The sequence below is a fragment of the Pseudomonas sp. NY15181 genome, assembly GCF_048068055.1.
Taxonomy (GTDB): Bacteria; Pseudomonadota; Gammaproteobacteria; order Pseudomonadales; family Pseudomonadaceae; genus Pseudomonas.
On sequence record NZ_JBLUPT010000006.1, the window covers coordinates 282449 to 336856 of the forward strand.

Annotated in this window: 52 protein-coding genes and 1 pseudogene (1 of these 53 running past the window's edge); 29 read left to right on the top strand and 24 right to left on the bottom strand. The window is 67.0% G+C overall.

Features of this window, described 5'->3' with window-relative positions; genetic code table 11:
- On the top strand, positions 1-1192 hold the 3' portion of the coding sequence (locus ACNFBT_RS16570) for a fatty acid cis/trans isomerase (protein ID WP_416751116.1). 1097 nt of this gene lie to the left of the window's left edge; the window shows 1192 of its 2289 coding nt (coding positions 1098-2289); its start codon lies beyond the left edge, outside the window; its stop codon occupies positions 1190-1192.
- A 197-nt stretch (positions 1193-1389) separates the two neighbouring features.
- Complete coding sequence (gene nfuA / locus ACNFBT_RS16575; protein WP_416751118.1) at positions 1390-1974, top strand: Fe-S biogenesis protein NfuA; 585 nt, start codon at positions 1390-1392, stop codon at positions 1972-1974.
- Positions 1975-2111: 137 nt separating this feature from the next.
- Here nfuA and ACNFBT_RS16580 read toward each other — a convergent pair whose 3' ends face one another.
- From ACNFBT_RS16580 to ACNFBT_RS16615, 8 genes are all read right to left on the bottom strand, one after another.
- Positions 2112-3281: an MFS transporter gene (locus ACNFBT_RS16580; RefSeq protein WP_416751120.1), complete on the bottom strand. Its 1170-nt coding sequence runs from the start codon at positions 3279-3281 to the stop codon at positions 2112-2114.
- 9 nt (positions 3282-3290) lie between these two features.
- Positions 3291-3533 (bottom strand): DUF1272 domain-containing protein, encoded by a 243-nt coding sequence (locus tag ACNFBT_RS16585; protein ID WP_416751122.1) that lies wholly within the window; start codon positions 3531-3533, stop codon positions 3291-3293.
- Between the two features lie 30 nt (positions 3534-3563).
- Complete coding sequence (locus ACNFBT_RS16590) at positions 3564-4568, bottom strand: GlxA family transcriptional regulator (RefSeq protein WP_416751123.1); 1005 nt, start codon at positions 4566-4568, stop codon at positions 3564-3566.
- A gap of 102 nt (positions 4569-4670) precedes the next feature.
- Positions 4671-5840 carry an MFS transporter gene (locus ACNFBT_RS16595; protein WP_416751125.1) on the bottom strand — a complete coding sequence of 390 codons (1170 nt, stop codon included), beginning with the start codon at positions 5838-5840 and terminating at the stop codon, positions 4671-4673.
- A gap of 125 nt (positions 5841-5965) precedes the next feature.
- Entirely contained in the window at positions 5966-6106 is a 141-nt protein-coding gene (locus ACNFBT_RS16600; protein WP_416751126.1) for a hypothetical protein, read from the bottom strand.
- 216 nt (positions 6107-6322) lie between these two features.
- Entirely contained in the window at positions 6323-8119 is a 1797-nt protein-coding gene (locus tag ACNFBT_RS16605) for an N-acyl-D-amino-acid deacylase family protein (RefSeq protein WP_416751128.1), read from the bottom strand.
- Entirely contained in the window at positions 8116-8859 is a 744-nt protein-coding gene (locus tag ACNFBT_RS16610) for a TSUP family transporter (protein WP_416751130.1), read from the bottom strand. Before ACNFBT_RS16610 ends, ACNFBT_RS16605 begins: the two co-directional genes overlap by 4 nt.
- Positions 8856-9782, bottom strand: coding sequence for a bile acid:sodium symporter family protein (locus ACNFBT_RS16615; RefSeq protein ID WP_416751132.1), 927 nt, complete (start codon positions 9780-9782; stop codon positions 8856-8858). The genes ACNFBT_RS16610 and ACNFBT_RS16615 overlap by 4 nt, the downstream gene beginning before the upstream one ends.
- Positions 9783-9963: 181 nt before the next feature.
- Here ACNFBT_RS16615 and ACNFBT_RS16620 point away from each other — a divergent pair, with 181 nt between their 5' ends.
- Positions 9964-10917, top strand: a complete 954-nt coding sequence (locus tag ACNFBT_RS16620) for an AraC family transcriptional regulator (RefSeq protein ID WP_416751134.1) — start codon at positions 9964-9966, stop codon at positions 10915-10917.
- Positions 10918-10928: 11 nt separating this feature from the next.
- Here the strand turns inward: ACNFBT_RS16620 and ACNFBT_RS16625 are convergent, their stop codons facing one another.
- Positions 10929-11168, bottom strand: coding sequence for a hypothetical protein (locus ACNFBT_RS16625; protein WP_416751136.1), 240 nt, complete (start codon positions 11166-11168; stop codon positions 10929-10931).
- A gap of 418 nt (positions 11169-11586) precedes the next feature.
- Positions 11587-12738: a murein transglycosylase A gene (locus tag ACNFBT_RS16630; protein ID WP_416751137.1), complete on the bottom strand. Its 1152-nt coding sequence runs from the start codon at positions 12736-12738 to the stop codon at positions 11587-11589.
- Between the two features lie 151 nt (positions 12739-12889).
- Here ACNFBT_RS16630 and ACNFBT_RS16635 point away from each other — a divergent pair, with 151 nt between their 5' ends.
- On the top strand, positions 12890-15250 hold the full coding sequence (locus ACNFBT_RS16635; protein WP_416751139.1) for a DNA polymerase II: 2361 nt from the start codon (positions 12890-12892) through the stop codon (positions 15248-15250).
- Positions 15251-15410: 160 nt separating this feature from the next.
- On the opposite strand, the gene ACNFBT_RS16640 is transcribed toward ACNFBT_RS16635, so the two are convergent.
- A complete protein-coding gene (locus ACNFBT_RS16640) occupies positions 15411-15848 on the bottom strand; it encodes an Lrp/AsnC family transcriptional regulator (protein ID WP_416751141.1) in 438 nt (145 codons plus the stop codon).
- Positions 15849-15978: 130 nt separating this feature from the next.
- Between ACNFBT_RS16640 and ACNFBT_RS16645 the strand changes: the two genes are divergently transcribed.
- Both ACNFBT_RS16645 and ACNFBT_RS16650 read left to right on the top strand, forming a co-directional pair.
- Positions 15979-16875, top strand: a complete 897-nt coding sequence (locus ACNFBT_RS16645; protein ID WP_416751143.1) for a DMT family transporter — start codon at positions 15979-15981, stop codon at positions 16873-16875.
- A gap of 160 nt (positions 16876-17035) precedes the next feature.
- A complete protein-coding gene (locus ACNFBT_RS16650) occupies positions 17036-18121 on the top strand; it encodes a DUF1615 domain-containing protein (protein WP_416751218.1) in 1086 nt (361 codons plus the stop codon).
- A 7-nt stretch (positions 18122-18128) separates the two neighbouring features.
- On the opposite strand, the gene ACNFBT_RS16655 is transcribed toward ACNFBT_RS16650, so the two are convergent.
- Together ACNFBT_RS16655 and ACNFBT_RS16660 are read right to left on the bottom strand one after the other, a co-directional pair.
- A complete protein-coding gene (locus ACNFBT_RS16655; RefSeq protein WP_416751145.1) occupies positions 18129-18440 on the bottom strand; it encodes a hypothetical protein in 312 nt (103 codons plus the stop codon).
- A gap of 76 nt (positions 18441-18516) precedes the next feature.
- Positions 18517-19197, bottom strand: coding sequence for a TetR/AcrR family transcriptional regulator (locus ACNFBT_RS16660; RefSeq protein WP_416751146.1), 681 nt, complete (start codon positions 19195-19197; stop codon positions 18517-18519).
- 137 nt (positions 19198-19334) lie between these two features.
- Here ACNFBT_RS16660 and ACNFBT_RS16665 point away from each other — a divergent pair, with 137 nt between their 5' ends.
- From ACNFBT_RS16665 to ACNFBT_RS16675, 3 genes are all read left to right on the top strand, one after another.
- Positions 19335-19829: a DUF1543 domain-containing protein gene (locus ACNFBT_RS16665; protein WP_416751148.1), complete on the top strand. Its 495-nt coding sequence runs from the start codon at positions 19335-19337 to the stop codon at positions 19827-19829.
- Between the two features lie 87 nt (positions 19830-19916).
- Positions 19917-20330 carry an arsenate reductase ArsC gene (locus tag ACNFBT_RS16670; protein WP_416751150.1) on the top strand — a complete coding sequence of 138 codons (414 nt, stop codon included), beginning with the start codon at positions 19917-19919 and terminating at the stop codon, positions 20328-20330.
- A gap of 280 nt (positions 20331-20610) precedes the next feature.
- Positions 20611-21606, top strand: coding sequence for an LLM class flavin-dependent oxidoreductase (locus ACNFBT_RS16675; RefSeq protein ID WP_416751152.1), 996 nt, complete (start codon positions 20611-20613; stop codon positions 21604-21606).
- A 258-nt stretch (positions 21607-21864) separates the two neighbouring features.
- Here the strand turns inward: ACNFBT_RS16675 and ACNFBT_RS16680 are convergent, their stop codons facing one another.
- From ACNFBT_RS16680 to ACNFBT_RS16710, 7 genes are all read right to left on the bottom strand, one after another.
- Complete coding sequence (locus ACNFBT_RS16680; RefSeq protein ID WP_207885604.1) at positions 21865-22233, bottom strand: YajD family HNH nuclease; 369 nt, start codon at positions 22231-22233, stop codon at positions 21865-21867.
- Positions 22234-22290: 57 nt separating this feature from the next.
- Positions 22291-22680, bottom strand: coding sequence for a YbaN family protein (locus ACNFBT_RS16685; protein WP_416751154.1), 390 nt, complete (start codon positions 22678-22680; stop codon positions 22291-22293).
- Entirely contained in the window at positions 22661-23260 is a 600-nt protein-coding gene (locus tag ACNFBT_RS16690; protein ID WP_416751156.1) for a biliverdin-producing heme oxygenase, read from the bottom strand. Before ACNFBT_RS16690 ends, ACNFBT_RS16685 begins: the two co-directional genes overlap by 20 nt.
- Before the next feature lie 270 nt (positions 23261-23530).
- Entirely contained in the window at positions 23531-26131 is a 2601-nt protein-coding gene (locus ACNFBT_RS16695; protein ID WP_416751158.1) for a TonB-dependent receptor, read from the bottom strand.
- 123 nt (positions 26132-26254) lie between these two features.
- On the bottom strand, positions 26255-27274 hold the full coding sequence (locus ACNFBT_RS16700) for a FecR family protein (protein WP_416751160.1): 1020 nt from the start codon (positions 27272-27274) through the stop codon (positions 26255-26257).
- Positions 27271-27792 carry an RNA polymerase sigma factor gene (locus ACNFBT_RS16705; protein ID WP_416751162.1) on the bottom strand — a complete coding sequence of 174 codons (522 nt, stop codon included), beginning with the start codon at positions 27790-27792 and terminating at the stop codon, positions 27271-27273. The genes ACNFBT_RS16700 and ACNFBT_RS16705 overlap by 4 nt, the downstream gene beginning before the upstream one ends.
- Positions 27793-27972: 180 nt before the next feature.
- Positions 27973-29337, bottom strand: a complete 1365-nt coding sequence (locus tag ACNFBT_RS16710) for an MFS transporter (protein ID WP_416751164.1) — start codon at positions 29335-29337, stop codon at positions 27973-27975.
- A gap of 322 nt (positions 29338-29659) precedes the next feature.
- Here ACNFBT_RS16710 and ACNFBT_RS16715 point away from each other — a divergent pair, with 322 nt between their 5' ends.
- On the top strand, positions 29660-30535 hold the full coding sequence (locus ACNFBT_RS16715; protein WP_416751166.1) for a LysR substrate-binding domain-containing protein: 876 nt from the start codon (positions 29660-29662) through the stop codon (positions 30533-30535).
- A gap of 376 nt (positions 30536-30911) precedes the next feature.
- Here ACNFBT_RS16715 and ACNFBT_RS16720 read toward each other — a convergent pair whose 3' ends face one another.
- The gene (locus ACNFBT_RS16720; protein WP_416751168.1) at positions 30912-31772 is read right to left on the bottom strand and encodes a LysR substrate-binding domain-containing protein; all 861 of its coding nucleotides are present in this window, start codon (positions 31770-31772) and stop codon (positions 30912-30914) included.
- A 148-nt stretch (positions 31773-31920) separates the two neighbouring features.
- Between ACNFBT_RS16720 and ACNFBT_RS16725 the strand changes: the two genes are divergently transcribed.
- A complete protein-coding gene (locus ACNFBT_RS16725; protein ID WP_416751170.1) occupies positions 31921-33036 on the top strand; it encodes a 2-aminoethylphosphonate--pyruvate transaminase in 1116 nt (371 codons plus the stop codon).
- Positions 33037-33066: 30 nt separating this feature from the next.
- Complete coding sequence (gene phnX / locus ACNFBT_RS16730) at positions 33067-33894, top strand: phosphonoacetaldehyde hydrolase (protein WP_416751172.1); 828 nt, start codon at positions 33067-33069, stop codon at positions 33892-33894.
- A gap of 502 nt (positions 33895-34396) precedes the next feature.
- Here the strand turns inward: phnX and ACNFBT_RS16735 are convergent.
- Positions 34397-34999 carry a helix-turn-helix domain-containing protein gene (locus tag ACNFBT_RS16735; protein ID WP_416751174.1) on the bottom strand — a complete coding sequence of 201 codons (603 nt, stop codon included), beginning with the start codon at positions 34997-34999 and terminating at the stop codon, positions 34397-34399.
- 52 nt (positions 35000-35051) lie between these two features.
- Between ACNFBT_RS16735 and rhtA the strand changes: the two genes are divergently transcribed.
- Positions 35052-35930: a threonine/homoserine exporter RhtA gene (gene rhtA, locus ACNFBT_RS16740; protein WP_416751176.1), complete on the top strand. Its 879-nt coding sequence runs from the start codon at positions 35052-35054 to the stop codon at positions 35928-35930.
- A gap of 2 nt (positions 35931-35932) precedes the next feature.
- Here rhtA and ACNFBT_RS16745 read toward each other — a convergent pair whose 3' ends face one another.
- Positions 35933-37348 (bottom strand): MATE family efflux transporter, encoded by a 1416-nt coding sequence (locus tag ACNFBT_RS16745; protein ID WP_416751178.1) that lies wholly within the window; start codon positions 37346-37348, stop codon positions 35933-35935.
- Between the two features lie 146 nt (positions 37349-37494).
- Between ACNFBT_RS16745 and pdxB the strand changes: the two genes are divergently transcribed.
- Positions 37495-38643, top strand: a complete 1149-nt coding sequence (gene pdxB, locus ACNFBT_RS16750; RefSeq protein WP_416751179.1) for a 4-phosphoerythronate dehydrogenase PdxB — start codon at positions 37495-37497, stop codon at positions 38641-38643.
- Between the two features lie 19 nt (positions 38644-38662).
- Here the strand turns inward: pdxB and ACNFBT_RS16755 are convergent, their stop codons facing one another.
- Positions 38663-38836 (bottom strand): PA1571 family protein, encoded by a 174-nt coding sequence (locus tag ACNFBT_RS16755; RefSeq protein ID WP_416751181.1) that lies wholly within the window; start codon positions 38834-38836, stop codon positions 38663-38665.
- A 226-nt stretch (positions 38837-39062) separates the two neighbouring features.
- Here ACNFBT_RS16755 and ACNFBT_RS16760 point away from each other — a divergent pair, with 226 nt between their 5' ends.
- The 15 genes and pseudogenes from ACNFBT_RS16760 to ACNFBT_RS16830 form a co-directional block, all read left to right on the top strand.
- A complete protein-coding gene (locus tag ACNFBT_RS16760) occupies positions 39063-40190 on the top strand; it encodes an ATP-NAD kinase family protein (protein ID WP_416751183.1) in 1128 nt (375 codons plus the stop codon).
- A gap of 94 nt (positions 40191-40284) precedes the next feature.
- Entirely contained in the window at positions 40285-40686 is a 402-nt protein-coding gene (locus tag ACNFBT_RS16765) for a GFA family protein (RefSeq protein WP_416751185.1), read from the top strand.
- 39 nt (positions 40687-40725) lie between these two features.
- A complete protein-coding gene (locus ACNFBT_RS16770) occupies positions 40726-41853 on the top strand; it encodes a saccharopine dehydrogenase family protein (RefSeq protein WP_416751187.1) in 1128 nt (375 codons plus the stop codon).
- Between the two features lie 168 nt (positions 41854-42021).
- Positions 42022-42579, top strand: coding sequence for an FMN reductase (gene msuE, locus ACNFBT_RS16775; RefSeq protein ID WP_416751189.1), 558 nt, complete (start codon positions 42022-42024; stop codon positions 42577-42579).
- Positions 42580-42589: 10 nt separating this feature from the next.
- Complete coding sequence (gene ssuD, locus ACNFBT_RS16780) at positions 42590-43735, top strand: FMNH2-dependent alkanesulfonate monooxygenase (protein WP_416751191.1); 1146 nt, start codon at positions 42590-42592, stop codon at positions 43733-43735.
- Between the two features lie 130 nt (positions 43736-43865).
- The gene (locus ACNFBT_RS16785) at positions 43866-45050 is read left to right on the top strand and encodes an acyl-CoA dehydrogenase family protein (RefSeq protein WP_416751193.1); all 1185 of its coding nucleotides are present in this window, start codon (positions 43866-43868) and stop codon (positions 45048-45050) included.
- Positions 45047-46165 carry a sigma-54 interaction domain-containing protein gene (locus tag ACNFBT_RS16790; RefSeq protein ID WP_416751195.1) on the top strand — a complete coding sequence of 373 codons (1119 nt, stop codon included), beginning with the start codon at positions 45047-45049 and terminating at the stop codon, positions 46163-46165. Before ACNFBT_RS16785 ends, ACNFBT_RS16790 begins: the two co-directional genes overlap by 4 nt.
- Before the next feature lie 276 nt (positions 46166-46441).
- On the top strand, positions 46442-47791 hold the full coding sequence (locus ACNFBT_RS16795) for an MFS transporter (protein ID WP_416751196.1): 1350 nt from the start codon (positions 46442-46444) through the stop codon (positions 47789-47791).
- A 124-nt stretch (positions 47792-47915) separates the two neighbouring features.
- Positions 47916-48869 (top strand): AraC family transcriptional regulator, encoded by a 954-nt coding sequence (locus ACNFBT_RS16800; RefSeq protein WP_416751198.1) that lies wholly within the window; start codon positions 47916-47918, stop codon positions 48867-48869.
- Positions 48870-49512: 643 nt separating this feature from the next.
- Positions 49513-49956, top strand: a complete 444-nt coding sequence (locus tag ACNFBT_RS16805) for a cupin domain-containing protein (RefSeq protein ID WP_416751200.1) — start codon at positions 49513-49515, stop codon at positions 49954-49956.
- 151 nt (positions 49957-50107) lie between these two features.
- Positions 50108-51475, top strand: a complete 1368-nt coding sequence (benA, locus tag ACNFBT_RS16810) for a benzoate 1,2-dioxygenase large subunit (protein WP_416751201.1) — start codon at positions 50108-50110, stop codon at positions 51473-51475.
- Positions 51475-51960 (top strand): benzoate 1,2-dioxygenase small subunit, encoded by a 486-nt coding sequence (gene benB / locus ACNFBT_RS16815; protein WP_243434634.1) that lies wholly within the window; start codon positions 51475-51477, stop codon positions 51958-51960. Before benA ends, benB begins: the two co-directional genes overlap by 1 nt.
- A gap of 153 nt (positions 51961-52113) precedes the next feature.
- Positions 52114-53124 (top strand): benzoate 1,2-dioxygenase electron transfer component BenC, encoded by a 1011-nt coding sequence (gene benC / locus ACNFBT_RS16820; RefSeq protein WP_416751203.1) that lies wholly within the window; start codon positions 52114-52116, stop codon positions 53122-53124.
- Between the two features lie 190 nt (positions 53125-53314).
- On the top strand, positions 53315-54088 hold the full coding sequence (locus tag ACNFBT_RS16825; protein ID WP_416751205.1) for a 1,6-dihydroxycyclohexa-2,4-diene-1-carboxylate dehydrogenase: 774 nt from the start codon (positions 53315-53317) through the stop codon (positions 54086-54088).
- Positions 54089-54165: 77 nt separating this feature from the next.
- Positions 54166-54408: pseudogene (locus ACNFBT_RS16830) on the top strand (muconate cycloisomerase); the annotation flags it as partial.

The window sequence follows — 54408 nt, forward strand, 5'->3', positions numbered from 1 at the left end:
CGACGTGATCCGGGACAACTTCTGGGCACTGTTCCAGGACCCGCAGCACGATCGCTACATCACCGATCCGGACTTCCGCGCCCAGGCCTCGCCGCTGCTTGCGTTGCCGGGCCAGATCGACGACATGGGCGCCATGCTCTCGCAGTGGCGTGCCTACCGCGACAAGCGCAACGAGTACGAGGCGCTGCGCCAGGATGTCTATGATGATGCGCCGGCGCCAACCTGGGCCGATATCTGGGCCGGCAACGACAACGCCGTGCTGAGCATCTTCCGCCAGTACGACAGCGCCTCGGTGCGCAAGGGGTTGATCGGAGGCGTACCGCAGACCATCTGGTGGCTGGACTACCCGCTGTTCGAGCGCACCTACTACGGGCTGGTGGTGAACTTCGATGTCTACGGCAACGTGGCCCACCAGGCGCAGACCCGGCTGTATTTCGACCTGATCCGCAACGGCGCCGAGCAGAACTTCCTGCGCCTGATGCCCGTGGCCGCGCGCAAGCCGCTGCTGGACGACTGGTACCAGAACAGCGGCAAACTCAAGATGTGGGCCGACTACTACAACAATGACAGCGACGCGCCGACCGGGCTGTTCCTGCCGGAAACAGGCGCCAAGAACGCTTTCGCCCAGCAACTGCTCAAACGCTATGTGGCGCTCAACGCGCGGCCCGATCCGATCAACCTGTGTGGAGACGGCGCCTGCTATCGCAACAGCGTCGCCGTGCCGCTGCAGGATGCCGAGCAAGCCTTCAGCCGCCTGGTCAGCCGCCCGGCGGCGGGGCTTGCGGTGATCGACCAGTTCCCGGAGGCGACCCTGTTGCGAGTGGAGTTGCCCGACGGCCAGCGAGAGATCTACACCGTGCTGCGCAACCGCGCCCACAGCAATGTCGCGTTCATTGCGGGCGAGTCGCTGCGCTATCAGCCGGGGCTGGATACGCTGACTATCTATCCCGGCGTGCTCTCCAGCTACCCGAACTTCATGTTCAATCTGAAGGCGAGCGAGGCGGGTGATTTCGTGCGCGCGCTGGAGCAGGTCAAGGATCAGAGCGGTTTCGACAAGGTGGTGGAGCGCTGGGGTATCCGCCGCAGCCACCCGCAGTTCTGGTTCTACTTCCACGACCTCGACGCCTATCTGCGCGAGACCGAGCCGGTGGAGGCGGGGATTCTCGACATGAATCGCTACGAGAACCTTTGATCGGCCGCCTCCGTAGGAGCGAGCTTGCTCGCGAACAGCCTCGCAGCGAGGTTGGATTCGCGAGCAAAGACTGGGCGTCCCCTTTGATCCTCGGAAAAGCCGATCCGCCAGCTGCGAATTATTCCTACTGAAATGGTAGGGCTTTCTACCTCACCCCCGAATGGCGTAAACTGGCGCCACGTTTGCGAGGAGTTGCCATGAGCGCTATTACCATCACCGAAGCCGCACAGGATTACCTGGCCGAACTGCTGTCCAAGCAGGACACCCCCGGCATCGGCATTCGCATCTTCATCACCCAGCCGGGAACCCAGTACGCCGAAACCTGCATCGCCTACTGCAAGCCGGGCGAGCAGAAGCCGGAAGACACCCCGGTCGGCCTGAAGGATTTCACCGCCTACATCGACGCCATCAGCGAGCCGTTCCTGGAAGACGCCATCGTCGATTACGCCACCGACCGCATGGGCGGCCAGCTGACCATCAAGGCGCCCAACGCCAAGGTGCCGATGGTCAACGAGGACAGCCCGCTGACCGAGCGCATCAATTACTACCTGCAGACCGAGATCAACCCGGGGCTGGCCAGCCACGGCGGCCAGGTGAGCCTGGTGGACGTGGTCGAGGACAACATCGCCGTGCTGCGTTTCGGCGGTGGTTGCCAGGGCTGCGGCGCGGTCGAGATGACTCTCAAGGACGGTGTCGAGAAGACCCTGATCGAGCGCATCCCGGAGCTGAAGGGCGTGCGTGACGTCACCGACCACAGCAACCGCGAGAACGCCTACTACTGAGTCGGCGATCGAGCAGCGAAAAGGCGACCTTCGGGTCGCCTTTTTCGTTTGTGCCTCTGTCGATTGGGGTATGGCTCGCGAGCCGGGCCGGCCTGCGGCCGGATCCTATCCGCGAAATCCACCCGGCCACGCCGCGCTCACAGGTTGACCGCCAACTCTTTGCGTCCCGACCAGAGCATCACCAGCGCAGCCAGCAGCACCGGCCACACCAGCAGGTTCACCGCGTTCCAGCCGATGCTGGTGATCAGCGCTCCGGAGCTGAAGGACATCAGTGCCGCGAGGCTGCCATTGCCCAGCTCCATCAGGCCCTGCGCGTGGCCGCGTTCCTGGGGCGCGTGGCCGAAGGCGAGCAGGGTGGTGCCGGCCACCAGCATCAGATTCCAGCCCATGCCCAGCAGCAGCGAGCTGACCAGGAACTGCGCCATCGACTGTCCGCTCAGGGCTACCGCCGCGCTCACTGCCAGCAAGGCGATGCCCAGCCAGGCCACACGGCGCCCGCCGAGCCGGTCCACCAGCGGGCCGGCGACGAAGGCGGGAAGGAACATGCCCAGCACGTGCCACTGGATCACACTCACCGAGCGCTCCAGCGACAACCCGCAAAAGCTCATGGCCAGCGGCGTGGCGTTCATGATCAGGATCATCAGCCCGTGGCCGGCGGCGGTGCAGGCCATGGCCGCGCGGATCGCCGGACGCGACAGCAGCTCGCGCATGACCTTCCAGCCACCGGTGGATGGTGCGGGCGCCGCGCCTTCCGGCAGCCGGCTGAGCACTGCGATGGCCAGCAACGCCAGCCCGGCAATCGCCAGATAGGAGCCCACGAAGGGTGCCGGCAGCGCATTGCGCGACCACAGCGCCAGGCTCGGCGCGAGCAGCGCGGCCAGCACGCCGCCGCCGATCACATAGGCCGTGGCGCGGCCCTTGTGCGGCTCGTCCACCGCTTCCAGCGCGGCGAAGCGGTAGTACATGGCCGATGCCTGGTAGGCGCCGATGGGCAGCGCGCCGAGGCAGAACAACAGAAAGTCCGCCAGCCACACGCCCAGCGCACAGAGCAGCCCACCGAGCACGCCGCAGGCGGCCCCCAGTAGCAAGCCACGACGGCGGCCGTGGCGTTGCATGAACAACGACAGCGGTTGCACCGCCAGCAGGTTGCCCTGCACCAGGATCGCCAGGGGCAGGGTGGCCAGGCTGTTCAATGGCGTGAGCTGGGCGCCGACCAGCGAAGTGAGGGTGATGCCGATCAGCGAGCAGGACCAGTACAGCGCCTGGCTGGTGAACAACAGGCGGATCGCCGGGGTGCGCAGCAGCATGGCGCGCCCTCAGCTTTGGCAGCCGGCGGGCTTGAGCACCCGTTGGGTCGAGGCCGGGTTGGCCGCCAGTTTCTCCTGCGGGCGGCGTGGGCGCGGCACCAGTTCGCCGCCGCAGTTCGGGCAGCGGCCGTGCAGGGTCTGTTCAGCGCAGTCGGTGCAGAAGGTGCACTCGAAGCTGCAGATGTGCGCGTCCGGGCTGTCGCCAGGCAGGTCGCGGTTGCAGCATTCGCAGTTGGGGCGAAGTTCGAGCATGGCAAGGTCCTTTGCGAATTGTTGTCGTTGTCAGTGCAACTGGCCGAAACGCTCGGCGTATTCCTGCGGACTGATCGCCAGGTGCTTGTGGAAGGTACGGCGCAGGTTTTCCGGATGGCCGAAGCCGCACAGCCGGGCCACCGTACTGATCGACGCCTGGGCGTCCTGCAGCAGCGAGCGCGCAGCTTCCAGACGCACCCGTTCGACATAGCGGCCGGGGCCGATGCCCAGTTCGCTGATGAACACCCGCGACAGCGTGCGCGGGCTCATGCAGGCCTGTTCCGCCAGGGCGTCCAGCGACAGGTCGGTCCCGAGGTTGGCCGGAATCCATTCCAGCAGCGCCGCCAGACGCGGCGTGCGGCTCGGCTCCGGAGTCAGCCAGTGGCTGAACTGCGCCTGCCCGCCGGGACGCTTGAGGAACATCACCAGCCGCCGCGCCACCGCCAGTGCCAGGGCACGACCGAGGTCGGCTTCCACCAGCGCCAGCGCGAGGTCGATGCCAGCGGTGACTCCGGCCGAGGTAAAGACATGATCGTCACCGTCGCGACGCCGCGGATCGTAGGTGTGCAGGCGGTCACCCTGGACCCGCACTTCGGGAAAGCCTGCGCACAGCGCCTCGACGTCCGCCCAGTGGGTGGTCGCCGGGCGGCCGTCGAGCACGCCAGCGGCTGCGAGGATCAGCGCGCCGGAACACACCGAACCGAGCCGGCGCACCTGGGGTTCGGCGCGAGCCAGCCAGTGCAGCAGATCGGTGTTCCGGCACTGGCTTTCCACGCCGAGGCCGCCGGGCACCAGCAGGGTATCCAGCGTGGCGGGATCGACGTCACGCCACGCAGCATCGGCACAGATGCGCAGGCCCGCCGAAGTCGCCACCGGCCCGGCCTGTTCGCCGAGCACCAGCAACTCGTAGGCTGGCGTGAGCCCCTGGCGCCGGCGCTCGACATTGGCGGATGCGAACACCTGCAGCGGCCCGGTGACATCCAGGCTCATCACTTCGGGGTAGAGCAGGCAGGCGATCTGGCGCAGCGATTCCATGGTGAGCCTCGTTCAACGGATGGAGCGAGTGTGGCGGCGATGGGGGATGGCCGCAACGTCAGCCACCCCACGAATCTTGCCATTCTGTCTTTGACGCTGCCGTCAGGCGAGCCTTGCCGCCGTGCGCTGCAGCGACGCCGCCGCGGTGGCCACGAACAATCCTGCCGCCAGTGCCAATGCTACCGGCACGCCTTGCGAGCCTAGGTCCATCAGGCTGCCGCTGAGCAGCGGGCCGAGCAGGCTGCCGACGCCCCAGAGCATGCCGGCGGCGGCGTTGGCGGTGACCAGGTCGCGGCCGCGGAAGCGCTGGCCGATCAGCACCAGGGCCAGGGTGTAGACACCGCCGGCTACCGCGCCGAGCAGCATCAGCGCCGGCCAGAGCAGTGCCGGCTGGCCGATCAGCCAGGGCAGGGCGAGGCCGATCAGCATCGCCGCCACGCCGCAGCCCAGGTGCAGGGTGGAGCGGTCCAGGCGGTCGGAGACCCAGCCCAGTGGCAACTGGCAGAGCATGTCGCCCAACAGGATCACGGTCGCCATGAACGCGGCGATGCCCACCGCGTAACCGTGGCTGGAGGCGTAGACCGGGAAGAGCGACAGCACCACGCTGTCGAAGAAGGAGAAGAACAGCACGCCCATGCACAGCGCCGGCGCTACCCGCAGGAAGCCGGCGAGGGAGAAGCTGCGCGGCTCCTCGAGGTGCTGGTGGATGCCTTCCTCGGGCATCGCCAGTGCCACGGTGGCGAGCGCGATCAGGTGCCCGGCGCTGACCAGTACGACCACCCAGGGCGTTTGCGCACCAAGCACGGCCACCAGGGTCGGGCCGAGCAGCTGAAAGGCGGTGAAGCTGGTGGCGTACAGCGCGACGATGGTGCCGCGGTTGTTCTCGCCGCACAGCTCGTTGACCCAGGCCTCGCCAAGGATGATGGCAATGCCCATGCCGACGCCCAGGGCCAGGCGGGCGATACCCAGCAGCCACAGGGAGTGCCCGCTGAACTCGATGGCGGCGGTGCTCGCGGTGCACAGCACGAAGCACAGCAGATACAGGCGGCGCCGGCTCATCAGCTGGCAGAGGCGGTCGACCAGGGCGGCGGCGAGGGTCATGCCGGCCGCCGGCACGGCCGAGAGGATGCCGATCTGTAGTGCGCTGGCGCCGTTCTCCAGCAGACGCAGGGCTACCAGGGGCAGGGTCGCGCCCAGGCTCAGGCCGACGATGGAGACGGCGAACAGCAGCACCGCCAGCAGCGGTTTGTTGAGGGAAGTCGGATTGTTCATGGAAACCTTCTCCGGCCCCGGCGTTCCAGCGGCGGGGCCAACACATGCGAACGAGCTCGCCGGCCGGTGCCGGTGAGCGGAATCGGAATGCGGAAAAGCCTGCGCGAAAGCGCGCGGCGTCCGGCTCAGCGGCCGGCGGGAGGGGAGAAGGTGAAGGCAAACAGCACGCTGCGGCGACGGCGCAGCACGGTATCAACTTTGCGTACGCGCGGAGGCTCTCGCAGCAGGGCGAGGGACGGGTCGGCGAAGCGGTAGAACGGGGTCATGGTGCGGATACAGCGGAGTACGTAGGAAAGCGCGCACTCTAGTGAGTGCGCGTCAGGGCGTCAATCTCGGCGGGTTGGGCGTCCGCCTGTGGAGCGGGCGGCCGTGTATCCGTAGGGCGTACAACCGTTCGCGGTTGTACGCCGATACACCCTGATCGTCAGTTGGCGCGACTGAAACCACAGTCAAACGGCGTATAACGTCGAACGTTGTACGCCCTACGCTCCGCCGTATGTTGGTGCTCCGACCGAAACCTCCTGCGGTCGGCTCAATACATCCCGCCCTGGAAGGAAGCGGCCGAACAGGCGTTCCTTGCCCAGCGCTTCGGGGAAGCCACTCTCGCGCCGATACGCCACGCGCCCATTGATCAGCGTGGCCTCCACCGCCGCATCATTGCGCTTCACCAGCCGCGTCAGGCCAATGCCTTCCATGGGCGCTTCGCTAACGTCGTCCAGCTCATCGGTCAGCCCGGCGGGATTGATCACCACCAGATCCGCCCGGTCGCCCACGCGGATGTAGCCCGCATCGATCCCGGCGAAGTCCGCCAGCTCGCCGGTCAGCCGGTGTACCGCGTGGCCGGTGTCCATGAAGGCCTGGCCTTCGAGCTCGGCGTCGCGCACGTACTTGAGGAAGCGCAGCGGGAAGTTGTACTGCGCGTGGGAGGCGATGTGCGCGCCGGAGTCGGCGAAGCCCGGCTGGGTCCAGGGGCTGGCCAGCAGCTTGCGCATGACGTGCGGGCGGTGGTTGCCGTAGCAGGTGGTCCACTTCAGCGCGTTGCGGTACTGGCCGGCCAACTCGAAGAAGGCGTCTACCGCATCCATGCCGCGCTCGCGGCCGATGTCCTCGAAGTTGCGCCCGACCAGCGAGGCGTCCGGGCATTCGCGCACCCAGCAGTCGGACAGGTTGCGGTGCCACAGGCCGAGGCTGAGGGTGGCCTTGATGTCCTTCTTGAAGCGCTCGCGGAAGACCGGGTCCTGGATGCGCGTGTAGAGCTCGTCCGGGTCCTTGATGTCGCGCAGCACTTCACCGGCGCCGAACTCCTCGAAGCCGTTCATGTTCAACCCCTCGATGCGCACCACGAAGGGCGCGGGCAGGGTCTGCCAGCGGTAGCGGCCGCGCAGCAGGCGGTTGGCGACCCAGCCGGAGGCGCGGGTGACGCGGTGCATGAAGGGCTGGGATTTCAGGTCCAGCGCGGTGAGCATCGAGCACTTGAGCGGGCGGCGGAACCAGCCGTGGGCCTGGTACAAGAAGGCGAACACGTTGATCTTCGTGACCGCATTCGGCGCGCCCTGCATCAGCGCGTTGCGCCGCCGCAGCACGGCGAACAGGCGGGAGAATTCCTTCCAGCTGGCGAAGGTGGAGGGCAGCGGGCTGGACCAGGCGCGGTCGCCGTCCATCTTGTCCAACCGTGTGGTCATTACCGACAGGCCGAAGCAGCCGGCGTCCAGCGCCTGTTCCAGCAGCTCCTCCATGCGTTGCAGTTCGGCCTCGGTGGGCTTGGCACCGCTGATGGCGCGTTCCAGGCCCATCACCGCCACGCGCAGCTCGGAGTGGCCGAGGAAGGAGCACAGGTTCGGCCCCAACGGCTGTTGCTCGTAGAAGGCGCGATAGCCCCGGGCGTCCTTCCAGGTGCGCTTGTCGCGCAGGATTGGCAGCACCTGTTCGCGCGGCACGGCCTCGACGCGGGTGAACAGGTCGGAGCAGTCCTCGGCCTCGCCCAGCACCATGCTGATGGAGCAGGAGCCGACGGAAACGGTGGTGATGCCATGGCGCACCGATTCCTTCAGTGCCGGCGCCGCGATCACCTCGGCGTCGTAGTGCGAGTGGATTTCCAGGAAACCGGGGGTGACCCAGTTGCCGCTGGCGTCCATCACTTCCGGGCAGCCGCTTTCGTCCAGCGGGCTGAGGCTCAGGGTGTCGATGCGACCGTCCTTGATGCCGACGTGGCGCAGGCTGCCGGGGGCGTTGCTGCCGTCGAAGTACAGGCCGTTCTTGATGATGATGTCGTAGCTCACAGGAGGCTCCAGGGCGACAGCAGCAGGGTGCCGCTGACTAGCAGCAGGCAGTGGATGGCGAGGCGGAAATGGCGTTCGTCGAAGCGTTGGTGCAGATGCTCGCCCAGCCAGACGCCGAGCAGCAGCAGGGGCGCATAGGCCAGCACCTGCGGCAGGGCGGGGCGCAGGCGTCCATCGAGGAGGAAGGCCAGGGTCAGCAGGCCGTTCAGGGTGAACCAGACGCACACCAGGGTGGCGCGCAGCCGCGCCTTGTCCAGCGGCCGGGTGGCCAGGGCGTAGACCAGCAGCGGCCCGCCGGAAGCGAAGAGGCCGTGGCAGATGCCGGCGGCGCCGGTGGCCAGGCGCACCACCCAGGTTGGCGTATGGCCGCGTGCCGGGGCGCTGGCGCGCAGGCGCCACAGCTCGCGGCCGGCGAACCAGAGGATCAGCACGCCCAGGCCGCGCTTGAGCGGCAGCGGGTCCAGGTGCGGCAGCAGCAGGTAGCCGATGCCCATGCCCAGCAGCATGCCCGGCAGCACGGTGCGCAGCAGCAGCGCGCCGTCGATCAGCCGCCAGTGGCGACCGACCAGGTAACCGGTCATGGCGATGTTCAGCGGCACCAGGATGGGCAGCAGCATGTCGATCGGCATCAGCAGCGCGCCGAGGGACAGCGCCACCACCACGCTGCCGAAGCCGGTCACGGCCTCCAGGGTGTAGGCCAGCAGGATGAAGCCGCCCAGGGCGATGGCGGGCGCGTTCACCGGTTGCCCTCGGTGGCGACGGAGAACGGCGCGTCCCGTGGCTCGCGGCGTGCCCACCATTGCGCCAGCACGAGGCCGGAGAATAGCTGCCAGCAGCCCCAGAACGCCGCGATCAGCAGCATGCCGCCGGCCTGCGGGAAGAAGGTGAGGATCAGCGCCATGCCCAGCGCCGAGTTGTGGATGCCGCTCTCCAGGGTCACGGCGCGCACGTCGGCGTCCGGCAGCCGCCACAGGCGTGCGCAGACATAGCCCAGCAGCAGGGCGGTGCCGTTGAGCAGCAGCACCAGCCAGAAGAACAGGTGGAAGTAGCCCATGAACTGCTGGAAGTTCCTGGCGAAGGCCATGCCGACGAAACCGATCATCACCAGCAGCGACAACTGTCGCAGCGGTTTTTCCAGACGGCGCGCCAGCTGCGGCCTTTGCCGGCCCAGGGCCATGCCGGCGAGCATCGGCAGGATCAGCACCAGCAGCACCATGCCGGCCAGTTCCAGCGGGTCGATGTGGATCTGCGTGAGGCGCTCGCGAGTGGCCGGGTTGAGGCCGGCGTAGAGGGCGAAGTTCAGTGGGGTGAAGACCCCGGCGCTGAGCCCCGAGACGGCGGTGACGCTGGCCGACACCGCGACGTTGCCGCGGGCCATCCAGGTCATGATGTTGGAGAAGGTGCCACTGGGGCAGGTGGCGACCAGGATCATGCCCAGCGCCAGTTCCGGATCGATGGGCAGGACGATGGTCAGCAGGCAGGTGGCGGCGGGCAGCAGCAGGAACTGCACCAGCATGCCGATCGCCGGCGCCTTGGGTTGGCGCAGGATGCGGGTGAAGTCGTCGCGGCGCAGTTCCAGCGACACGCCGAACATCATCAGGGCGATGATGGTGTTCAGCGCGATCATCGAACCGCCGGAGAACTCGAGGTGGACGTCAGGCATCGCCGGCCTCCTGTCGTGCGGGGACGGACGAAGCGATGGCCGGCGCTCGGGGCGCGGCTCCGTTATTGGCATGCATGCAAGGCGACTCTTGTTTGTATTTATCGTTGTAATTGGCAAGCATAGGGAGTCGTCACCCTTCGGTAACGGCTCATTCGAGACTTCGCGCGGTTAATTCGGGACCATGCCCCACAGCCCATCGATCACTGTCCACTATGCCCAGGGCATCCTCCAGGCGGCGCAGCGCCTGGGCCTGCCGGTGCCCACTGAGCTGCCCGTGGAGGCGCGCATCCCGCTGGCCGCGCAGGACCGGATCTGGGAAAGCCTGTGCGCGGCCTCCGACGACCCGCTGGTGGGGCTGCGCCTGGGCAGCGCCCTGCAGGTCGGCCACCTGGACATGGTCGGCGCGTTGCTGATGAGCTGCGAGCATTTCGGCGAGGCGCTGGAGGCCCTGCTGGAGTACTACCCGATCATCGCCGAGGGCAGCGAGTTCCAGCTCGAACGCGCTGGCGAGCGGGTCCGCCTGGTCTACCGGCCCAGCTACGAGGTGCGCCGTGAGGAACGGGTGGAAGCCGCGCTGGCCAGCCTGGTTCATCTGACTCGCTGGATCACCGGCGAGCGGGTGACGCCGCTGCGCCTGAGCCTGAGTCACCCGGCGCGTGCGGAGCGCTCCCGTTACGAGCAGGTGTTGGGCTGTCCCGTGGGTTTCGCCGAAGCGGAGAACGCCCTGTGCTTCGCCCTGGCGGACCTCGATGTACCGCTGATCCAGGCCAACGCCCTGATGCGCGAGCACCTGCGCGCGCTGGCCGACGCGCAACTCCAGCGCCTGGGCGCGCAGAGCCTGGCGGCCCAGGTGCAGCAACTGCTGCGCCAGCAGCCGCGCTGGGGCAAGGAGCGGGTCGCCGAGCAACTGGCGCTCAGCGGGCGCCACCTCAACCGCAAGCTGGCCGACGAAGGCACCAGCTTCAAGCTGCTGCGCGAGCAGGTGCTGCACGGCATGGCCGAGCAGTTGCTGCGCGAGTCGCCACGCCTGGCAGAAGTGGCCGAGCGGCTCGGCTTCTCCGATGAGAGCGCCTTCGCCAAGGCCTTCCGCCGCTGGAGCGGAATGACGCCGGGGCAGTTCCGCCAGGGCAACTGAAGCCTCGCCACTTAGTGTCGGGAAGGGTTCACCACCGCCAGGGCTTGTGTTGCTGGCAGGTCGAGCCGCTGGGGAATGCTGCGCTGGTATTCGATGGCGCCGGTTCCGGGCAGCCAGGTCCCGAAAATCTGTTTGCCCCCGATCAGTAGAAGCAGCAGCGCAATGGCTCCGATCCAGCAGAGCACATCGAAATCGAGTGGCCAGCCACGGTGCTGACGTTGGGAGCGGAGAGGGGCTTGCTTGTGCTTCATGACGATCACTGCGAACAGGTTGATGGGGCGGACCCAGCGTGCCGGCCAGTAACCGGGGGCCTGAGTTCGTGGACCATTGTCCGAGTCGCGGTGAGGTCTGGGATTCAGGGAGCTCTGTAGGACGAGTAAGAATTTCCCCTAGCTTCGGAGCCTGAATTTCCTACGGTGGTGTGCTCGGAGTGCCCCGTGGCGCTGGCTGATCGCGGACGGAGTCCGCTCCTACGAGATCAACAGCCCCTCACCCTAACCCTCTCCCGCGAGCGGGAGAGGGGACTGATCGGTGCCGGCTGAAACTACGGTATCAGCCGGCACGGACGGCGCCCTCTCCCTGAGGGAGAGGGCTGGGGTGAGGGGGACGCGCAGGCACAGGCTCTCCGGATGAAGGCAGTTGCCTGCGAAAGGTGCATCGACGATGACGTCAGGCGCCCGGCAGCTCCGCGCCCTTGGGCCAGAGCAGCCACAGCTGGCCTTCCTGCTTCATGTGCCCGGCGAGGTCGCCGGCGGCATCGCCGGTGCCCCAGAACAGGTCCGCGCGCACCTCGCCGACGATGGCGCCGCCGGTGTCCTGCGCCGCCACCGGGCGCACCACCGGCGCGCCGTCCGGGCGGGTGGTGGAGAGCCACATCAGGCTGCCCAGGGGGATCACCTTGCGGTCGATGGCCACGCTGTAGCCGGGGGTCAGCGGTACGTTCAGCGAGCCGCGCGGGCCTTCGTTGCTGTCCGGGCGCTGGCTGAAGAACACGTAGCTGGGGTTGCTCGCCAGCAGCTCGTCGACCCGCTGCGGGTGGGCGCGGGTCCAGTCGCGGATGCGCGGCATGCTCACTTCGTCCTTGCTCAGTTCACCCTGTTCCACCAGCCAGCGGCCCACCGGTTTGTAGGGGCGGCCGTTCTGCTCGGCGTAGCCCAGGCGCAACTGGCGCCCGGAGTCCAGTTGTACGCGGCCGGAGCCCTGGATCTGCAGGAATTGCAGGTCCATCGGGTCGCCCAGCCAGGCCAGCACCGGCGCGTTGACGCCTTCGCGGCGAATGCCGGCGGCATCGGCGTAGGGCTTCAGGGTATTGCCGTCGAGCTTGCCGCGCAGGCGCTTGCCCTTGAGTTCGGGATAGACGCTGTCCAGCGCCACCACCACCAGGTCGGACGGCACACCGTACACCGGTACGCCGTGCTGCGCGCTGCGCTCCAGGCTGCCGCGGTAGACCGGCTCGTAGTAGCCGGTGATCAGGCCGGTCTCGCTGCCTTCGCCCGAGCGCAGCTGGTAGGGCTGCAGGTGGTCCTGCATGAACTGGCGGATCGCCGCTGGCGAAGCGGGTACGTCCAGGGCCTGGGTGCAGGTGGCGGCCCAGATCTCGTCCTTCTTCAGGCGCACCGCGCAGGCCGAGCGCCAGGCGTTGAAACCCTGCACGACGTCGCTGTCGGCGGTCTTCGGCAGGTCCGCCCAGTCGGCCTTGGAGTAGGTCGGCGCCTTGGCTTCTTCGGGCTTTTTGCCGAACAGGCCGCAGCCCGAAAGCAGGGCGGCGATGCAGAGGGAGGCGAGGAGGGGGCGGGTCCAGTGGCGGGGCGAAACGGTCACAGGCAAATCCTGGCAGGCAAACGAAAGCCCGCTAGCTTGGGCAGACGCGGGGCGTGCGTCAAACGCATCGGTCGGATTTACACGCCTTGCAACGAATCCACGGGCGGACCGGTAGAATGGCGGGGTGAATCGACAGACGGATGGTTAGAGCGTGGAGGCAAGGCAGGGTTTCGTCCTGACCCGACATTGGCGGGATACGCCCGAAGGCACCGAGGTGGGTTTCTGGCTGGCCACCGACGATGGGCCCCGGCATGTGTTGCTGCCACCGCAGACGTCGGTGGCCTTCGTGCCTGCTGAACAGCGTGCTCGCGCCGAAAAGCTGCTGGCCGGCGAACGCGGCGCCGAGTTGCGCCCGCTGGGCCTGCGCGACTTCCAGCAACGCCCGGTGCTGGGCCTGTACTGCCAGCAGCATCGCCAGCTGATGAACCTGGAGAAGCGCCTGCGCGAGGCGGGCGTCGAGGTGTTCGAGGCGGACATCCGCCCGCCCGAGCGCTACCTGATGGAGCGCTTCATCACCGCGCCCGTGACTGTCAGCGGCAAAACGGGGGACGCCGGCAACGTCGTCGAAGCGCAACTGCGCCCGACGCCGGACTATCGGCCGAAACTGAAACTGGTCTCGCTGGACATCGAAACCAATATCCGTGGCGACCTCTATTCCATCGCCCTGGAAGGCTGCGGCCAGCGCCAGGTCTACATGCTCGGCCCGGCCAACGGCGTCGACGGCGAGCGCGATTTCGAGCTGGAGTATTGCGACAGCCGCGCGCAGATCCTCGAGCGCCTCAACCAATGGCTGGCGGAGCACGACCCGGACGCCATCATCGGCTGGAACCTGGTGCAGTTCGACCTGCGCGTGCTGCAGGAGCATGCCAAGCGCCTGGAAGTCCCGCTGCGCCTGGGGCGTGGCGGCGACGAGATGGGCTGGCGGCAGCACGCCTCAAGCAATCACTACTTTGCCGCGGCAGCCGGGCGGCTGATCATCGACGGCATCGAGGCGCTGCGCTCGGCGTTCTGGAGCTTCCCTTCGTTCAGCCTGGAAAGCGTCGCGCAGAGTCTGCTGGGCGAGGGCAAGTCGATCGACAATCCCTACGACCGCATGGCCGAGATCGACCGTCGCTTCGCCGAGGACAAGCCGGCGCTGGCGAAATACAACCTCAGGGACTGTGAGCTGGTCACGCGCATCTTCGAGAAGACCCGCATCCTCGACTTCCTGCTCGAACGCGCCAGCGTCACCGGCCTGCCGGCGGACCGCAGCGGCGGCTCGGTGGCGGCCTTCACCCACCTGTACCTGCCGCCGATGCACCGCCTGGGCTACGTCGCGCCGAACCTCGGCGGCAAGGCGCCGGAGGCGAGCCCCGGCGGCTTCGTCATGGACTCGCGGCCGGGGCTCTACGAGTCGGTACTGGTACTGGACTACAAGAGCCTGTACCCCTCGATCATCCGCACCTTCCTGATCGACCCGGTCGGGCTGGTGGAGGGGTTGAGCGATCCGTCCGACGAGGCCTCGATCCCCGGTTTTCGTGGCGGGCGATTTTCTCGCACCCAGCATTGCCTGCCGGCCATCGTCGAGCGTGTCTGGCAGGGCCGCGACGCCGCCAAGCGCGACGGCAACGCGCCGCTGTCCCAGGCGCTGAAGATCATCATGAACGCCTTCTACGGCGTGCTCGGCTCCAGCGGCTGCCGCTTCTTCGATCCGCGCCTGGCGTCGTCGATCACCATGCGCGGCCACGAGATCATGCGCCGCACCCGCGAGCTGATCGAAGCGCAGGGGCACCGGGTGATCTATGGCGACACCGACTCCACCTTCGTCTGGCTCGGCCGCGCCCATGGCGAGGACGAGGCGGCCGAGATCGGTCGCGCGCTGGTGCGCCACGTCAACCAGTGGTGGGGCGAGCATCTGCGCGAGGAGTACGGACTGGAAAGTGCGCTGGAGATTCAGTTCGAGCGACACTTCCGGCGCTTCCTCATGCCCACGATCCGTGGTGCGGAGGAGGGTAGCAAGAAGCGCTATGCCGGCCTTGTGCGCCGTGCCGACGGCAGCGACGAAATGGTCTTCAAGGGCCTGGAAACCGTGCGCACCGACTGGTCGCCGCTGGCCCAGCAGTTCCAGCAGGAGCTGTACCAGCGGATCTTCCAGCGCCAGCCGTACCGCGAGTTCGTCCGCGACTACGTGAACCGCACCCTGGCCGGCGAGCAGGACGAATTGCTGATCTTCCGCAAGCGCCTGCGCCGGCAGTTGGGCGACTACGAGCGGAACGTCCCGCCCCATGTGCGCGCCGCGCGGATCGCCGACGAGTACAACGAGCGCCAGGGCCGCCCGCGCCAGTACCAGAACGGCGGCTGGATCAGCTACGTGATCACGGTCAACGGCCCGGAGCCGCTGGAGACCCGCAGCTCGCCCATCGACTACGACCATTACGTCAGCCGGCAATTGCAGCCGATCGCCGATGCCATCCTGCCGTTCGTGGAGGATGATTTCGCGGCGCTGATCAATCGGCAGATGGGGTTGTTCTGAGCGGGCACTCAGGGGCAGAAGCGTAGGGCGTATAACGTTCGACGTTATACGCCGTTTGACCATTGCCCAAGCCCACTTCAAGGTCGAACGCGAAGCCGTCGGTGGACACGGCGAAACGGCGTACAACCGCGAACGGTTGTACGCCCTACGAATGCGGGGGTCACGCCATCGGCGGCAACCGCCGCTTCACCGGGCTCTTCTTTACGATCGCCGTATTGGTCTCGGCAAAGCCGTTCAGGTGATCGAGCAACTCATCCAGCTGCTCCATCGAGCGCACGCACAGCCGCGCATAGAAGCAGTCCTCCCCGGTCACCTTGTCGCACTCGGTGAACTCGGGAATCGCCATGATCTGCTTCTCCACTTCCTGCAACCGCCCCGGCAGCGGCCGCACGCGGACGATGGCCTGCAACTGGTAGCCGAAGGCGCGCGGGTCGACGTTCACCGTGTAGCCGGTGATCACCTGGCGCTCCTCCAGCTTGCGCAGCCGCTCGGCGACGCTGGGGGCGCTCAGGCCGCTGACCTGGGCCAGGGCCTTGAGCGAGAGGCGAGAGTCTTCCATCAGCGCGGCGATCAGCAGTTGGTCGATTTCGTCGGTCATGGCGGCCTCGAAAGGTAAATGGCAAGAGTTGCCTTGATAGTAAAGGTGATCCTTGGGTTTTGCCTCTGCCAGGCGATGGAGTGCGTTGAATCACCCGTTCATACTGAGCGCCAACGTAAGGAGGTGAACCATGAACGAGCGGATTCGACGCGGCACCCTGGAAATGGTCAGCGCCATGCTGATCTGCGGAACCATCGGCTGGCTGGTGGTGGTCTCCGGGGAGCCGGTACTGGATGTGGTGTTCTGGCGTTGCGTGTTCGGCGCCGCGACCCTGCTGGTGATCTGCGGCCTGATGGGCTTCCTGCGGCCGGGCATCCTCACCCGCGCCACCTTCGGCCTGGCGCTGCTCAGCGGCGTGGCCATCGTCGGCAACTGGGTGCTGCTGTTCGGTTCCTACTCGCGGGCGTCCATCGCCATCGGCACGGCGGTGTACAACGTGCAGCCCTTCCTGCTGGTGCTACTGGGAGCGCTGTTCCTCGGCGAGCGGGTGACCGCGCAGAAGCTGGCCTGGCTGGGCGTTTCCTTCCTTGGCATGCTGGCCATCGTCAGCGCCCATGGTGGTGAAGGGCAGGTGGGCAGCGATTACCTCGGCGGCATCGCCCTGGCGCTCGGCGCGGCGGCGTTGTATGCGGTGGCGGCGTTGATCATCAAGCGCCTGAGCGGCGTGCCGCCGCACCTGATCGCGCTGATCCAGGCGGTGACCGGCGTGCTGCTGCTGGCGCCTTGGGTCAATCACTCGCCGCTGCCGCAGTCGAGCACGATGCCCAGGGCCAGCCTGGCGACCCTGGGCATCGTGCATACCGGCATCATGTACGTGCTGCTCTACGGCGCCATCCAGAAGCTGCCGACGGCGCTGACCGGCGCGCTGTCGTTCATCTATCCGATCGCGGCGATCTTCGTCGACTGGTTCGCCTTCGGCCACCACCTGACGGCACTGCAGTGGCTTGGCGTGGCTGCCATCCTGCTGGCAGCCGCCGGCATGCAGCGTGGCTGGAGTTTCGACCTGAGGCGCCTGGCCTGGCGCTGAAATCCCTGCTTGGCTGACAATGCCAGGGAACCTGCGCCGTCAGGTGCCGTCTCTGTAGGCGGAAAAGTGTTGGCGGTCTCCAAGCAAGGAATGGATTATGAATGCGGCTGCCCTGATGGCAGATACCCCCGGCCTGGACAGGCCCTTCCCTCGAATCAAGATGCTCCGCCTGCTGGGCCTGGCCGCGCTGCTGGCGCTGGCCGGTTGTGGCACCCGGCCGAGCGCGCCGGAGGCCACCCCGGAAGAAGTGCGCGCGACAGTGGCGAAGCTGATGCCCGCCAGCGTCGCCGACCGCCCCGGCTGGGCGCGGGACATCCAGGTTGCCTTCGCCAGCCAGCGCATTGCGCCGACCACCCAGAACCTCTGCTCGGTACTGGCGGTGACCGAGCAGGAGTCCAACTACACGGCCGACCCCGCCGTGCCCGGACTGGGCAAGATCGCCCGTGGCGAGATCGACCGGCGCGCCGGCAAGCTGCATGTGCCGGGCCTCCTGATCGACGCCGCGCTGAGCCTGAAGTCGCCGAACGGGCGCAGCTACAGCCAGCGCCTTGCGGCCGTGCGTACGGAGAAGGAGCTGAGCGCGATCTTCGATGATTTCATCGGCGGCGTACCGCTGGGCCAGCAACTCTTCGGCCGCTTCAACCCGGTGCATACCGGCGGGCCGATGCAGGTCAGCATCGCCTTCGCCCAGGACCACGCCGACGGCTATCCCTACCCGGTGGACGGCACCATTCGCCGCGAGGTGTTCAGCCGGCGCGGCGGCATGTACTTCGGGATCGCCCACCTGCTGGGTTATCCGGTGGACTACTCGCAGCCGCTGTATCGTTTCGCCGACTTCAACGCCGGTTGGTACGCCAGTCGCAACGCCGCCTTCCAGCGTGCGGTGAGCGAGGCCAGCGGCATCACCCTGGCGCTGGATGGCGACCTGATCCTGCCGGGCAGCTACGACGCCGGCAGCACCGAGAAGGCCGTGCGCACGCTGGCGCCGCGCCTGGGGATGAGCGAGCGGGATATCCGCCGCGATCTGGAGAAGGGCGATACGCCGGAGTTCGCCAAGTCGACGCTTTACACCAAGGTCTTCGCGCTGGGCGAGCGCGCCGCCGGCAAGCCATTGCCTCGGGCGATCCTGCCGGGCATCACGCTGCACAGCCCGAAGATCACCCGCCAGTTGACCACCGCCTGGTTCGCCCAGCGCGTGGACGAGCGCTACAAGCGCTGCCTGGCGCGGGCGCCGAAAAAGCCCTGAGCCGGACTCAGTCGCCTTCGGCGGGTTCGCAGACGCCGTTGGCGCCTTTCGGTCCGGTGTAGGAAACGGTGGCGGTGCCGTCGTCATTGAGGCTGATGGAGACGGTCACGCCGTCGCCCTTGGCCTCGATGTACTTGTCATTGCTCTGCTTGATCTTGGCTTCCTTGCCATTGATGTAGACCGGCCCGCCCTCGTCGGTGTGGACCTGGATGTCGTTCGGGCAGTCGTAGTTGAGCATGGGGATGGCGGCGGCAGCGGGCTGCATCACGACGAGCGAGGTGAAAATCAGCAGCGCGGCGGCGGTCGTTAGCGATTTCATGGCGTCTCCCAGGCGAATGTGGGCACGGTGCAGAACCGTGCGGACATCCCAAGCTTAGTGCAGCCTCGGCCTCGCGCTACAGCGGCAAGGGGCGCAGCCGTGCCGCCGGCTCGGGTTCGGTGCCGCGCAGGACCAGGCGGATGATGGTCGACGCCGCCGCTTCGAAATCGCTGGCGTCCGGCTGCGTCTTGCCGGTGATCATCGCGATCTGCCAGTCGAAGTCCACATAGGTGCGGGTGGCCGCGGAAATGCTCAGCAGCAGGTGTTGCGGGTCCACCGGGGCGAGCAGGCCGCGGTCGATCCAGGCGGCGATGCACTCCAGGCTGCGGGCGGACTCCGCGCGCAGGCGCTGCAGCCACTCCCGCGGCAGGTGCGGTGCGCCGTGGAGCATTTCGCTGGCGAAGACCTTGTAGGCCTGCGGCCACTGGCGGGCGATGTGCAGGCGCGCGCGGATGTGCGCGGGCAGCGCCCAGGCGGGATCGTCGCATTCGCGCAGCAGGGCAGAGGCTTCCAGCACCGCGTCCACCACGTTCTCCAGCAGGCGCAGGTAGAGGTTTTCCTTGGTCTGGAAGTAGTAGTAGACGTTGGACTTGGGCACCTCGGCGCGGGTGGCGATGTCCTGGGTCTTGGCGGCGCTGAAGCCCTTGTCGGCGAACTCTTCGCCGGCGGCGAGGAGGATGCGCTGGCGATTGCGGTCGCGGATGCTGAGGCTCGGGCGCGTATAGCGGGAGCGCTTGCTGGAGGTGCATGTGTTCATGGATCGGTACAGGCGGATACGGGGAATCAAAATATACAAAGCTATATAGCGGATGGGGTATTTTTTTCAGTAGGATGCGTCCCCTCATCAGGGAATGACCGTTGTAAAGCGGCTGCGATTCGAAAGGAGTAGGTGCGATGCTGTTGGTGGTGATGCTGGGCGGACGTCATCCGCGCGCGAAGATCGAGGTGCACGACGTGGTGTTCGCCGTGGCGGACAGCCTGGAAGCCAGCTACCCGCAATTGCGCGACGCCTGGTTCGGCAGCCCGCAGGGCCTGCACATCGACTCCTGGCTGGAGGTCGACGGCATCGATGGCTACCGCGTCGTCTTCAGCGACCAGCAGCCGGCGCCGGGCGAACCACGGCTGTTCTTCATCAACCTGGGCGGCTACGAGCCCGGCCAGTTCGGCGAGGCGCACCATTACCTGCTGGTGGTCGCCCGCGACGCGGCGCAGGCCAAGGCGCTGGGCAGGCACCGCCTGCCGCGCGGCTGGGACAAGCCGCATACCGACGCCTTGCTGGACGTCGACGATTGCCTCCCCATCGACCAGGCCGGCGGCCGTTACGTCCACCTGCTGGCCGGCGAGCATCGCGGGGTGGTGCAGCGCAGCGACTACCTCGTACTGTGTTGAATCCGGACGCCTTCATCGTTGCGACACGGCACTGTCACAAAACCTGGCGTATAAGGGGCCGAACCCGAGTCCCGAGCTGAGGTAGTGATGACCGAGAAACGCCGAGTCCTGTTCGTCTGCGTCGCCAACGATGCCCGCTCGCCGATGGCCGAAGCGCTGCTGCGGCATTCCGATGCCGAGCACTTCGAAGCCTTCAGCGCCGGCATCCATCCCAGCGCCATCGATCCGCGCGCCCGCGAGGTCCTGGAGCACGCCGGCATCTCCACCGAAGGGCTGCGCAGCAAGTCCATCGATGAGTTCAACGGCCAGCACTTCGATTACCTGATCGACCTGTGCGACAAGTCCAGCCGCGAAGGCGAGGAGCTGCCCAGCTCCAGCGAAGTGATGGTGTGGAGCTTCGCCGACCCGACCACCAGCGAGCAGCACGACCCGTTCCGCCATACCCTGCAGGAATTGAGCGATCGCCTGAAGCTGTTCGAGATGGTGAAGAACCGTCCCTGAGGCACGCGCCACAAAGCAAAAAGCCCGCTTATGCGGGCTTTCTGTTTGATGGGTGCTGGTCCTTCAGCTGGGAGGCATTCTCCGGGTGGCGCATGACAGTCCGGTGACGGTTGCGTGAAGTGCTGATGGCAGCCCGCCATTTCCTCTATCACTGGCCTTCATGAGCACTATCGACCCCGACGAGTGGTCAGCGGGGGAGGTGGTCGATAGAGTCACGTTCAAAGTCATGTCCGCGACGCCCCGTCCGTGCGGCGTCTGCGTGACCCGAAGCGGAGTGCCTATGAAGTCCCTGTCCGATATCGCTTTCTCCATGCTCGACCTGGTGCCCGTGCGCGACCAGGGCACCGCTGCCGAGGCGTTGCACAACGCCGTCGCGGTCGCCCGTCACGTCGAGCGCCTGGGCTTTACCCGCTACTGGCTGGCGGAGCACCACAACATGGACGGCATCGCCAGCTCGGCCACCGCCGTGCTGATCGGCCACATCGCCGGCAAGACCGAACGTATCCGCGTCGGCTCCGGCGGGGTGATGCTGCCGAACCATCCGCCGCTGGTGGTGGCGGAGAACTTCGGCACCCTGGAGACCCTCTATCCGGGCCGCATCGACCTGGGTCTGGGCCGCGCGCCGGGCGCCGACCAGGCCACCATGCGCGCACTGCGCCGCGACCGCCTGGGCGATGGCACCGACTTCCCCGAGCAGGTCGCCGAGCTGGAAATGCTCCTCGGTCCGCGCCGCTCGCAGCAGTCGCTGCTGGCCATTCCGGGCGAGGGCACCAACGTGCCGATCTGGCTGCTGGGCTCCAGCCTGTTCAGCGCCCACCTGGCGGCGCAGAAGGGCTTGCCCTATGCCTTCGCCTCGCACTTCGCGCCGCGCTACCTGCACGATGCGCTGCGCATCTACCGCGAGAATTTCCAGCCCTCGGCGGTGCTCGACAAGCCCTACGCCATGATCGGCGTGCCGCTGATCGCCGCGCCCACCGACGAGGAAGCCGAATACCTGGCGACCACCGCGTTCCAGCGCGTGCTGGCGCTGATCCGTGGCGACAGCCTGAAGCAGAAGCCGCCGGTGCCGAGCATGGCCGGCCTGTGGCTGCCCCACGAGCAGGACGCGGTGGGCAACTTCTTCGGCCTCGCGGTGATCGGTGGCCCGGAGAAGGTGCGCAGCCGCCTGGAAATCCTGCTGGAGCAGACCGGGGTGGACGAGATCATCTTCACCAGCGACATCTACGACCACGAACTGCGGCTGCGTTCGCTGGAGATCGTTGCCGGGCTGCGCTGAAGGCTTTGGTAGGGCGTACAACCGTTCGCGGTTGAGCTCGAAGTGCCTGATCGGCCCTTTGTGGGAGCGAGCTTGCTCGCGAACGCATGGCACCGGGGGTTCCTGCGTGAAGCGGGTTCGCGAGCAAGCTCGCTCCTACAGACAAACCGACCTCCAAATGAATGGGGCACCAGTAGGAGCGGACTCCGTCCGCGATTGACGTGGCCGGCCTTGCGGCCGCATCGCGGATAAATCCGCTCCTACGGGGCTGGGCGGTTGTCAGGCCTGCCCGTCTTCCTTCTTCTTCAGCAGATCCGCCAGCCCGGCCAGCCCCTTGTGGGTGACCTTCGGCCCTTTGGCGCCGGCGTCGTTGCTGTTCTGGTAATGCAGATCCACCTGCCTCTGGTGTTCGTTGTCGTGGCAGTAGAGGCACAGCAGTTCCCAGTTGGAGCCGTCCTCGGGGTTGTTGTCGTGGTTGTGGTCGCGGTGGTGGACGGTCAGTTCGCGCAGGCGCACGCCGCTGAATTCGCGGCCGCAGCGGCCGCAGATCCAGGGGTACATCTTCAGGGCCTTTTCGCGGTAGCTGCTTTCGCGGCGGCGTTGTGCTTCGGCGAGGACGGCGTCGACTTTGCTGGTGGGTTGGCTCATGGCTCTGGCTGGCAGTGTGGATCGGACTTCCAGCATAGGCCCGCGCCACCGCGCTGACTACGGCCCGGGCATGTCCGGGCGCGACCAGATCCACAGATTGCCAACCGCCATGCCGAGGATCACCGCGTAGAGCCACAAGCCGTGGGGCAGGGTGACCAGCATGATCGCCAGGGCCGCGAGCATCGCCACGCTGGCGCCGATCTTGGCGCGGCGGGCGACGGCGCGGCCGTTGCGCCAGTTGTGCAGGATCGGGCCGAACAGCCGGTGGTTCTCCAGCCAGGCGGCGAGGCGGGGCGAGCTTTTCGCGGCGGCCCAGGCGGCCAGCAGGACGAACTCGGTGGTCGGCAGCCCCGGCAGCACCAGCCCGACCATGCCCACGCCCAGGCTCGTGTAAGCGAGCAGCGCGAAAGCGATGCGCGCCGCGACGTCAGACGGTGGCGGGAGCACTGTCGTAGCTGTGCTGCAGCAGGTGGGCGAAGCGCTCGAAGGCGGCGATGGCGCCGGCTTCGGCCTCACGCTCTTCGGCCTCGCTGAGTTCCAGGCCGTCGAGGGTACGGGTGAAGCGTTTCCAGCCTTCCGCGCGGCCGCCTTCCGGCTCGCCCAGGTGACGGGCGCCGGTGTTCTCGTCCAGGCCCAGGGCGGCTACGCGCTTGATCAGGAACGCGGCGCCGAGCTTGGAGCCTTCGGAAACGAACAGCCAGCCCAGGGCATGGGCCCGGCTCGGTTTGGCGAGAGCGCCGGCTACCGGGGCGGGCACCTCGGTGGCCAGGTCGGCCAGGTCCAGGCGGGCCTGTTCGGCGCGGCAGCGTTGCGGCAGATCGGGGAAGAGCGTGCCGAGTTCGGCGTCCTGGTAGAGCGCCTGCAGCTCGGACTGGAACAGGTACTGGGCGACCACGAAGCGGGCGAAGCGCTCGCGGCTGGAGAAGGGCTCGCGGGCCTTCACGGCGTGGTCGAGACGCCCGTGCGGGGCGTGGGTCAGCGCGTTCAGGCGCTGCGAGCGCAGGGCGGGGAGTTCCACTGTGGTCATGTCCAATTCCTTGAAATTTCGGGGCTTTGCTGACGAGACGAACGAGGCCTCGGAACAGCGTAAAGATTGTGGGTGGCGGCGTAGGGCGTACAACCGTTCGCGGTTGTACGCCGATACACCGTGCTTATCGTCGGTGCCATGGTTGAGCCCGGAGTGCCTTGAAGCTGCGACTTCGTGCCAGCCCTGGAGCGGTCTGGGGGCAAGGTCAAACGGCGGATAACGTCGAACGTTATCCGCCCTACGCCTGGCATCGGCGCGCAGCGGACCTCGTCAGATATCCCACACCAGGTTGACCGCGAAGTTGCGCCCGGGCTGGGTCAGACGGTCAAGGTTGGCCGGGGCCAGCACCGAGGCTTCGCCGACGCTGTCGTAGCCGCGCACGTCGTCCCACAGCCAGTACTTCTTGTCGGTGAGGTTGTAGAGGCCGGCGTTGACGGTCAGGTCGTCGGTCAGCTTGTAGTAGCCGGTCAGGTCGAGAATGCCGAAGCCCGGGGTCTTGAACTGGCTGCTGGTGCCGTCGGGGGCCTTGAAGTTGCTGTCGTCGACGCGGTCCTTGCGCTTGACCAGGGTCCAGTCGAGCAGCGCGCCGTAGCGGCCGGCCTGTTCGTCGTAGCCCAGGCCGAACACGCCGGTGAGCGGATTGACGCTGTTGATCGGTTCGCCGGTGTCCTTGTTCTCGCCGTAGGCGTAGGCCACCGCGCCCTTGGTGTAGAGACCCTGGGGCGAGCCGAAGGCACCCAGTTCCAGGCGACCCTTGAGCTCGACGCCCTTGATGATGGCTTTCTCGATGTTGTTGCTCTGGAAGGTCGGCTCGCTGTAGCCGGGGGTGATGGCGTCCTCGTTAATGAAGTCGCGGTACTTGTTGTAGAACACCGCGACGTCGAAGGAGCCTTCCTTGAAGTTGCCGCGCAGGCCGGTCTCGTAGCTCTGGCTGCGTTCCGGGTCGAGGTCGGGGTTGGGCTCGACCCGGTAGCCGGCGCCGGGGTTTTCGAAGCGGCCGTACAGCGCCTTCGCCGTCGGTGTGCGGAAGCCCTGGGCGTACTGGCCGAACCACAGGTAATTGTCGTTGAAGGCGTAGGTCACGCCGAGCTTGGGCGAGAGCTGATGCCAGTTCTTGTCTTCGCTGCTGACTTCGCCTTCACCGCTCTGGTCCACGGAATTGAGGAATTCGTCGGTGATGTGCGGCTTCAGGCGGGTGTAGTCGTAGCGCAGGCCGGGCAGGAAGGTCCAGGCGTTCCAGCTGATCTGGTCCTGGGCGAACAAGGCATAGGTGTCGATGGTCGGATCGGGGAAGTCGCTGGTGCGCTCCAGGCTGTCGTCGGGCACCGAACTGGGCGCGCCGGGGGCCGTGCAGCCACGGCCGACCGCGAGGCAGGTGGCGTCGCCTTCGCGGTAGCCGGTGACTTTCTGCCGCTTCAGGGTGGTGCCATAGGTCAGCAGGTGGTCGGTCTCGCCGACGAGGAAGGCCTTGTCCAACTGTAGGTCGAACACCCACTGGCGATCCTTGTACAGCGTTTCGCGGGTGCGCAGCACCTGGCGGGTGATGGGGTAGTAGAACTCTTCGGTGCTCTGGTCGGTCTTGGCGGTCTGGTAGTTGAAGGTCCACCGGGCGTGGTCGGCCATCGCGCTGTCGAGCAGCAGATCGTGCTCCAGGCCGAAGCGCTCGCGGGTGATGGTGTCGTTGCCGGTGCGCCACTGGTACATGCCGCCGGGCAATATGCGTTCCGGGATGGTCGGCTTGCCGCCGTAGTAGGGGCCGCCGTAGGCGCTCTTCTGGTCGGTGTCGCGGTCGTCCTTGTACTTCTCGTAGACCAGGCCGAAGCGCTCGCCCTCGGCATACTTCCAGCCAAGCTTGGCGAGCACGTTGGTGGTGCGCGCGTCCTGCGGGTTGGCCTCGGTGCGCGACAGGCCGGTGCCGCCGGTGCTGCCGTAGGATTCGGTCTCGTGGCCGTTGCGCTGGCTCAGGTGCAGCAGGGCGTCGAAGCTGTCGCTGCGGCCGGCCACGGTGCCGGAGGTCAGCCAGCTGTCGTCGGCGGAGCTGTAGCCGGTCTTCAGGCGCGCCCCCGCGTCCTGGCCGTCCTTGATGATGTCGTCCGCATCCAGGGTGAAGTAGCTCACCGCGCCGCCGATGGCGTTGCTGCCGTAGAGCGCCGAGGCCGGGCCGCGCAGCACCTCCACGCGCTTGACGATTTCCGGGTCGACGTAGTTGCGCTCGGTCTGCGCGTAGGGGCCGTTGAAGAAGCTGTTGGGAACCTCGACGCCGTCGATCTGCGTCAGCACGCGGTCGCCGTCGATGCCGCGGATGTTGTAGCCGGTGATGCCGGCGCGGTTGCCGGTGCCTCCCACCGAGACGCCGGGCATGTCGCGCACCAGTTCCTTGATGGTGTTGACGTTCTTGCGGTCCAGTTCGCTGCGGTCCACCACGTTCACCGTGCTAGGCACCAGGGTCACGCTCTGCGCCTGGCGGGTGGCGGTGATGGTCAGCGGCTGCATTTCCGCCACCGCCGACAGGTTGCGCTCCAGTATTACGTTGCGCGGGCCGAGGGTGCGGGCGTTCAGGCCGGTGCCGGCGAGCAGGTTCTTCAGCGCCTGGTCGGCCGGCAGGCGGCCGTTGACGCCGGGCGACTCGATGCCCTCGGCCAGCTCGCCGGCGACGCCGACCTGCCAGCCGGTTACCGCGCTGAAGGCGTTCAGCGCCTGGGCCAGCGGTTGGCGGGGGATGTCGAAGCGGTAGCCGGCCTGGGCCTGGCTGCCCGCTGCATCTGCGGCGAGGGCGGTGGTTGCCGGCAGGCTGGCCAGTCCGATGGACAGGGCCAGCAGGGAGATGCGGGCGGGGTGGCGCAGAGGGGCACGCGAAGAAGCGATGGGCATCGAAGGGCTCTCTTAGTCAGTCGTCGTTCGCATTCGTAAATGCGAATCTATTGCATTGGCTTCTGACTAAACGAACGAGCCGGCGCGACCGCGTAAAAATACTTTCTGTCCAGGAGGGAGCGATCAGTCGAGGATCAGCAGTTTCGGGTATTCGTGCAGCTGTGCGGAGGCGATCCGGGCCAGGGCGCGCGCCACGCCCAGCGGGTCGTCGAGGCGCCAGTTGCCAGTGACGCTGACGTTCGCCAGGCGCTCGTTGGTAGAGACGATCCAGCCGGGGTAGTAGCGCCGCAATTCGGCGAGCACCTGGCTGAGCGGGCAGTTCTCGAACACCATGCGGCCCTTGACCCAGGCCAGCTGCGCCTGCCCGTCTGCGCTGTGCTGGCGTTCGCCGAAGCCCTGCGGGCCGACGCGGATGCTGTCGCCGGCGCCGAGGCTGACGCGTGCGTCGTCCAGGGGCGTGCGCAGGTCCACTTCGCCGCGCTGCACGCTGACTTCCGCCTCGTTGCCCAGGTAGCGCACGGCGAAGGCCGTGCCGCGCACCGTGACCTGCACCGGACCGGCTTCCACCTCGAAGGGGCGGTTGCGGTCATGGGCGACGTCGAAGTACGCCTCGCCGCGATACAGGCGGGCGATGCGCTGCTGCTCGTCGATGCGGCTGGAGAGGGCGGTATCGGTATTGAGCAGGACCCGGGAGCCGTCCGCCAGGTCGAGGTTCTGTCGTTCGCCCACGGCGGTCAGGTGGTCCGCGCGCAGGCGCAGCAGCAGGTCGCCCTGCAGCGCGACACCTACCGCCAGGGCCAGCACTGCGGCGGCTGCCACCGGCAACCACCATGGCCGTCGGCGAGGCGGCGCCGCCAGTCGTTGTTCCAGGCGTGCCGCCGCGCGGGTCAGCAGCGGCGATTGCCAGGCATCCCGCACCCGCCGGTAGGCCCGCGCGTTGACTTCGCTGGCGCCGAGCCAGGCTTCGAAGCGCTGGCGCGTCGCGGCATCCATGTCGTCCTCGAGCATCAGCCAGTCGAGGGCTTCAGCCGTCGGCTGGTCGTCGGGTGGCGCGGGGTGCGACACAGGGCGTGCCGCGGCGTGATCCTGGGATTGGGGGCCGCGTATTCTTGTCGAACCGGCTGGCGAACGGTAGTCCGTCATACCCTCTCCTCAAGGCGGCTGACCAGGCCGACGCAGATCGCCATGATCAGCTTCAGCTCCTTCTGCACCGTGCTCGGGGAGACGCCGAGCTGCTCGGCGATCTCCGCATAGCCGCAGCCATGCAGGCGGCTGAGGATGAAGATGCGCTGCTGGCGCTGGCTGAGCTGGCCGAGGGTCGCGCCCAGGCGCTCCAGCAGCTTCTCCGCGTGGAGCTGGTCTTCGGCGCTGGAGCCGGGCGCCGGCACGGCTTGCAGCACCTGGGCGGGAACGTCGTCGAGCAGGGTCCGCGATTGCAGGCGCAGGTGGCGCAGGTGGTCCAGCGCGAGGTTGCGGCCGGTCTGGAAGAGGAAGGGTTCGAGGTGGTCGATGCGGCGTTCGTGCAGGGTGCGGGCGACGCGCAGGTAGGTTTCCTGTACCAGGTCTTCGGCGATGCTCGGGTTCTTCACCATCCGCACCAGCGTGCGCAGCAGCGGCAGGCGTTGGGCCAGGAAAACCGCGTCGAGGTTGGAAGTGCTCACAGGGGCGTCCAGCAGGAATAATTTGCAAATGATAATTATTATTATTCGTGCGGAACGAAGGGCACAAGACCGCTTTTCGGTCGGGTGCCGTGGGGGCGCCATGAAAAAAGGGCGAGGCGCGCGCGGGGCGGCCTCGCCCGTCCCCTCAGCCGGCTTGTGAGGGGGAAGCGGGGGCGTTGCTCAGGTGCGTGCGGGACGCGCGGTCAGTTGCGGGTCCTGGAGGGTTTCGTTCTGGCGGGTGTTCTCCGGGCGGCTGTTCCAGTGCGGGATCAGTACTCCGGCGGCGACCAGCGCGGCGACGGTGAAGCCGATGAACACGGTGTAGGTGTCGAAGTAACCCGGCAGCAGGCCGCCGAGAATCGCACCCACCGAGCCGCAGCCGTTGACGAATCCCGCCGCGGTGCCGGCCGCTTCGCCGGTACCGAAGTCCACGGCGGCGGCGCCGCTGATCATCGAGTCCGGTCCGTACAGGGTCAGGCCCATCATGAACAGCAGGCCGAGCACCATCAGGCTGCTGCCGGTCTGCATCGACGGGACGAACAACGCCAGGCAGACGGTCAGGCCGAGCAGGCTGAGCACGCAGGCCGGCATGCGGCGGGCGCCGAACAGGCGGTCCGAGGCGTAGCCGATCAGGATCGGGCCGAGGAGCCCGGCGACCTCGAAGGCCGACGGCAGGATCGCCGCACCGACCTTGCCCAGCGTCGGCATGCGTTCGTAGACGATCACCGGCCCCCACAGCAGGATGGCGTAGCGCGCCGGCTTGAGCAGGAAGTAGGCCAGGCCCAGGGTCAGTACCGTGCGGTTGCGCAGCACCTTGCCGAGAATGCGCAGCGAGCTGCCGTTCTGGCCTTCCGGCTTGAAGCCGGCGTAGCGCACTGCTTCTGGCTGCTGGACGTCCGGCTCCACCGGCGGCAGGCCCACGTCCTGCGGACGGTTGCGCTGCAGCAGCAGGAACAGCAGCGCCACGCCACCGACCACCACGGCGCTGGAATAGAAGGCCGCGTGCCAGGTGCCGAACACTTCATAGGCCCACCAGCCGGCGAAGGGCGAGGCGACCAGCCCGCCGAAGGCGTAGCAGGTGCTCCATAGCCCGAGCACGCGGCCGCGCTCATGGGTGGCGAAGAAGCTGCCGACGTTCTTGCACAGCCCGGACCAGCCGGTGGACTGCGCCAGGCCCTGCACCACCATGCAGGTGGCGAAGATCGGCAGGGTGGCGAAGCTGCCCATCACCAGGGCTGCAGCCGCGGAGATCAGCAGGCCGCCCAGCACCACCACCCGCGGGCCGAAGCGGTCGGCGAAGACGCCCCAGGTGAACTGGCCCACTGCGTAGGCGGCGAGGTAGATGGCGTCGAGGTTGGCCATCGCGATCTTGTCGAGATGGAAGCTGGGGTCTTCGGCGATGCCCAGCTTGGCCACCGAAAAGGCCTTGCGGGTGAAGTAGAAGGCTGCGTAGGCCAGCCAGGTGATGGCGAAGATCTGCCAGCGCCAGCGTTTCATCGATGCAAGGGGCGAACGCGGCGAAGCGGTGCCTTGGGGGTTGAGCATGATCTGACCTCTATTGTTGTTGTGCTGTGCCGGCAGTCAGTGGGGTAACGCCTGTCTTGTTTTTGTTTTTTGAGCACGTCGCACCGTCTTCGCGGTGCGGGTCAGAAGCGCGGAGGCTGTCCGGGTACCGTCGCTGATCGCGGCGGTGGAGGGATGGAAACAATTTCGAATAAATAACTGAAATCGATTTATCAGATTTCAAAAATAAGCTGTGCTTGTATGACAAGGGGCCATGGCGGTAGTGTTTTGCGTGAATGACCTTATAGTCGCTTTCCGTCTGTATGGCGGAGGTGGGTCATGAGTCCCGTGCCAGAGGCCCTCCATGTCCGTTTCCCATGCCCAGCTCAAGGCGTTCCATGCCGTCGCCGTACACGGCAGCTTCACCCGCGCCGCCGAGCGCCTGTTCCTCACCCAACCTGCGGTTTCCGACCAGGTGCGCAAGCTGGAGGAGCGCTATGGCGTGCTGCTGTTCCACCGCAACAAGCGCTCGGTGCGCCTGACCGAACTGGGTGAGCGCCTGCTGGCGGTGACCCAGCGGCTGTTCGTCATCGAGGCCGAGGCGCAGGAGCTGCTGCAGGAGTCCAGCGCATTGCAGACCGGCAGCCTGACCCTGGCGGTTGACGCGCCGGTGCACGTGCTGCCGCAGATCGCGCGCTTCTGCCAGCGCCATCCAGGCATCCGGGTGAAACTGGAGACGGGCAACACCGACGAATCCCTGCAGCGGCTGTTCGATTACCACGCCGACCTGGCCCTGCTGGGGCGCGAGGTGCAGGACGAGCGTCTGCTGACCTTCACCCTGCGCAGCGACCCCATCGTCGCCTTCGTCGGTCTCGGCCATCCCTGGGCCGGACGCGAAGCCATCGAACTGGCCGACCTCGACGACATGCCGCTGGTACTGCGCGAGCAGGGCTCGGTGACCCGGCAGATGCTGGAAGAGGAGATGGCCCGCGCCGGCTTGCGCATTCGCCCAGCCATCGAGGTGGAAGGCCGCGAGGCGTCGCTGGAGGCGGTGGCGGTGGGCATTGGCGTCGGCGTGGTGTCCGCCGCCGAACTGGGCGCGGACGCCCGCGTACATGCGCTGCCGATCCTCGATTGTCACTGGCGCATGAGCGAGACGCTGGTGTGCCTGCGCGAGCAGAGCACGCGGCGGATCGTGGCGACCTTCCTCGATCTGGTGCGCGAGGATATACCGGCGTAGGGCGCACAACCGTTTGCGGTTGTACGCCGGTTCGCCTTGCTCATTGTTCGCTTCGAGGTCGATATCGGAGTGCCCCGGGACAATCATGGCCTGGTGAAAGAGGATTTACCTATGGAGCAGGGCGGCACCGTGGTTGTTCGCGAGCAAGCTCGCTCCTACGAAAAACGGCCCAGCCAGGCGTTCCTGTAGGAGCGAGCTTGCTCGCGAACCGCATCGCACCACAGGTCCCGCCAGGCGTAGGGCGTACAACCGTTCGCGGTTGTACGCCGGTTCACCCTGTCTCGTCGGCGGCTCCGGGATTGAGCTTGGGGCGCGTGGGGCCAAGGGCAAACGGCGTATAACGCGGAGCGTTATACGCCCTACGGTTAGCCGTGCCTCAACCCTCCGCCAGCTCCAGAAACGCACTCACCACCCGCAAACCCCGGCGCCGTTCTAGGCAACCGATGGCGTGGCGGTTCAGCAACCCGTCGCCGCCGAGAGGCACCGCCTTCACCCGTGGGTCCGGGCTGATCTCCAGCGACGACACGATGCCGATCCCCAGTTCCGCCGCCACGGCCTCGGTCACCGCCTCGCGGCTGTCCAGCTCCAGCAGCACGCGCGGCTGCACCGCCTGCTCGGCACAGGCCGCATCGAAGGTGCGGCGGGTGATGGAGTCGGGTTCGCGCAGCAACATGATCTGCTGGTCCAGTTCGCTCAGCGGCAGCTCGCCGACGTGCTCGCTCCAGCTGTGGCTGGCCGGCACCAGGGCGCAGATGCGCGACTCCACCAGCTCGCGCAGGAACAGGCCCGGACGCGGCTCGATTTCGGTCAGCACGGCGATATCCACGTGCTCGTCGAGCAGCGCAGCGAGGGTTTCCTGGGCGTTGCCCAGGCGCAGGTTGACGGTGATGCCGGGGTAGCGCGCGCGCAGCCTGGCGAGCATCGGCATCACCAGGTGCGGGCCGTCGGCGGCCACTTCGATGCGCCCGGTCACCAGTTCGCGGCTGGCGTCGAGCAGGGCCTCGGCTTCTTCTTCCAGCGCGAACAGCGTCCGGCTGATGGCTGACAGGCGCACGCCGTCCTCGGTCAGCTCCACGCCCCGCGCAGTGCGGCGGAACAGGTTGACCTGGTAGTGCTCCTCGAGCGCCTTCACGTGGCCGGTGACGGCGGGCTGGCTGATGAACAGGCGCTCGGCGGCGCGGGTGAAGCTGCGTTCGCGGGCGACCGCGTCGAAGGCTCGGAGCTGGAAGAGGTTCATAGGGTATATGTCTGGCTTATGGCGTGCATCGTGATAAACAATTTGAACGATATCAGGTGCCCCGGCAAGTTATGCCCAGGCCACGGCAATGACGCCGGGCCCAACCAAATTCAGCCCTGACGACGTTCCCAAGAAAGAGGAATCGAGCATGAGCACTGCCGAGCGAGCCCCCATCCTGCTGACTCCCGGTCCGCTGACCACGTCCCCCCGCACCCGTCGCGCCATGATGGTCGACTGGGGCTCCTGGGACCGCGACTTCAACGACCTGACCGCCGATGTCTGCAAGCGCCTGCTGGCGATCATCCACGGCGAGGCGACCCACACCTGCGTGCCCCTGCAGGGCAGCGGCACCTTCTCCGTGGAAGCCGCCGTCGGCACCCTGGTACCGCGTGACGGCAAGGTGCTGGTGCTGATCAATGGCGCCTACGGCAAGCGCCTGGCGAAGATCTGCCAGGTGATCGGCCGCGAATTTACTACCTTCGAAACCGAAGAAGACGTGCCGACCACCGCTGCCGACGTTGACCGTCTGCTCAGCGCGGACCCCAGCGTCACCCACGTCGCGCTGATCCACTGCGAGACCAGCACCGGCATCCTCAACCCGCTGCAGGAGATCGCCAAGGTCATCGAGGCCCACGGCAAGCGCCTGATCATCGATGCCATGAGCTCCTTCGGCGCGCTGGATATCGACGCCCGCCACGTGCCCTTCGATGCGCTGATCGCCGCTTCCGGCAAGTGCCTGGAAGGTGTGCCCGGGATGGGCTTCGTCTTCGCCCGTACCTCCGCGCTGAACGCCAGCGCCGGCAACTGCCATTCGCTGTCCATGGACCTGCAGGACCAGCAGGCCTACATGGCCAAGACCGGCCAGTGGCGCTTCACCCCGCCGACCCACGTGGTGGCCGCATTGCACGAAGCGCTGAGCCAGTACGAGGAGGAGGGCGGTCTCGCGGCCCGTCATCAGCGTTACGCAAACAACTGCCAGACTCTGCTGGCCGAGATGGGCAGGCTGGGCTTCCGCAGCTTCCTGCCGGCGGAAATCCAGGCGCCGATCATCGTCACCTTCCATGCCCCACGCGATCCTCGCTACAGCTTCACCGAGTTCTACGGCCGGGTGCGCGAGAAGGGCTACATCCTCTATCCGGGCAAGCTGACCCAGGTGGAAACCTTCCGCGTGGGCTGCATCGGCCAGGTCGATGGCAGCGGCATGCGTGCAGCGGTCGCGGCCATCGCCGAGACGCTGAAAGAGATGGAAGTCTTCGAAATCTGACCCCGGCCGACTGCCACAGGATTGAATCTCATGAACTACGAACAACCCAAGCAACTGCAAGCCGTCATCCTCGACTGGGCCGGCACCGTGGTCGATTTCGGCTCCTTCGCCCCGACCCAGATCTTCGTCGAGGCATTCGCCGAATTCGGCGTCCAGGTCAGCCTGGAAGAGGCCCGCGGCCCGATGGGCATGGGCAAGTGGGACCACATCCGCACCCTGTGCGACATCCCCGCCATCGCCGAACGCTACAAGGCCAAGTTCGGCCGCGCGCCGACCGACGATGACGTCACCGCCATCTACGAGCGCTTCATGCCGCTGCAGATCGAGAAGATCGCCGAGCATTCCGCGCTGATTCCCGGCGCACTGGACGCCATCGCCGCCGTGCGCAAGCAGGGCCTGAAGGTCGGCTCCTGCTCCGGCTATCCAGCCGTCGTCATGGAGAAAGTGGTGGCCCTGGCGAAGACCAACGGCTACGTCGCCGACCATGTGGTTGCCACCGACGAGGTGCCCAATGGCCGCCCGCATCCGGCCCAGGCGCTGGCCAACGTGATCGCCCTCGGCATCAACGATGTGGCGGCCTGCGTGAAGGTCGACGACACCTGGCCGGGCATCCTCGAAGGCCGCAGCGCCGGGATGTGGACCGTGGCGCTGACCTGCTCGGGCAATGCCCTGGGACTGACCTACGAGCAGTTCAAGGCGCTGCCGGCCCAGAAGCTGGAGCAGGAGCGTCGCCGTATCGGCCAGATCTTCGAGGGTTCGCGGCCGCACTACCTGATCGACACCATTGCCGAGCTGCCGGCGGTGATCGTCGACATCAATGCCCGCCTGGCGCGGGGGGAGATGCCGCAGGGCAGCTGACGCTTGGTGTGACAGAGAAAGGCCCGCTTGGTGCGGGCCTTTTTTGTTGGTGTTCTGCGCCGCTTGGGCATGCGCTGGGATATTTGGTTTCGCCCCCTCGGGCGACCTACTTTGGCAAACGCCCCAAAGTAGGCAAAGGTCTTGCCCCGGACATCCGGTTTTTCGCTTAGGCGAAAAATTCCCTCGCTGAATCGGAGTTTCAGGGGCCCGCTGCGAAGGGCCATCCCTGGCCCATCGCAGCTCTCGCGGCATCCATGCCGCTCAACCCCTGAAACTCCAATTCAACGAGGCCTCCTGAACGGGGCCGTTCGGAGTGCGTTGAGATTTCTCTGGAAGTCTTCAAGTACCAAAGCCAGTGTGGTGCGCTACTTCCGTAGGAGCGGACCTTGTCCGCGAAATCCGTCGCGGACGACTCCGTATCCCAGATGAAACACCGGCGTCATGCGCCCACGTAGGAGCGGACTCCGTCCGCGATTCGCTCCTGTTGGGCGCTCCTACCGGTTCAATTCACCACGTTCCGCACAAACCGCAGCAACACATCCCCATGGTTCTGGTAGGAAAACGGCTGGTTGCTCTTGAACACATGGAACCCGCCAGCCTCGACCTCAACCGTTTCCCCGGCGAGGACGATGGTCAGTCGGCCTTCGATGACATAGGCCATGTCGTACCAACCCTCGGCATCCGGCTCGGCGTTGTAGGTGTCGCCGGGGGCGAGCGTCCAGTGCCAGAGCTCGGCCTGGCGCGTGGCTGGCGTGCTGGCGAGGAGGGTACCGCGGCTGTCGGGCTGCTGGCCGCCCCAGGCCACGGCATCGACGCGGGACAGCCCGCCCGTGGATGGCGGCCGCACCAGGTCGGCGAAGGTGACTTTCAGGGCAGCAGCGATGCGGTCCAGGGTCGCGAGGCTGACATTGGTGTCGCCGCTCTCGATGCCGACCAGCATCCGCCGACTGACGCCGGAAGCCTTGGCCAGCGCGTCCTGGCTAAAGCCACCGCTGCGACGCAGGGTCTTCACGTTGTCGGCGACGTGCACCAGCACGCTGGGTCGTTCGGAATTGTTGGGCAATATATTGCTCATTCTGGCCTTTTTGCGCATTATGTTGCGCATAACAGTCAACCAAGAATTCCCCATCGTTGCAACGCCTGTTCAGGTCCGCATCATGCCTCGTTCCCGCTTTATCGCTACTGTCCTTCCCATCGCCGTCCTGATCGTGTCCATGGCCTCGATCCAGACCGGCGCGTCCCTGGCCAAGAGCCTGTTCCCGCTGATCGGCGCGCCGGGGGTGACCGCCATGCGCCTGCTGATGGGCGCGATGATCCTGCTGGCCATTCTTCGCCCCTGGCGCACGTCGTTGCGCGGCAAGCCGCTCAAGCCGCTGTTCTTCTATGGCGTGACCCTGGGCGGGATGAACCTGATGTTCTACATGGCAGTGGAGACCGTGCCGCTGGGCATCGCCGTGGCGCTGGAGTTCACCGGGCCGCTGGCGGTGGCGCTGTTCTATTCGCGCAAGCCGATCGACTTCCTGTGGATCGCCCTGGCAGTAGTCGGCCTGGTCATGCTGCTGCCGATCTCCGACGTCAGCCAGGGCATCGATCCCAAGGGGGCTGTCCTGGCGCTGGCGGCGGGCGTCTGCTGGGGGCTGTACATCATCTTCGGCCAGCGGGCCGGCAATGACCTGGGCGCCCAGGGCGCCGCGCTGGGCATCTCGATTGCTGCGCTGTGTGTGGTGCCGATCGGCGTCGCCCACGCCGGTAGTGCACTGCTGGACATCAGCCTGTACCCCGCGCTGCTCGGTGTGGCCGTGCTCTCCAGCGCCTTGCCCTACACCCTGGAGATGATCGCCCTGACGCGCCTGCCGGCGCGCACCTTCGGCACTCTGATGAGCATCGAGCCGGCCTTCGGCGCGCTGTCCGGGCTGGTGTTCCTCGGCGAGCAGCTGACCACGCTGCAGTGGCTGGCCATTGGCGCCATCATCGCCGCTTCGGTGGGTACCACCCTGAGCAGCCGGCCGCAGCCGGCGTTGGTGGCGGCTGACTGAGGTCAGCCGGCCAGGCGCTCGTTCAGGCGCTTTTCACCCAGAAGAATCTGCCGCTTGGCGCTGCGCGCCAGGCGGATGCACAGCATCACCGCCGCGCAGGTCAGGCCGACGATCAGGCCTTCCCACAGGCCGCGCGGCCCGGTGGGCTCCTGCAGCCAGTGCGCCAGGCCCAGGCTGTAGCCCACCGGCAGGCCGATGCCCCAGTAGGCGAACAGGGTCATGATCATGGTCGCGCGGGTGTCCTGGTAACCGCGCAGGGCGCCAGCGGCAGTCACCTGTACGGCGTCGGAGAACTGGAACAGCGCCGAGAACACCAGCAGCGAGGCGGCCAGCGCCAGCACGTCCGGGTCCTGGGTGTAGAGCGCGGCGATGTGCTCGCGCATCAGCAGCATGCCGCTGGCGGAAATGCATGCGTAGGCGAGTGCGGCGCCCATGCCGACGCCCGCGGCGAAGCGCGCATCGCGTGGCGCGCCGGCGCCGAGGGCCTGGCCCACGCGCACCGTCACCGCCATGGCCAGCGAGTAGGGGATCATGAACACCAGCGCGCTGAAGTTCAGCGCCACCTGATGGCCCGCCACGACCTTCTCGCCCAGTTCGCCGATCAGCAGGGCGATCACCGAGAAGATGCTTGATTCGGCGAAGATCGCGATGCCAATCGGCAGGCCCACCGCCACCAGGCCGCCGATCGCCTCGGGTTTCGGCAGCTCCCAGTGGGCGAACAGCTGGCTGTGCTTGTAGACCTTGGCCCAGTTCACCCAGAACAGCATGCCCAGCAGCATGAACCACATCACCGAGCCGGTGGCCCAGCCGCAGCCGGGGCCGCCAAGCGCCGGGAAGCCGAGGTGGCCGTAGATCAGCATCCAGTTGATCGGAATGTTCAGCATCAGCCCGCAGATGCCCAGCACCATGCTCGGCCGGGTGCGCCCCAGGCCATCGCTGTAGCAGCGCAGCACGTGGTACAGCGCCACCGCCGGCAGACCGCAGGCGATGCCGCGCAGGTAGAAGCAGCTGGGTTCGATCAGCGCTTCTTCGACCTTCATCGCCCGCAGCACCGGTTCGGAAAGGAACCACAGGGTCGCCGCCGCCAGCGGGCCTACCAGCAGCGCCAGCCACAGCGCCTGGCGCACCAGCGGGCCGGTGCCCGGTTGGTCGCCGGCGCCGTAGCGCTGCGCCACCTTGGCGGTGGTCGCCAGCAGGGTGCCGGTCATCAGCAGGAACACCGGAATCCAGATCGAGTTGCCCAGCGCCACCGCCGCGAGGTCACGCGGACCGACGCGCCCGGCCATCACCGCATCGACGAAGCCCATGGCGGTGGTGGCCAGTTGGGCAATCATGATCGGCGTGGCGAGGCTGAGCAGTTCCTTGAACTCGACGAGGGCGCGCCGTCCACGGGAGACGGGCTGGGCGATGCTGGTCACGGCGATCCTTTTCTGGCGGCAGGAAGCGGAAAGAAGCCGGCCAGTTTACGACTTGTCAGTCTGGTCAGGAAAGCATCGATGCAAGTTGCGGGACCCTACGCGGGCGCGCTGGTAAAGTAGCCGGTGCCGATTTCTGGAGTCAGCCCATGCGTATCCTTGCCGATGAAAACATTCCCCTGGTCGAAGCCTTCTTCGGCGGTCACGGTGACATCCGTCGCCTGCCCGGACGCGGCATCGACCGCGCCGCCCTGGGCGATGCCGAGGTGCTGCTGGTGCGCTCGGTGACCGACGTCAGCCGTGCACTGCTCGAAGGCAGCCAGGTCAGGTTCGTCGGCACCTGCACCATCGGCACCGATCACCTCGACCTCGACTACTTCGCCGAGGCCGGCATCGCCTGGTCCAGCGCGCCGGGCTGCAACGCCCGTGGCGTGGTGGACTGGGTGCTGGGCAGCCTGCTGGCGCTGGCCGAGGTACACGGGGCGAAGCTGGCCGAGCGCCGTTATGGCGTGATCGGCGCCGGCCAGGTCGGCGGCCGTCTGGTCGACGTGCTGCGTGGGCTGGGGTGGGACGTGCGCGTCTGCGATCCGCCACGCGCCGTCGCCGAAGGTGGTGATTTCCGCAGCCTGGAAGAAGTGCTGCGCGAGTGCGACGTGATCAGCCTGCATACGCCGCTGACCCGCGACGGTGAAAACCCGACTCGCCACCTGATCGGCGCCGAGCGCCTCAAGGCGCTGCGCCCCGGCACCTGGCTGATCAACGCCAGCCGTGGCGGGGTGGTCGACAACACCGCGCTGCGCATTCACCTGGAGTCGGGCGCCGACATCGACGTGGCGCTGGACGTCTGGGAAGGCGAGCCGGAAGTGAACGTGCAACTGGCCGAGCACTGCCGCATCGCCACGCCGCACATCGCCGGCTACAGCCTGGACGGCAAGCTGCGCGGCACGGCGCAGATCTACGATGCCTTCTGCGCCTGGCTCGGCTGCGCGCCGGAGGTGAGCCTGGACGATCTGCTGCCAGCGCAATGGCTCGCAGAGCTGAGTCTGAAAGAGGAGTGCGATCCGGACTGGGCGCTGGCCATGCTCTGCCGCGCGGTGTACGACCCGCGCAGCGATGACGCCAACTTCCGCCGCAGCCTGGTGGGGGATACCCAGACCCGGCGGGCGGCCTTCGACGCCCTGCGCAAGCACTACCCGCCGCGGCGGGAAATCACCGGGCTGTGGGTGGACATCCAGGGCGATGCGCCGTGCCTGGAAAACCTGCTGACGGCGCTGGGCGCCAACCGGGTCGGGGAGTAGGGCAGGGTAGCCCGCGCACTCATCGGCGCGGCGTCTCGGCGCCCTTTTCCAGTTCGCGGCAGGCGCGCTGGATCATGTCTTCGGTGATCGGGATCTCGCGGCCCTGGGCGTCGATGACCGAGCCGCCTACCGGCTGCTGCGGATCACGGGGTGTCGGGCGGGGGGCGGGGTTCTGATGATGTTGCAAGCTCATGGCCAGTCTCCTCTACAACGTTCGAATGCAGTCTAGGCAGATCACATGAAGTCTCGGTGACAAAGGCCGCACGTACGGCGGCGGAGATACGTCACCCACAGCGGCAGACAACCGTACCCTCGCAAGTCACGCAGGTTGCGTGCCAACTGCAAGACCCCGGTTTGCTGCTTGTCGTTATAGTGAAGATCGGCCCGGCATTGCGCCGGTGGAATGACTCGAGGTGAGTATGGATGGCTTTCGCGTAGGCCTGATCATCAATCCGCTGGCCGGTATCGGCGGACCGACCGCGTTCAAGGGCAGCGATGGCGTTGCCGAACTGGCCCTGGCGCGCGGCGCGCAGCCGCGGGCGGCGGAGCGCACGCGGGTGGCGCTGGAACAGTTGCTGCCGGTGCGCGAGCGCCTGGAGTTCCTCACCTTTCCGGGGCCGATGGGCGCCGATCTGCTGGCGGACATGGGCTTTTCCCACCGGCTGGTCGGCCAGATCGAAGGCGAGTGCAGCTCGGCGGCGGATACCCGTCACGCCGTGCAGGCGCTGCAGGATGCCGGCGTCGCGCTGATCCTCTTCGCCGGCGGCGACGGCACCGCGCGCGACGTCGCCGAGGTGGCGCGCGAAGGCCAGCCGGTGCTGGGGATTCCCGCCGGGGTGAAGATCCATTCCGGGGTCTATGCCATCAGCCCGCGCGCCGCCGGTGCGTTGGCGCTGCGGCTGGTCGAGGGCGGGCTGGTGCGCCTGACCCAGGGCGAGGTGCGTGATCTCGACGAGGCGGCCCTGCGTGATGGCCGCGTCGCCGCGCGCTGGTACGCCGAGCTGACGGTGCCCGAAGAAGGACACTTCATGCAGCACGTCAAGCAGGCCGGCATGGAGACCGAGGAACTGGTGCTGGCCGATCTCGCCGCCTGGCTGGAGGACAGCTGGGAGCAGGGTGTGCGCTACGTCTTCGGGCCGGGCTCGACCCTGCACGGGTTGGCCGCCGACCTGCATCTCCAGACCACGCTGCTGGGCGTGGACGTGATCGAGAACGGCGAGGTGGTCGCCCGCGACGTCACCGAGTCGCAACTGTTCGAGCTGGTGGAGGGATATCCTGCCTTCCTGCTGGTCACCGCCATCGGCGGCCAGGGCCACATCCTCGGCCGGGGCAACCAGCAGATCAGCCCGCGCGTGCTGCGCGCCATCGGCATCGACCGCCTGCGGGTGATCGCCACCAAGCGCAAGCTGGGCACCCTGGAAGGCCGGCCGTTGCTGGTGGACAGTGGCGACGCGGAGCTGGACGCGAGCTTCCCGGCGGCGGTACGGGTCTGGGCCGGCTACAAGGAAGAACTGCTTTATCCGCTGGGCTGGGAAATCGAGGTCTGAGACCGGTTTCGCGCCCGTCACCGGTGAGGTGGAGAAGGTTCACATCGTTGTTCTAGACTCCAGCACCTTGCGATGGCGACCAGGGAGCGGGGCGATGCACAACGGCGGTTGTCTGTGTGGCGCGGTGCGCTACGTGATCAGCGGTGAACTGGCGCCGATCCAGGTCTGTCATTGCGGGCAATGCCGCAAGGCGCAGGGTGGTCCGTTCGCCACCAATGTTCCCGTCGCCAGCGATGCCTTCAGGCTGCTGTCCGGCGCGGAGGCGCTGGTGGATTTTCGCTCCTCGGAGGACAAGCGCCGGGTGTTCTGCGGCCGCTGCGGTTCGCCGATCTACAGCGCCCGCGACTCGCGTCCCGAGGTCCTGCGCGTGCGCGCGGGAAGCCTGGACGAGCCGCTGCGGACGAAGCCCGAAGGGCATTACTACATCGAATCCAGGGCCACGTGGTGGCCGCTGGACGACACACTGCCGAGGCACATCGGCGCGAAACCGGGATGAGGTTGCTGGCATGACGCCGGCGGATGTAAGGGAGTATGGATGTCTGTTTCAGTTGAACCGTCATTTCGCGTCCTGGTACTGGGCGGCTATGGCAACTTCGGCAGCCTGATCGTTCGCCGCCTGAGCGGGATCGACGGGATTCGCGTGCTGGTCGGCGGCCGCGACCAGAAGCGCGCCAGTGCGCTGGCGCGCGAAGTAGGCGGGGAGGCGGTGTGCCTGGACATGAACCAGCCGACGCTCGCCGGCCGCCTCAATGAACTCAAGGTCAACCTGGTCATTTCAACCGCCGGCCCCTTCCAGGGCCAGGATTACCGCGTAGCCCGCGCGGCCATCGGTGCGCGTGCGCATTACATCGACCTGGCCGACGCGCGCCAGTTCGTCTGCGGCATCCATGAACTCGACCGCGCCGCCCGCAGCGCCGGCGTGCTGGTGTGCAGCGGAGCCAGCTCGGTTCCCGGCCTGGCCGCCGCGGTGATCGACGAACTGCTGCCGCGCTTCCAGCGGCTGGACAGCATCCACCACGGCATCAGCTCCTCGTCAAAGATTCCCGGCCATGCCACGGTCGAGGCGGTGCTGGGCTATTGCGGCAAGCCGCTGCGCCAGTGGCGCCAGGGCCGCTGGCAGAACGTCCATGGCTGGCAGGGGCTGAATCGCCATCGCTTTCCCGCGCCCCTGGGGCGGCGTTGGCTGGCGCACTGCGACGTACCGGACCTGGAGCTGTTCCCGCAGCGCTACCCCGGCGTGCGGGACGTCCGCTTTTCCGCCGGGCTGGGCCTGCGTCTCACCCAGTTCGGCACCTGGGGCCTTTCCTGGCTGGTGCGTGCCGGCCTGGTGAAGAACCCCGCCGGCCTGGGCGCCAGCCTGCATCGCATGGCGGTGGCCATGGAACCGCTGGGCGACGGGCGCAGCGGCATGTTCGTTCATCTGCAGGGTGTCGATGGCGATGGCCAACCCCTGGCGCTGTGCTGGGAAATACTCGCGCAGGACGACCATGGCCCGAACATCCCCTGCATGGCGGCGGTAGCGCTGGCGCGCAAGCTGGCGGCCGGGCAACTGCGGCAGCGCGGTGCGACCCCCTGCATCGGTCTGATCAGCAGCGGGGAATACCTGGCCGAACTGGAGGGCCTGAAGATTTCCCACGGCCTGCGCGAGCTGGCCGTCCACTGATGCAATGAAGTGTTGCCCTGGCAGCAGTGGATCAGCAGCGTTGTTGCCAGGCTGACAGCAAACACCGGGAAAACCCCGGCAAACTGCCCTGAAATCGCACATTTCCCTGTTGGTACGGCCCTTGCTGAAGGGTGCTGTACCTAGCGCAACAGTCAACAGGGAAAACCCATGACCCGCCCCATCAAAGTGGTCGCCGTCTCCGGCGGCACCTATCGCCCCTCGCGCACCCTGGTGCTCACCCAGGCCGTGCTGGATGCTCTCGGCGAACGCCTGCCGGTAGAGACCCGCCTCATCGAACTGGCCGATATCGCCCGCCCGCTGGGCGCCGCGCTGTCCCGCCAGGAGCTCTCCGCCGAACTTGAAGAAACCCTGCGCGAGATCGAGAGCGCCGACCTGCTGGTCGTCGCCTCACCGGTCTACCGCGGCTCCTATCCGGGCCTGCTCAAGCACCTGTTCGACCTGGTGGACATGAACGCCCTGATCGACACCCCGGTGCTGCTCGCCGCCACCGGTGGCAGCGAGCGCCATGCGCTGGTCCTCGACCACCAGCTGCGCCCGCTGTTCAGCTTCTTCCAGTCGATCACGCTGCCCATTGGCGTGTATGCCAGCGAAGGCGACTTCGCCAACTACCAGATCACCAGCGACACCCTGCGCGCCCGCATCCAGCTGGCCGCCGAGCGCGCCGCGCCGCTGTTCGCCCGCCCGCAACTGCGCAAGACCGCCTGAGGAGCCATCGATGAACGTATTCTGGTTCCTGCCCACCCACGGCGACGGCCACTTCCTCGGCACCAGCGAGGGCGCCCGCCCGGTGTCGCTGCCGTATCTGAAACAGATCGCCCAGGCCGCCGATTCCCTCGGCTACTACGGCGTGCTGATCCCCACCGGCCGCTCCTGCGAGGATTCCTGGGTGGTCGCCTCGGCCCTGGCGCCGCTTACCGAGCGCCTGCGCTACCTGGTGGCGATCCGTCCGGGGATCATCTCGCCGACCGTTTCCGCGCGCATGGCCGCGACCCTGGATCGCCTGTCCGGCGGGCGCCTGCTGATCAATGTGGTCACCGGCGGCGACCCGGATGAAAACCGTGGCGACGGCATCCACCTCAGCCACGCCGAGCGCTACGAAGTCACCGATGAATTCCTGCGCATCTGGCGCCGCGTGCTGCAGGGCGAGTCCGTGGACTTCGCCGGCAAGCACCTGCAGGTGGAGAACGCCAAGGCGCTTTACCCGCCGATCCAGAAACCGTACCCGCCGCTGTACTTCGGCGGCTCTTCCGCCGAGGCCCATGACCTGGCGGCGGAGCAGGTGGACGTCTACCTGACCTGGGGCGAGCCGCCGCAAGCGGTCGCGCAGAAGATCGCCGACGTGCGCGAGAAGGCTGCAAAGCAGGGCCGCACGGTGAAGTTCGGCATCCGCCTGCACGTGATCGTCCGCGAGACCGCCGAGGAAGCCTGGCAGGCCGCCGACAAGCTGATCGCCAACATCTCCGACGAGACCATCGCCAGCGCGCAGAAATCCTTCGCCCGCTTCGACTCCGAAGGCCAGCGGCGCATGGCCGCGCTGCACGGTGGTCGCCGTGACCAGCTGGAGATCTACCCCAGCCTCTGGGCCGGCGTTGGCCTGGTGCGCGGCGGCGCCGGCACCGCGCTGGTGGGCGATCCGCAGCAGGTCGCCGAGCGCATCAAGGAATACGCGGACTTAGGGATCGACAGCTTCATCTTCTCCGGCTACCCGCACCTGGAAGAGGCCTACCGCTTCGCCGAGCTGGTCTTCCCGTTGCTGCCGGAGCCCTACGCCAGCCTGGCCGGGCGCGGCGTGACCAACCTTACCGGGCCGTTCGGCGAAATGATCGCCAACGATGTGCTGCCCGCGCGGGCTGCGAGCTAAGGCGTTGTTCATTGGGCCCCTGCATTCGCGGGGGTGACGAGTGCTTCTGGAGTCCATGCTGGGCACTCGTCTTCCCCGCGAACGCGGGGATCCAGAAGCCACCGATGAACCCATTCAAGAGGAAGCGAGCGTGAACGCCAAGACGCGTCTCGACGCACAGACACCCGGGCAGATCGCCCAGCGTTTGGCCGCCGGTTTCGCCGAAACCGCCGCCGAGCGCGACATCCGTGGCGGCACGCCGAAGGCCGAGCGCGACGCGTTGCGCCAGAGCGGCCTGCTGTCGCTGATCATCCCCACAGAGTACGGCGGCCTGGGCGCCGACTGGAGCACCACGCTGGACATCGTCCGCCAGTTCGCCGTGGTCGACAGCTCCATCGCCCACGTGTTCGGCTTCCAGCACCTGATGCTGGCCACCGTGCGGCTGTTCTCGCGGCCCGAACAGTGGCAGCCGTGGTTCGAGCTGACCGCGCGAAATCAATGGTTCTGGGGCAACGCCCTGAACCCGCTGGACACCCGCACCGTGTCGCGCACCTTCACCGGCTGGCGCGAGTTCTCCGGGCGCAAGAGCTTCTGTTCCGGCGCGCTGGATTCGCAGATGCTCATTGCCTCGGCACTGGACGGCGAGGGCGGCAAGCTGCTGATCGCCGCCATCCCCACCGCGCGCAGCGGCATCAGCCTGGCCCACGACTGGGACAACATGGGCCAGCGCCAGACCGACAGCGGCAGCGCGACCTTCGAGCGCGTGCGGGTGGAGGAGAGCGAACTGCTGCTCGACCCCGGCCCGCTGAGCACGCCGTTCGCCTGCCTGCGCCCGCTGATCGCGCAGCTGATCTTCACCCACGTTTTCCTCGGCATCGCCGAAGGCGCCTTCGAAGAGGCGCGGCAGTACACGCTCAAGGAAAGCCGCCCGTGGTTCCGCTCCACGGCCGCCACCGTCAGCGAAGACCCCTACGTGCTCGCGCACTACGGCGAGTTCTGGGTCGGCCTGGAAAGCACGCGCCTGCTGGTGCGCCGCGCTGCGCAATTGCTCGACGAAGCCTGGAGCAAGGGCGCCGCTCTGGACGCCGAGGAGCGCGGGCGCCTGGCCGTGGCCATCGCCACCGCCAAGGTCGCGGCCACGCGCAACGGCCTGGAAATCTGCAACCGCCTGTTCGAAGTCACCGGCGCGCGCTCCACCCACGCCGCGCTGCGCATCGACCGCTACTGGCGCAACCTGCGCACCCAGACCCTGCACGACCCGGTGGACTACAAGGTCCGCGAACTGGGCGACTGGGCGCTGAACCAGCAACTGCCGCAACCGACCTTCTACTCATGAACGCGACCACAGCCGAAGCTCTGCTGACCCTGCCCAAATCGCCGGCGCTGGCCACGTCCATCCGCGCCACCGCCCAGGTCTTCGAGGACCCGAAATCCCAGGCGCTGCTCGACCACCTGCAGCAGGTCGCGCCCAGCGAGGCCAGCGTGCTGATCATCGGCGAGACTGGCACCGGCAAGGAGCTGGTGGCGCGGCACATCCACAACCTCAGCGCGCGGCGCGGCGGGCCGTTTGTGGCGGTGAACTGCGGGGCCTTCTCCGAATCCCTGGTGGAGGCCGAGCTGTTCGGCCACGAGAAGGGCGCCTTTACCGGCGCGCTGGCGGCCAAGGCCGGCTGGTTCGAGGAGGCCGACGGCGGCACGCTGTTCCTCGACGAGATCGGCGACCTGCCGATGCCGATCCAGGTCAAGTTGCTGCGCGTGCTGCAGGAGCGCGAAGTGGTGCGGCTGGGCTCGCGCAAGAGCATCCCGATCAACGTGCGGGTGCTGGCGGCCACTAACGTGCAACTGGAGAAGGCGATCAACGCCGGGCATTTCCGCGAGGACCTCTACTACCGGCTCAACGTGGTCAGCCTGGAGCTGGCGCCGTTGCGCGAGCGGCCCGGCGACATCCTCCCGCTGATCCGGCACTTCATCGCCGAGTACAGCCGCCGACTGGGCTACGGCCCGAGCCAGCTCAGCGCCGAGGCGGCGCAGAAGCTGCGCAGCTATTCCTGGCCGGGGAACATCCGCGAGCTGGAAAACGTCATCCACCACACCCTGCTGATCTGTCGCGATGGCGTGGTGCGCGCGGAGGACCTGCACCTGTCCAACCTGCGTATCGAACGCAGCGACGAGCCGCGCCTGGAGTCCCTCGGCGCCGAGCAACTCCTGCAACAGGCTTTCCAGCGCCTGTTCGAGGAGCAGGGCGGCAACCTGCACGCGCGGGTGGAGGATGCCCTGCTGCGCGCGGCCTACCGCTTCTGTCATTGCAACCAGGTGCACACGGCGAACCTGCTGGGCCTGACCCGCAACGTCACCCGCACGCGGTTGATCGACATCGGCGAGCTGGTGGTGAACAAGCGGCGCGGCGCTTCCGTGGTCGACCCGGAACGAGGGGTGCGCCTGTCGATCTGACGCGCCGGCTAGCAGAGTCGGTGCCGAGCGAAGTTGTTCGATAACCGAACGTATAGGCGATCATCGAATTGAACCGCCCAGAGACTCTCCGTACTGTTGGCCCAACCCCGCCCTGACCGGCGGGGCAATAACAACAATGAGCGTCAGCCCGGGCTTTCAGCGCCTGTCTTCTTGCCGGTCCGCGGGTCCTCCGGCTTGCGCCTCATTCCTGTCCGTTCAAGGCAGTCTCGGCGACATCGGCACTGCTGCGACGAACCCTTCGCAGGAAGACTTCGCATGACCAGTTCCGCCCACGTGCCCGCTGCCGGCACGCTCGACGTCCAGTCCTTCATCAATGCCCAGCCGTTGTCCCTGTACCAGTGTCGCATCGTGCTGCTGTGCTTCCTCATCGTCTTCCTCGACGGCCTGGATACCGCGGCCATGGGCTTTATCGCCCCGGCGCTGACCCAGGAGTGGGGCATCGACCGCGCCAGCCTCGGCCCGGTGATGAGCGCCGCGCTGATCGGCATGGTGTTCGGCGCCCTGGGTTCCGGCCCGCTGGCCGACCGCTTCGGGCGCAAGGGCGTGCTGGTGGTGGCGGTGTTCCTGTTCGGCCTGTTCAGCCTGATCTCGGCCTTCAGCGCCAACCTCGACCAGCTCCTGGTGCTGCGCCTGCTCACCGGCATCGGCCTGGGTGCGGCGATGCCCAACGCCACCACGCTGCTCTCCGAGTACACCCCCGAGCGCCTCAAGTCGCTGCTGGTGACCAGCATGTTCTGCGGCTTCAACCTGGGCATGGCCTCGGGCGGTTTCGTCTCCGCCAAGCTGATTCCGGCCTATGGCTGGCACAGCCTGCTGCTGCTCGGCGGCGTGTTGCCGCTGGTTCTGGCGGTGGTGTTGCTGGTGTGGCTGCCGGAGTCGGCGCGCTTCCTGGTGGTGCGCAATCGCGGGGCGGACAAGGTCAAGCGCGTGCTCGCGCCCATCGCACCGGCCGAGGTGGTCTCCGCCCGCGACTTCAGCATCCCGGAGCAGAAGACGGTGCAGAGCCGCAACGTGTTCAAGGTGATCTTCTCCGGCACCTACAGCGCCGGCACGCTGCTGCTGTGGCTGACCTATTTCATGGGGTTGGTGATCGTCTACCTGCTCACCAGTTGGCTGCCGACCCTGATGCGCGACGCCGGCGCGAGCATGGAGCAGGCGGCCTTCATCGGCGCGCTGTTCCAGCTCGGCGGGGTGCTCAGTTCGGTGGCGGTGGGCTGGGCCATGGACCGCTTCAACCCGCACAAGGTGATCGGCATCTTCTACTGCCTGGCCGGGGTGTTCGCCTACTGCGTGGGGCAGAGCCTGGGCACCGTCACTCTGCTGGCGACCCTGGTGCTGGCCGCCGGTATGTGCGTGAACGGCGCGCAGTCGGCCATGCCGTCCCTGGCGGCGCGTTTCTACCCGACCCAGGGGCGCGCCACCGGGGTGTCCTGGATGCTTGGCATCGGCCGCTTCGGCGCCATCCTCGGCGCCTGGATCGGTGCGACCCTGCTGGGCCTGGGCTGGAACTTCGAGCAGGTGCTGACCGCGCTGATCGTCCCGGCCGCCATCGCCACCGCCGCCGTGGTAATCAAGGGGCTGGTCAGCCATGCCGACGCCACCTGATCGGGTGGGGGCGGCAAGAGTGTGTTGCCATTCATCTCCGCCCCGTCCCAACGCCGCGCCGCTCGCATAGACTGGAACGACCGCGGCGCAGACCGCGGCCGCTGACAACAACCCTGGTGCCTGCATGCAAAGTTTGCTGAGCGAACGTAGCCGAGTGTTCGAACGCGCCGACCCCTACGCGGTGTCCGGCTACGTCAACCAGCACGTGGGCACCCATGACCTGCGCTTGCCGGCCCACGGGCATCCGCAGGCCAGCCTCAACCATCGGCGCTTCGCCAGCCTCGACCTGTGCCGCATCAGCTACGGCGGCGCGGTGCGCGTCACCTCGGATGCGCTGGAAAGCATCTTCCACCTGCAGATTCTCCTGAGCGGCCACTGCCTGTGGCGCGGCCAGCGCCAGGAGCACTACCTCGCGCCGGGCGAGCTGCTGCTGATCAACCCGGATGATCCGGTCGACCTGACCTACTCGGACGACTGCGAGAAATTCATCCTGAAGATTCCGGTGACGCTGCTCGAAGCCATCTGCGCCGAGCAGCGCTGGAGCCACCCGCGCGTTGGCGTGCGCTTCACCGAGAACCGCTACCGGCTGGGCGAGCTGGAGGGCTTCGTCAACCTGCTGTCGATGGTCTGCCAGGAGTCCGAGGCCAGCGAACGCCTGGCCCGGGTCGACGAGCACTACCAGCAGATCGTCGCCAGCAAGCTGCTGACCCTGCTCAAGACCAACGTCAGCCGCGAACCCATTGCCGGCGCCAGTGCGTCCTTCGAGCGCATCGAGGCGTACATCGAGGGCCACCTGCGCGAGGACATCGACGTCGAGGCCCTGGCCCGCCAGGCGTCCATGAGTCTGCGCTCGCTCTACGCGCTGTTCGAACGCCATGCCGGCAGCACGCCGCGCCAGTACATCCGCCGCCTGAAGCTGGAGCGCGTCCGTGCCTGCCTGGGCGACCCGGCGTGTCCGGTGCGCAGCGTTACCGAGCTGGCGCTGGACTATGGCTTTCTGCACCTGGGGCGCTTCTCCGAGAGCTATCGCCAGCAGTTCGGTGAGCTGCCGTCGGAGACGCTCAAGCGGCGCGTCTGACTCTCCTGCCTGTAATCCGACCATGCCCGCGATCGCGCGCATGGCTCGCTCCTATAGGTTGACTCCGACGTTTCCGCTTGCGTAGGAGCGGACTTTGTCCGCGATGCGCTTTATCGAGATGGGTGTGTATGCGCCGCTTCTGTGTGCTCGGGGGCTTCTTGTTTCGCCCCCTCGGGCGACCTTCTTTGGCAAACGCCCCAAAGAAGGCAAAGGTCTTGCCCCTCCATCCGGTTTTTCGCTTGGGGCGAAAAATGCCCTCGTCGAATCGGAGTTTCAGGGGCCCGCGTTGACGGGCCATCCCTGGCCCGACAACGCTCTCGCGGCATCCATGCCGCTCAACCCCTGAAACTCCAATTCAACGAGGCCTCCTGAAAGGGGCGGTCCGGAGTGCGCGGAAATTTCTCTGGAAAACTTCAAGAGCCAGAGGGGGGGGCGTCTTCTGTAGGAGCGGACTTTGTCCGCGATGCTTTTGTGGAAAGCATCGCGGCGGAATGGGTTGTTCAATGTGGCTCCCATGGTTTGCGCGTAGACGTTCCTGGCGCCGGCCCCTGCCGTTCTTCCGATTCCCCGCCCGGCCTTGCCGGATGGACTCTACTGGAAAGAGGCGTGTGCATTTCGCGCCGCCCCAGGGGAGGCCATGTCCATGAGTTCCAACCCGTTCATTCTCGATCCGGGCGAGCGCAGTCCGGCCCTCAACGTCGTCGGTATCCGCATCAACGTGCTGGTGGCCGATACGGATTCGGCGGCGCAGCGGATCACCTTCCAGGCGGGCGGGGAGGGAGCCGGTCCGCCACCGCATACCCACGACTGGGACGAGTCCTTCTATGTGCTCCAGGGTGAGGTCTTCTTCACCGTCGCCGGGCGCACCGCCGCCTGCCACGCCGGCACCCTGATCCATATCCCCGCCGGCACCCTCCACGGCTTCAACTTCGGCCCCGGCGGCGGCGAGATGCTTGAGGTCACCGGCGCCGGCAGCCAGGCCATCGAGATGTTCCGCGCGCTGGACCGCGAAGTGCCGCCCGGCCCGGTGGACGTCCCGAAAACCGTGCAGGTCGCCGGCGAATACGGCGTCGTCTTCCACCTCTGAGCACTACTCTGGCGGCCCCTCGGGTGCCGCCAGGGCTCCTGCCGTTCGCGCCTGCAGAAACTGGATAGCACTCTGCACAAAGCGGATATTGCCCCCGCCAACCCAGCCCTAACCTGAGCCTGCCTGAACAAAAACAACGGAGGCCCCGGCCATGTCCCTGGGTATCGACTACTTGCGTTCGCTGCTCGAAGAAGACCCCGAGAAGGGCGTCTACCGCTGCCGGCGGGAAATGTTCACCGACCCGCGCCTGTTCGACCTGGAGATGAAGTACATCTTCGAAGGCAACTGGGTCTACCTCGCCCACGAGAGCCAGATTCCCGAGAAGAACGACTTCCTGACCACCCAGATCGGCCGCCAGTCGATCTTCATCGCGCGCAACAAGGACGGCGTCCTCAACGCTTTCCTCAACGCCTGCAGCCACAAGGGCGCCATGCTCTGCCGACACAAGTCCGGCAACCGTTCCAGCTATACCTGCCCGTTCCACGGCTGGACCTTCAACAACTCCGGCAAGCTGCTCAAGGTCAAGGACCCGGCTGAAGCCGGCTATCCGGAAGGCTTCAACTGCGAAGGCTCCCACGACCTGACGAAGGTGGCGCGTTTCGAGTCCTACCGTGGCTTCCTGTTCGGCAGCCTGAAGGCCGATGTCAAGCCGCTGGTGGAGCACCTGGGCGAGTCGGCGAAGATCATCGACATGATCGTCGACCAGTCCCCCGAAGGCCTGGAAGTGCTGCGCGGTTCCTCCAGCTACATCTACGAAGGCAACTGGAAGCTCACCGCCGAGAATGGCGCCGACGGCTACCACGTCAGCTCCGTGCACTGGAACTATGCCGCCACCCAGAACCAGCGCCAGCAGCGCGAGGCCGGCGGCGAGGTGAAGACCATGAGCGCCGGCGGCTGGGCCAAGCAGGGCGGCGGCTTCTACTCCTTCGATCACGGCCACCTGCTGCTCTGGACCCGCTGGGCCAACCCCGAGGCGCGCCCGGCCTTCGAGCGCCGCGCCGAACTGGCCCGCGACCATGGCCAGGCCCGTGCCGACTGGATGATCGGGAACTCGCGCAACCTCTGCCTGTATCCCAACGTCTACCTGATGGACCAGTTCAGCTCGCAGATCCGCATCGCCCGGCCCATCGACGTCAACCGCACCGAAATCACCATCTACTGCATCGCGCCCAAAGGCGAAAGCGCCGAGGCGCGCGCCCAGCGCATCCGCCAGTACGAGGACTTCTTCAACGTCAGCGGCATGGCCACGCCGGACGACCTGGAGGAGTTCCGCTCCTGCCAGCAGGCCTACCAGGGCAGTGCCGGGGGTTGGAACGACATGTCGCGTGGCGCGAAACACTGGGTACAGGGTGCCGACGATGCGGCACGGGAAATCGACCTGGCGCCGGCACTTTCCGGTGTGCGCACCGAGGACGAAGGCCTGTTCGTGCTGCAGCACCAGTACTGGCAGCGGACCATGATCGACGCGCTGGCCGCCGAACAGGCCAACCGCATCGCGCTGAAAGAGGAGGGCGTGTGATGAGCCGCTACGAGACCGTCCGCGACTTCCTCTACCGCGAAGCCCGCTACCTCGACGACAAGGACTGGGACGCCTGGCTGGAACTCTACGCCGCCGACGCCACCTTCTGGATGCCGGCCTGGGACGACCGCGACCAGCTCACCGAAGACCCGCAGCGGGAAATCTCGCTGATCTGGTACGGCAACCGCGGCGGCCTGGAAGACCGCGTGTTCCGCATCAAGACCGAGCGTTCCAGCGCGACCCTGCCGGACACCCGCACCTCGCACAACCTGAGCAATATCGAGGTGCTCGGCGAGGCCGACGGGCAGTGCCAGGTGCGCTTCAACTGGCACACCCTGAGCTTCCGCTACAAGACCGTGGACAGCTACTTCGGCACCAGCTTCTACACCCTCGACGTGCGCGGCGAGCAACCGCTGGTGAAGGCGAAGAAGGTCGTGCTGAAGAACGACTACGTCAGGCAGGTCATCGACATCTACCACATCTGAAAAACACGGCGTGAAGCTGCTGCGCTTGCCCGTGCTGCGTTGGAGAACGGTCCGTAATGCTCATTTACTAGAGTGAACTGCGCTTCCGAACCGTCCTCCGCCTTGCCCGGCCTGCGCTCGCGACGCTTCAAGCCGCGTTTTGAGGCGAATGACATGAACAAGATCGCACTCAACTTCGAAGACGGCGTTACCCGTTTCATCGATGCCAGCCCCAGCGAGACCGTGGCCGATGCGGCCTATCGCCAGGGCATCAACATCCCGCTGGATTGCCGCGACGGCGCCTGCGGCACCTGCAAGTGCTTCGCCGAAGCCGGCCGCTACGACCTGGGCCAGGAATACATCGAGGACGCGCTGACCGGGGACGAGGCCGCGCAGGGCTACGTGCTCACCTGCCAGATGCGTGCGCAGAGCGATTGTGTGGTGCGCGTGCCGGCTTCCTCACAGGTCTGCAAGACGGCGCAGGCCAGCTTCGAGGCGAGCATCAGCGCGGTACGCCAGCTTTCCGAGAGCACCATTTCGCTGTCGATCAAGGGCGAGTCGCTGAGCAGGCTGGCCTTCCTGCCTGGGCAGTACGTGAACCTGCAGGTGCCGGGCAGCGAACAGAGTCGCGCCTATTCCTTCAGCTCGCTGCAGAAGGACGGCGAGGTCAGCTTCCTGATCCGCAACGTGCCGGGCGGGCTGATGAGCAGCTTCCTCACTGGCCTTGCCAAAGCCGGCGACGCCATGACTCTGGCCGGCCCGCTGGGTAGCTTCTACCTGCGCGAGATCAAGCGTCCTCTGTTGCTGCTGGCCGGTGGCACGGGCTTGGCACCCTTTACCGCGATGCTCGAACAGATTGCCGAGCGCGGCAGCGAGCATCCGCTGCACCTGATCTACGGCGTTACCCACGACTTTGACCTGGTGGAGATGGACCGCCTGGAAGCCTTCGCCGCGCGCATCCCCAACTTCACCTGGAGTGCCTGCGTGGCCAGCCCGGAGAGCAGCTACCCGCGCAAGGGCTACGTCACCCAGCACATCGAGCCTGCGCACCTGAATGACGGCGAGGTGGACCTCTACCTCTGCGGCCCGCCGCCCATGGTCGAGGCGGTCAGCCAGTACATCCGTGAGCAGGGCATCACGCCGGTGAATTTCTACTACGAGAAGTTCGCGGCGAGCGCGGCCTGATTGTTCAAGAGCCCCTCACCCTAACCCTGGCTGCGCGCCCCGCTCCGGAGGGAGAGGGGACTGCTTGGGTGCAGGTTGAAGTTTCGGCATCAGCCGGCACGAATGGCTCCCTTTCCCCTTGGGAGAGGGTTGGGGTGAGGGCGTTGGGTAACGCACCAAGTCTCGGGAATCAACTGAACAAGAGGTTTCCATGAACCGATTCAACAACAAGACCGCCCTCGTCACCGGCGCCGCCCAGGGTATCGGCCGGCGTGTCGCCGAGCGGCTGGTGGAAGAGGGCGCCAAGGTCATTGCCGTGGACCGCTCCGAGATTGTCCATGAACTGCAGGACGCCCTCGGCCAGCACGCCGACGTCCTCACCCTGACCGCCGACCTTGAGCGCTTCGCCGACTGCCAGCGGGTGGTCGATCAGGCCATCCGGCACTTCGGCCGTCTCGACATCCTGATCAACAACGTCGGCGGCACCATCAGGGCAAAACCCTTCGAGCACTACGCCGAAGACGAGATCGAAGCCGAGGTGCGCCGCTCGCTGTTTCCCACTCTCTGGTGTTGCCGCGCGGCACTGGTGCCGATGCTGGAGCAGGGCGCGGGCGCCATCGTCAACGTCTCCTCCGTCGCTACCCGTGGGGTGAACCGCGTGCCCTACGGCGCGGCCAAGGGCGGGGTGAACGCGCTGACCGCGTGCCTCGCTTTCGAGACCGCCGAGCGCGGCGTGAGGGTCAACGCTACCGCCCCCGGCGGCACCGAGGCACCGCCCCGGCGCATCCCGCGCAACGCGGCGCAGCCGAGCGAGCAGGAGAAGGTCTGGTACCAGCAGATCGTCGACCAGACCGTCGATAGCAGCCTGATGAAACGCTACGGCAGCATCGACGAGCAGGTCGGCGCAATCCTCTTCCTAGCCTCCGACGAAGCCAGCTTCATCACCGGCGTGACCCTGCCGGTGGGCGGCGGCGACCTCGGCTGAGCGCCGCCACCGAAACGACCGTGCGGGTCGCGCCAGCGCGCTGCCCGGCCTCCCCAAACCTGAACGGAAAGACCGCCATGAGTAGCGCCGTCATCGAACGCCTCGAGTCGATCATCGTCGACCTGCCGACCATCCGCCCGCACAAGCTGGCCATGCACACGATGCAGAACCAGACGCTGGTGATCCTGCGCCTGCACTGCAGCGACGGCGTGGAAGGTATCGGCGAAGCCACCACCATCGGCGGCCTGGCCTACGGCAACGAGAGCCCGGAAAGCATCAAGGCCAACCTCGACGCGCACTTCGCGCCGCTGCTGGTCGGC

Bases quoted from the DNA above. Each gene is read 5' to 3' on its own strand.
- ssuD (WP_416751191.1), top strand. From the start codon at position 42,590: ATGAACGTATTCTGGTTCCTGCCCACCCACGGCGACGGCCACTTCCTC.
- rhtA (WP_416751176.1), top strand. From the start codon at position 35,052: ATGCCTCGTTCCCGCTTTATCGCTACTGTCCTTCCCATCGCCGTCCTG.
- ACNFBT_RS16650 (WP_416751218.1), top strand. From the start codon at position 17,036: ATGCTCCGCCTGCTGGGCCTGGCCGCGCTGCTGGCGCTGGCCGGTTGT.
- ACNFBT_RS16590 (WP_416751123.1), bottom strand. From the start codon at position 4,568: ATGGAATCGCTGCGCCAGATCGCCTGCCTGCTCTACCCCGAAGTGATG.
- ACNFBT_RS16655 (WP_416751145.1), bottom strand. From the start codon at position 18,440: ATGAAATCGCTAACGACCGCCGCCGCGCTGCTGATTTTCACCTCGCTC.
- ACNFBT_RS16715 (WP_416751166.1), top strand. From the start codon at position 29,660: ATGTCCGTTTCCCATGCCCAGCTCAAGGCGTTCCATGCCGTCGCCGTA.
- ACNFBT_RS16660 (WP_416751146.1), bottom strand. From the start codon at position 19,197: ATGAACACATGCACCTCCAGCAAGCGCTCCCGCTATACGCGCCCGAGC.
- ACNFBT_RS16580 (WP_416751120.1), bottom strand. From the start codon at position 3,281: ATGCTGCTGCGCACCCCGGCGATCCGCCTGTTGTTCACCAGCCAGGCG.
- ACNFBT_RS16665 (WP_416751148.1), top strand. From the start codon at position 19,335: ATGCTGTTGGTGGTGATGCTGGGCGGACGTCATCCGCGCGCGAAGATC.
- ACNFBT_RS16790 (WP_416751195.1), top strand. From the start codon at position 45,047: ATGAACGCGACCACAGCCGAAGCTCTGCTGACCCTGCCCAAATCGCCG.
- ACNFBT_RS16725 (WP_416751170.1), top strand. From the start codon at position 31,921: ATGAGCACTGCCGAGCGAGCCCCCATCCTGCTGACTCCCGGTCCGCTG.
- ACNFBT_RS16680 (WP_207885604.1), bottom strand. From the start codon at position 22,233: ATGAGCCAACCCACCAGCAAAGTCGACGCCGTCCTCGCCGAAGCACAA.
- ACNFBT_RS16800 (WP_416751198.1), top strand. From the start codon at position 47,916: ATGCAAAGTTTGCTGAGCGAACGTAGCCGAGTGTTCGAACGCGCCGAC.
- ACNFBT_RS16700 (WP_416751160.1), bottom strand. From the start codon at position 27,274: ATGACGGACTACCGTTCGCCAGCCGGTTCGACAAGAATACGCGGCCCC.
- ACNFBT_RS16720 (WP_416751168.1), bottom strand. From the start codon at position 31,772: ATGAACCTCTTCCAGCTCCGAGCCTTCGACGCGGTCGCCCGCGAACGC.
- ACNFBT_RS16690 (WP_416751156.1), bottom strand. From the start codon at position 23,260: ATGACCACAGTGGAACTCCCCGCCCTGCGCTCGCAGCGCCTGAACGCG.
- ACNFBT_RS16735 (WP_416751174.1), bottom strand. From the start codon at position 34,999: ATGCGCAACATAATGCGCAAAAAGGCCAGAATGAGCAATATATTGCCC.
- ACNFBT_RS16825 (WP_416751205.1), top strand. From the start codon at position 53,315: ATGAACCGATTCAACAACAAGACCGCCCTCGTCACCGGCGCCGCCCAG.
- benB (WP_243434634.1), top strand. From the start codon at position 51,475: ATGAGCCGCTACGAGACCGTCCGCGACTTCCTCTACCGCGAAGCCCGC.
- nfuA (WP_416751118.1), top strand. From the start codon at position 1,390: ATGAGCGCTATTACCATCACCGAAGCCGCACAGGATTACCTGGCCGAA.
- ACNFBT_RS16770 (WP_416751187.1), top strand. From the start codon at position 40,726: ATGTCTGTTTCAGTTGAACCGTCATTTCGCGTCCTGGTACTGGGCGGC.
- ACNFBT_RS16710 (WP_416751164.1), bottom strand. From the start codon at position 29,337: ATGCTCAACCCCCAAGGCACCGCTTCGCCGCGTTCGCCCCTTGCATCG.
- ACNFBT_RS16695 (WP_416751158.1), bottom strand. From the start codon at position 26,131: ATGCCCATCGCTTCTTCGCGTGCCCCTCTGCGCCACCCCGCCCGCATC.
- ACNFBT_RS16585 (WP_416751122.1), bottom strand. From the start codon at position 3,533: ATGCTCGAACTTCGCCCCAACTGCGAATGCTGCAACCGCGACCTGCCT.
- ACNFBT_RS16615 (WP_416751132.1), bottom strand. From the start codon at position 9,782: ATGCCTGACGTCCACCTCGAGTTCTCCGGCGGTTCGATGATCGCGCTG.
- ACNFBT_RS16805 (WP_416751200.1), top strand. From the start codon at position 49,513: ATGAGTTCCAACCCGTTCATTCTCGATCCGGGCGAGCGCAGTCCGGCC.
- pdxB (WP_416751179.1), top strand. From the start codon at position 37,495: ATGCGTATCCTTGCCGATGAAAACATTCCCCTGGTCGAAGCCTTCTTC.
- ACNFBT_RS16760 (WP_416751183.1), top strand. From the start codon at position 39,063: ATGGATGGCTTTCGCGTAGGCCTGATCATCAATCCGCTGGCCGGTATC.
- ACNFBT_RS16645 (WP_416751143.1), top strand. From the start codon at position 15,979: ATGAACGAGCGGATTCGACGCGGCACCCTGGAAATGGTCAGCGCCATG.
- ACNFBT_RS16600 (WP_416751126.1), bottom strand. From the start codon at position 6,106: ATGACCCCGTTCTACCGCTTCGCCGACCCGTCCCTCGCCCTGCTGCGA.
- benA (WP_416751201.1), top strand. From the start codon at position 50,108: ATGTCCCTGGGTATCGACTACTTGCGTTCGCTGCTCGAAGAAGACCCC.
- ACNFBT_RS16795 (WP_416751196.1), top strand. From the start codon at position 46,442: ATGACCAGTTCCGCCCACGTGCCCGCTGCCGGCACGCTCGACGTCCAG.
- ACNFBT_RS16765 (WP_416751185.1), top strand. From the start codon at position 40,285: ATGCACAACGGCGGTTGTCTGTGTGGCGCGGTGCGCTACGTGATCAGC.
- ACNFBT_RS16625 (WP_416751136.1), bottom strand. From the start codon at position 11,168: ATGAAGCACAAGCAAGCCCCTCTCCGCTCCCAACGTCAGCACCGTGGC.
- msuE (WP_416751189.1), top strand. From the start codon at position 42,022: ATGACCCGCCCCATCAAAGTGGTCGCCGTCTCCGGCGGCACCTATCGC.
- phnX (WP_416751172.1), top strand. From the start codon at position 33,067: ATGAACTACGAACAACCCAAGCAACTGCAAGCCGTCATCCTCGACTGG.
- ACNFBT_RS16620 (WP_416751134.1), top strand. From the start codon at position 9,964: ATGCCCCACAGCCCATCGATCACTGTCCACTATGCCCAGGGCATCCTC.
- ACNFBT_RS16670 (WP_416751150.1), top strand. From the start codon at position 19,917: ATGACCGAGAAACGCCGAGTCCTGTTCGTCTGCGTCGCCAACGATGCC.
- ACNFBT_RS16755 (WP_416751181.1), bottom strand. From the start codon at position 38,836: ATGAGCTTGCAACATCATCAGAACCCCGCCCCCCGCCCGACACCCCGT.
- ACNFBT_RS16675 (WP_416751152.1), top strand. From the start codon at position 20,611: ATGAAGTCCCTGTCCGATATCGCTTTCTCCATGCTCGACCTGGTGCCC.
- benC (WP_416751203.1), top strand. From the start codon at position 52,114: ATGAACAAGATCGCACTCAACTTCGAAGACGGCGTTACCCGTTTCATC.
- ACNFBT_RS16595 (WP_416751125.1), bottom strand. From the start codon at position 5,840: ATGAACAATCCGACTTCCCTCAACAAACCGCTGCTGGCGGTGCTGCTG.
- ACNFBT_RS16640 (WP_416751141.1), bottom strand. From the start codon at position 15,848: ATGACCGACGAAATCGACCAACTGCTGATCGCCGCGCTGATGGAAGAC.